Genomic DNA, 57,671 nt, shown 5'->3' on the forward strand with positions numbered 1-57,671 from the left:
CGTGCAGGCGCGCCACCAGATCGGTCGTGTGGCCACCGTGTGCGGCACCGTGGTCAGCACGCGGCGCACGCAGAAGGCGAACGCGGTGTACCTCAACTTCGACCGCCTTCACCCCGCGCAGGACTTCTACTGCACCATCTGGGACAGCAACGGCCCCAACTTCCACTACGATCCGGAGGAGGCCCTGCTGCGCAAGCGCGTCTGCGTCACCGGCAAGGTGACCTTGTACGACGACATCCCGCGGATCAGCGTGAACAACGAGAACGCGATCCTGCTCTGGGAGGAGGCGGTGCGGTGACCCCGGTCCGGAGGGATCTTCTATTTTGGTCTGGCGCACGATGATCCCGGTCCACCGACCGGAGACCCGATGAGGGTGATGGTACTGTGCTGAACGGCAGGTTTCCGGTTGTTGCCCGGCCTCGGCGACGGTACCGGACATGCATCAACGCGGAGAACTCCTTGGGATGCTGTCGATCGCCCTGGCGATCGGCTGTGGTGGGGACCCGACGCCTGAACCGGTCACTGCGCCTTCGGAAGCGACCCCGGCGCCTCTCTTCATCACCCTTCCCGCGGAGAACAGCGGTGTCCGGTTCACCAACCGGGTGGAGGAGAACGATACGCGCAACTACTTCGTGTACGAATACATGTACAACGGAGGAGGTGTGGCGATCGGGGATGTCAATGGGGATGGCCTCCCGGACATCTACCTCACGGGGAATCTGGTCGCGGACCGGCTCTACCTGAACCGCGGGGGGCTCCGGTTCGAGGACGTCACCGACGCGGCCCTGCCCAAGGAGAGCACGCATGGGTGGCACACCGGCGTGGCCATGGCCGACGTGAACGGGGATGGCCACCTCGACATCCACGTGTGCCGTGCCGGCTGGACCTCCGATCCGCAGGCGCGCACCAACCTGCTCTACCTGAACGATGGCCAGGGCCGGTTCAAGGAAGTGGGCCATGAATGGGGCATCGCGGACACCACCCGATCCACCCAGGGCCTCTTCTTCGATCACGACCGCGACGGCGACCTGGACCTGTTCGTGATCAACTCACCGCTCCAAGGCAACTCGAAGGCGAACAACGCGGAAGTGGAGCGTTCCATCCAGGAGCATCGTTCGCCCACCAGCCGGCTCTACCGCAATGATGGGAACCGGTTCACGGACATCACCGCCACGTCGGGGCTTTGGAACATGGCGTATAGCCTGGGGGTGGCCTGCAGCGACCTCGACCAGGACGGGATCCAGGACCTCTACGTGTCCAACGACTACGTGGCGCCGGACTTCCTGTACATGGGGCGATCGGACGGCACCTACGTCAACGAGGTCCTGGCGCGCACACGGCACATCAGCAATTTCGGCATGGGCTGCGACATCGCCGACTATGACAATGATGGTCTGCCGGACATCGTGGTGCTGGACATGGTGAGCGAGGAACACGCCCGGAGCAAACGCAACATGGGCGCCATGTCACCCGCCCAGTTCTGGGGGGTGGTGGCCGCCGGCTACCACCATCAGTACATGTTCAACACCCTGCAGCGCAACAACGGCAACGGCAGTTTCAGCGAGGTGGGGCAGTTGGCCGGGATCAGCAAGACAGACTGGAGCTGGGCGCCGCTGCTGGCCGACCTGGACAATGACGGTTGGAAGGACCTGCTGGTGACCAACGGCTACAAGCGCGATATGCGTGACAACGATTACAGTGCCAAGGCCAAGGCGATCAGAGCCTCCGGACAGGCCATGCGCCCCATGGAAGTGCTGGCGCTCGTGCCCAGCACCCAGGTCCGCAACTACCTGTACCGGAACAATGGCGACCTGGGCTTCCGGAACGTGTCGGTCGAATGGGGCTTCAAGGAGGCCTTGAACTCGAACGGAGCGGCATACGGCGACCTGGACAACGACGGCGACCTCGACCTGGTGACCAACAACATGGATGCACCGGCAGGCATCCACATCAACCAGGCCGTCGAACAAGGCCGCGGGCACTATCTGCGCCTGCAGTTGGAGGGCGCCCCGGGCCGGACCGTTCTGGGCGCGCGCGCCCTGGTGGAGGCGAACGGAGTGACGCAGCTGGCCGAACTGGCACCCGTACGCGGCTTTCAGAGCAGCGTGGAACCCATCCTCCATTTCGGCCTCGGCGGATCCGGGAAAGCGGACCAGGTGGAGGTGTTCTGGCCCGACGGCCGATACACCCGCCTCACCGACGTCACTGCCGATCAGGTCCTCACGATCCGGCACGATGACGCGTCCGACCGCGCACCGGGGCACCCCGCCCCCGCGGCCCTCCTTCAGCCTGCTGGTACCGGCCATGGATTGAGCTTCACGCATCGCGAGAACCCGTACGACGACTTCGCGGTGCAGGTCCTGTTGCCCCACAAGCGTTCCGAGGACGGCCCCCTCATGGCCAAGGCGGACCTCAATGGTGATGGCCGCGAGGACCTCTACATCGGCGGCGCGCGCGATCAGGCCGGTGCCTTGTTCATGTCCGATGGGGCCGATCGCTACAGGCAGGTCGAGGGGCCCTGGATCGACCACAAGGACCGCGAGGACCAGGGAGCCCTGTTCATGGACGCGGATGGCGACGGGGACCAGGACCTGCTCGTGCTCAGTGGCGGCTACGAGTCCGACCGGTCGGAGATCCACTTCCAACCGCGGATGTACACGAACCGGGGCATGGGGCGGTTCGGTCATGCGCCCGGCGCACTGCCCGTGTTGATGACCAGCGCGCAGCGGGCCGCCGCAGGCGACGTGGACGGCGATGGCGACCTCGACCTGTTCATCGGCGGGCGCGTGATCCCCGGAGCCTATCCGAGGGATCCGAGAAGCTACCTGCTCCTGAACGACGGCACGGGCCGGTTCGGCGATGCGACCGCTGAGCGCGCATCCCACCTGGCGGAGGCGGGCATGCTCACCGATGCCCTCTGGATGGACATCGACGGCGACGGTGACGCGGACCTGATCACCGCAGGCGAATGGCAGCCCATCGCGATGCACAGGAACGATGGTGGCCGGCTCGTCGCCCACACGGTGGAAGGCCTTCGGCACACGGCGGGCTGGTGGAACCGCATCGTGGCGGCCGATCCGGACCGCGATGGCGACCTGGATCTCGTGTGCGGCAACATCGGCTGGAACACCAAGTTCCACGCCACCGACGGTCATCCGCTGCACCTTTGCGCCAATGACATGGACGACAACGGCAGCCTGGACATCGTGCTGGCCAAGGAGGGGACCCACGGCAAGGTGCCCGTGCGCGGACGGGAATGCAGCAGCCAGCAGTGCCGCATGATCATCGATCGGTTCCCGACCTTCAAGGACTTCGCCAACGCCGACCTGGAGCGCATCTACACGCCGGAGAAGATCGGCTCGGCCCAGCACCTTGTCGCCGAGCAGATGCGTTCGTGCGTGGTGTGGAACGAGGGCGGTGGCCGATACCGAGCGGAGCCGCTGCCGATGCACGCGCAGACAGGGCCGCTCAACGGCATCGCGGTGCGTGACCTCAACGCGGACGGACACGCGGACATCATCGCGGCCGGCAACCACTGGGGCGCCGAGGTGGAGACCGTCCGCTACGACGCCGGCACCGGCATCGTGCTCCTGGGCGATGGCCAGGGCGGGTTCCGCCCGCTATCGGTCCGGGAAAGCGGGCTGTTCGCATGGCGCAACGCCAAGGACCTCGTGGTGCTGGAGCAGGGAGCAGGCGGCGCGCCCTGGGTGGTGGTCTCCAACAACAACGATGCTGTGGAGGTCTTCACACCGGGCCACGCCCGATCGGCATTGGCCGCGCGCCGGTGACCTCCGGTGCGGGCTACCTTCGCACAGCCCCACCCGGACATGTCCCTTCGCGCCATCTGCCTCCCTCTGCTCACGCTCCTTGTCGCCTGCGGGCCTTCCGGCACGGGCACCGGCACGAACGCACCTGCCCCCACCGGGCCCTTGTTCGTGGCCCTGCCGATCGACAGCACCGGCATCCGCTTCACCAACCGCCTGGAGGAGTCGCCCTCGATGAACTACTTCACCTACATCTACGCGTACAACGGCGGTGGCGTGGGCGCGGGCGACATCAATGGCGACGGGCTCCCCGACCTCTACTTCACCGGCAACCAGCAGCGCGACCGCCTCTACCTCAACAAGGGCGGCATGCACTTCGAGGACATCACGGAGACCGCCCTGGGAGCCGATCCTGGGGGCTGGCGCACCGGCGTGGCCATGGCGGATGCGAACGGGGACGGCCACCTGGACATCTATGTGTGCCGCAGCGGACCGACGGACGATACGGCGCTCACGCGCAACCTGCTCTACCTGAACAACGGCGACCTCACCTTCCGCGAGGCCGCCCACGACCTGGGCGTGGCCGACACCAGCCACAGCACGCAGGCGGCCTTCCTGGACGTGGAGGGGGACGGCGACCTGGACCTGTACGTCATCAACCATCCCAAGGACCGCCTCACGCGCGTCAGCGTGTCGCAGGTGCGCGCCGGCATCGAAGCGGGCACGGCCCCGAGCAACCGGCTCTTCGTGCAGGAGGACGGTCGCTTCCGGGAGGCCACCCGCGAGCACGGCCTGATGGACTTCAGCTTCAGCCTGGGCGTTTCGGTGGCCCACCTGGATGATGACGACCGGCCCGACCTCTACGTGGCGAACGACTTCGACGTGGCGGACGCGCTGTACACGAACGACGGTGGACGCTTCCGCGATGTCGTGAAGGAGCGCACGCACCACGTGAGCAATTTCGGCATGGGCTGCGATGTGGCCGACATCAACAACGACGCACTTCCGGACATCATGGTGCTGGACATGATGGCGGACGACCACGTGAGGAACAAGACCAACATGGGCAGCATGTCGCCCCAGGCCTTCTGGTCCATCGTGGCCGCCGGCCAGCAAGTCCAATACATGGTGAACACGCTGCAGTTGAACAACGGCAACGGCACATTCAGCGAGATCGCGCAATTGGCCGGCATCGCCCGCACGGACTGGAGCTGGGCCCCCTTGCTCGCCGACCTGGACAACGACGGCTGGAAGGACCTGATGGTCACCAACGGCTTTAAGCACGACATCCGCAACAACGACTACCAGCAGCAGGTGTACCGGGGCCTGAAGAGCGGCGAGGACTTCTACCGCACGCTGGACCTGGTGCCGAGCACGCGCATCCGCAACTACCTGTTCTGCAACCAGGGGGCCGACAGCACGGGCCGGGCGCGGCTCACGTTCGCGGACAGTACGCAGACCTGGGGCTTCACCGACCCTCTCAACAGCAACGGCGCGACCTACGCGGACCTGGACAACGACGGCGACCTCGACCTGGTGATCAACAACATCGACGCGCCCGCAACGGTGTACGCCAACCGTACCCGTGAGCTGCACCCCGAACGGCACTACCTGCGCTTCGCGCTCAAGCAGGGCGGGCGGGACGCGCACGGGGCCCGCGTCACACTGCGTCACCAAGGGTCTGTGCAATACCAGGAACTGAGCCCGGTGCGCGGATACCAGAGCACGGTGGAGCCCGTGCTCCATTTCGGGCTGGGACCCAACACCAGCGTGGACAGTGTGGAGGTGCGCTGGCCGGATGGCCGCTACACGCTGCTGCGCAACGTACAGACCGACCGGCTGGTGGCCGTGGACGACCGCGATGCAGGACCGGTACCTGGGCCGCGGCCGGGACCGGCTGCGCTGTTCACCGAGGACCCGTCGCTGATCCCGGAAGGCACGGCGCACCTCGACCCCACCTACGATGACTTCCAGCTTGAGGTGCTGCTGCCCCACAAAATGAGCGAGCTCGGGCCCATGCTCGCCGTGGCCGACGTGAACGGCGACGGCCAGGACGACCTGTGGATGGGCGGTGGCCGTGGACAGGCGCCCGTGCTGCTGGTGCAGACCACCTCGGGCACCATGCAGGTGGCCCGCAACGCGCATCCGCTCACCGGAGAAGGCCAGGAACTGCTGGGTGCACGCTTCATCGACGGGGATGGGGACGGCGATCAGGACCTGCTCGTGATCGCCGGCTCCAACGAAGATGACCTGCGCAGCACGGCCTACCGCCACCATTACCTGCGCAACGACGGCACCGGCCGGTTCACCCGCATGGAGGATGCCCTGCCGCCGATGATGACCAGCGGCCAGCGGGCCGATGCGGCGGACATCGATGGCGACGGGGACCTCGACCTCTTCCTCGGCGGACGCCAGACCCCGGCGCACTACCCCTTCGCCCCCCGCTCCTACCTGCTGATCAACGACGGCACCGGACACTTCACGGATGCCACGGAACAACGGGCAAAGGACCTGATGGGACCTGGCCTGGTGAGCGATGCGCGCTTCGCGGACCTCGATGGCGACCACGATCCGGACCTTGTGCTCGTCGGGGAATGGATGCCGGTGATGGTGATGATGAACGCGGGTGGGCGCTTCACGAATGCCACGGCGGCCGCAGGGCTCGAAGGCACCACCGGCTGGTGGAACAGCCTCTGTGCCGCCGACCTGGACGGTGACGGTGATGTGGACCTCGCCGCCGGCAACCTGGGATGGAACAGCAAGTTCAAAGCGGATGCTGCCCACCCTGTGCACGTGTACTGGGCCGACATGGACGGCAACGGCCGCTCGGACATCGTGCTGGCCAAGGAGAAGTCGGGGCACCAGATCCCGGTGCGCGGCCGCGAATGCAGCAGCCAGCAGTGCCCCGTGATCATGCAGCGCTTCCCCACCTACGAAGCGTTCGCCAATGCCGATCTACAGGCCATCTACACGCCGGAGAAGCTGGGCAAAGCGCTGCATCGCACCGCCACCTGGATGCGCTCCAGCGTGATGCTGAACGACGGCGCAGGCCGCTTCAGCATCCGGGCACTGCCCGTGGAGGCACAGCTGGGTCCCGTGAACGGCATCGTGGCCCTGGACGTGAACGCCGACGGCCGGCTCGATCTGGTGACCGCGGGCAACCACTGGGGCGCCGAAGTGGAGACCGTGCGCTACGATGCGGGGCGCGGCTGTGTGCTGCTGGGCGATGGCAAGGGGGGGTTCACCCCGCTCACGCCCACGACCTCGGGGTTCTTCGCCGGCGGCAACGCGCGTGACCTGGCGGTGATCCGTGTGGGACCGGACCGCACACCTGCGGTGATCGTGGCCGGCCATGGCGAGCGGCCTGCGGCCTTCACCTTGGGGCGTCGGGTCAACGTGCTTTCCGCAAGGTGAACGCGAAGGTGCTGCCCCGCCCCTCCTCGCTCTTCACGGTGATGGTCTGCCCGTGCGCGTCCACGATGTGCTTCACGATCGCAAGTCCCAGACCGCTGCCACCTTCGTTCCGCGAACGGCTCTTGCCCACCCGGTAGAACCGTTCGAACAGCCGCGGCAGATGCTCCTCGCTGATGCCGATGCCGTTATCGCTCACCTCCACGAGCACACGCTCATCCAGGTCGTCCACGCTCACCGTGCAGTGTCCGCCCGGCCGGCCGTAGTTCACCCCGTTCACGAACAGATTGACGAACACCTGGATCAGGCGGTCCTTGTCGCCGAGCACGGCAAGATCCTCCGGCACCTTGTCCAGCAGGGTGATGCCCTTCTCCCGCGCGGGCAGCTCCACATCCTCCATGGCCTCCTCCACGACCTCGCGGAGCGGGATGCGGTGCAACCGCAGGTCCATCACACCGCTTTCGAGCTTCGTGATCAGGTCGAGGTCCTCCACGATCTTGATCAACCGGTCGACCCCGTGGCTGGCGCGGGTGAGGAAATCACGATTGACCTTCTCGTCCTCGAGACCGCCTTCCAGCAGGGTGAGGATGTAGCCCTGGATATTGAAGATCGGCGTCTTGAGCTCGTGGGCCAGGTTACCGATGAACTCCCGTCGGAATTTCTCGCGCTCCTTGAGCTCGGTGATCTCGCTGCGGCGTGCGCTCGCCCACTCGGCCACCTCGCCTTCCACACGGCCCAGCGCATCGTCGCTCATGCCCACGGCCGGGACGTCCGCCGCGCCGCGCAGGCCCTGCACGGTCTTGTAGATGCCCCGGATGCGGTCCTGGATGAAGCGCCGCAGTGCGAAGCTCAGCAACAAGTAGGACACCGCCACCGCCAACACACCCACGACGATCGCCTGCGCGGCCCGCGGGAGGCCGTGATCACCGGTGACGACAAGGGTCGTGACCGCCGCCACGCCGCCGATCACCAAGGTGACCAGGAGAATGAGCTGGCGTGGATGGATCGGGCGCATGCGAGGCCGCCAAGATACCCGGGTCGATGCCTGGAACATGGCCGGGGCCACGCCGAGCGCGGGATTTAATGCTCCGTTAACATGGCCCTGAACCACCCCGGTACCTTTGGACGCCGCCTCACGGAGGAGGTCGCCCATGCCGTTCGGAATCCTCGCCTTCCTGAAGCTCGCCGGTTCGCTCGGGCTCTTCATCTACGGCATGAAGGTGATGAGCGAGGGGCTTCAGAAGATGGCCGGCACGGGTATGCGCACGGCGTTGAACGCCATTACGCGCGCGCGCTGGAAAGGCGTGCTCACGGGCCTGGGCATCACCGCGGTGCTTCAGTATTCGAGCGCGACCACCGTGATGGTGGTGAGCTTCGTCAACGCCGGGCTGATGAACCTGCGGCAGGCCATCCCGGTGATCATGGGGGCGAACATCGGCACCACGCTGAAGGCCCTGCTCATCAGCGTGCTGGGCTTCGCGTCGCTGCCCCTCGCCGAACTCTGCATCCCCATCATCGGTTTGGCCTTCCCGCTCATGTTCCTGCGCAGCGACCGCTGGCGACGGGTGGCGCAGTTCCTGATCGGGTTCGCCCTGCTGTTCCTGGGCCTCGACTTCCTGCGCGACAACGTTCCGGTGCTGAGCCCCGGAGCGCTCTACTTCCTGCGCGACCTGGGGGACAACGGGATCTTCAGCGTCCTCCTCTTCGTGCTCTTCGGCCTCTTCCTGGCGGTGGTGATCCAAAGCTCCAGCGCCGCCCTGGCCCTGACGATGGTGCTGTGCGAGAACGGCACCATCGGGTATCCGATGGCGGCGGCCATCGTGCTCGGAGAGAACATCGGCACCACCGTCACGGCCAACGTGGCCGCGCTTGTGGGCAACGTGTACGCGAAGCGCGCCGCCCGTGCGCACCTCATGTTCAATGTCATCGGGGTGCTGTGGGCCCTGCTCCTCTTCAGCCCCATCCTCCGGGGGGTCGCCTGGCTCGTGCGGGAAGGCACCGGCGGTTCGCCCTTCACCGATGTGCACGCGGTGAAGTACGGCCTGGCCTGGTTCCATGTGCTGTTCAATACGCTGAACACCTTGCTCCTGGTGGGTCTCGTGCCCTTTCTGGAGCTGCTGGTCACGCGGATGGTACCCAGCCGCGGCGAGGCCGACGAGGAGCACCGGCTGGAATACATCGACACCGATGTGCCCCTGCCCGCCGAGCTCACCGAACTGGAGGCCCGGCGCGAGATCGTGAAGCTGGGGCGCTTGTGCGGCCGGATGCTCGAGATGACCCGCGACCTCCTCACCGTCACCGCCGCCGGGGAGCGCGAGCGGCTGTTGCGCCGCATCGCCCGCTACGAGGAGATCACCGACCGCATGGAACTGGAGGTGGGCCGCTACCTGACGAAGACCGGTGCCGAGGTGCGCGATGAGGCCTCGAGCTCCCGCATCCGGGCCCTGCTGGCCATCGCCGGCGACCTGGAGCGCGTGGGCGACATCTTCTTCCAGATGAGCAAGGCCCTGGAACGCCGCTCCGATGACCGCCTCTGGTTCACGCCCGAGCAGCGCAACAACCTGCTGCAGATGATGGCGGTGCTGGAGAAGGCCTTCGCCGTGATGCACCGCAACCTGGAGGGCGACGGCACGAACGTGGCCCTCGACGAGGCCGTGATGGTGGAGGAGCAGATCAACCAGTTGCGCGACCAGCTGCGCAAGGCCCACCTCCGCAGCATCGAAAGCGGCGACTACAATGTGCGCAGCGGCCTGGTGTACACGGACCTGTTCAACAGCTGCGAGAAGGTGGGCGACCACCTGATCAACGTCTCCGAAGCGCTGAGCGGCGAGTTCTGACCTGCCTTCAAGGCAGCACGATCGGACCCGTGGTGATCGCGTTGCTCTCGTGCAACGCACGGTCCACCAACTTCACCACGTACCGCACCGTATCGAACGGTGTGTTGGGAATGGTGGGCCAGGGCGTCAGGGCCACGGCCAGCTCCCCTTCCAGCGTCTTGTCCTGCCCGGACGGGGTGATCACCGGTACGCGGTAGTAAAGGGGCAGCAGCAGGGCAGGTCGCACCCACACCCCGTTCTGCTTCTCCTCGTAGTCGAGGAACAGGTTGTAGAACCACGGGGCCACATCATAGGGCGGCAGGGTGTCGCCCTGGCCCAGCCCGATGTCGCCATCCCCATCGGTGAAGGTGATCACCAGCGAGGCGGAATCCCCGTGCGTGGTGAACGACTTGAGCTCGATCCGGGGCTCCACGGGGAACTCCTCCGTACGCTGACAGCCCGCCCCGAGCAGGAGCAGGGCCAGCCCCACGGCTACCTTTGAGGAGATCGTTCCCGACCTGTGCATCACTCCAAAAGTACGGCTCTGAGCGCCGATCGCCATGCCGGCTGACCGGTGGTCGTCCTGGATGGAACGACCCTTCGCGGTCGACGGTCCCGAAGCGTTCAACGCGCTGGCGCTCGATCTATTTCGGCTGCACGCGGCGCACGGTCCGATCTACCGCACCTTCCTGAAGGGCCTGCGGATCGATCCGGACCGGGTGCGTACGGTGGAGGCCATCCCCTTTCTGCCGATCCAGGCGTTCCGCGACCATCCGGTCGTGCTGGAGGGACTGACCCCGGACCTGACCTTCACGAGCAGCGGCACCACCGCGGCCATCACCGCCCGGCATCATTTGCCCTGGCCGGCGCTCTACGAGCGGTCCTTCCTGAGCGGCTTCCGGAAGGTCCTCGGCGATCCGGTCACCTGGCGGATCATCGCCCTGCTGCCGGCCTATTTGGAGCGGCCGGACAGTTCGCTGGTGCACATGGCCCAGCGGCTGGTGGAGGCCAGCGGCGATCCGCTCGGCGGCCTTTACCTCAACCAGTACGCCCAGGTGGCGGAGCTGCTCCGGCGGTCCGAGGAGGAAGGGCGCAAGACCCTTCTGCTGGGCGTGCCTTTCGCCCTGCTCGACCTGGCGGAACGGCATCCCATGCCGTTGCGGCACGTGCACATCGTGGAGACGGGGGGCATGAAAGGGCGCCGCCCGGAGCTGGTGCGCGAGGACCTGCACGAACGGCTGCGACAGGCCTTCGGGGTGGACCAGGTCGGAGGCGAATACGGCATGACCGAGCTGCTGAGCCAGGCCTGGAGCCCGGGCGCAGGCCGCTACCACTGCCCGCCATGGATGTCAGTGCGCATCCGGGAGGTCAACGATCCGTTCGCGCCGCAGCAGGTGGGCCGCACCGGAGGCATCAACATCATCGACCTCTGCAACATCGCCAGCTGCCCCTTCATCAGCACCCAGGACCTGGGCCGACTCCACCCGGACGGAAGCTTCGAGGTGCTCGGGCGCTTCGACCATAGCGAGGTCAGAGGCTGTAATCTGCTGGCCGAGGCTTGACGATCACAGTTCCTCGGCCACCACTTCGCGCACGCCGGGCACCATCTGCTTGAGGAGGTTCTCCACCCCGCCCTTCAGGGTCACCATGCTGCTGGGGCACCCACTGCACGAGCCGCGCAGGGTGACCGTCACCACGCCGTCGCGGAACGAGCGGAAGGCGATGTGGCCACCATCGCCCTCCACGGCGGGCCGCACGTACTCCTCCAGCACCGCGATGATGCGCGCATCGGCCTCGCCGGAAGGCTCCACATGGCCCATGGCCCGGTCGTTGGCCTCGGCCAGCTCGCGTGCGGGCACGTCCCCGTAAAGCACACGGCCGTCGTTGCGCATGTGCTCCTGGATGAACTCCCGCAGTTCCAGATGCACCATGTCCCAGCTGACGATGTCGTTCTTGGTCACGGTGATGAAGTTCGCCCCGATGAGGACGCCCGTGGTCATGGGCAGGTTGAACACCTTTTCGGCCAGCGGGGACACACCTTGGGCCTGTTCGGGGGAAAGGAACTCGAGCACGCGGCCCTCGGGCAGCAGGGGCACGCTGCTCACGAAGCGCATGGTGGCCGGGTTGGGCGTCATCTCGGCGTACACCGAGGCGGGCGGTGGCGTGCTGGTGGCTGACATGGTGCAAAGCTAGGACGCCGACCAGACGGCTTGGGTTCACAACATGGGCGCACGGGCGTGTGGACGATGGTGGGGCCCACCGCCTATTTTTGCCGCGATGAACGCGCTCCGCCGCCACCGCTGGATGCATGCCGCCTTGTCGGCCCTGCTCATCCTGGCCGCTGCGGCGCCCGCCCTGTCGCGGATGACATGCCTGGAGGCCGGGCACAGCCAGCTCGTCCTGGGAGACCTGAACGATTGCTGCCCCGAGCCGGAGAACGCCGCCGGTGCCACCGTAAAGGCCCAGTGCTGCGTGGCCACCACCGCCCATGCTTCGCAGGACGCGTTCGTACCTGCGCACCCGGTCGCCACCGTGTCGCTGGATGACTGGGCGCTGCCCTCCCCGGTGGTGGTGACGGCCCTGACGGCCTGGGGGCCCCTGTGGGTGTGTGGCCACGGCCCCCCTCCATTGGCTGCCACCGAGCGGCTTGCGCGCCTGCAGGTGTTGCGCATCTGATCATCGGACGACCCGCGGTTCCGGCCTGCTCGGCCTCGGTCCCCTTGTCCTTCCGATCGATCTCCCATGCATCCGTTCAAGAAGAGAGTTCCCTTCATCCTATCGCTGCTGTGGCCGCTCACCGTGGCCGCTCAGGATGCCACGGTCCGCGGCGTCGTTCGCTCCGCGGCGGACGGTGGCGTCGTGCCGTATGCCACCGTGGGCTGGTCGGGCACCGTGGTGGCCACCTCCAGCGACAGCTCCGGCCTCTTTACCCTGCCCCTGCCGGCGACCCTGCCCGCCTCGCTCATCACCCGCCTGGTGGGTTTCGCCACGGATACGGTCCTCGTGCCGGCGATCCCGACCGGGGAGTTGGGCATCACCCTTCGTCCCGTGGGCCAGTTGAAGGGTGTGGACGTGGTGGAGCGCACCCAGGGGACCACGCTGAGCACCCGGTCGATCCTCAGCCAGGAGCAGCTGGGGGTGAAGGAGCTGAAGCGTGCGGCCTGCTGTGACCTCAGCGAGAGCTTTGAGACCAACGCCACCGTGGACGTGAGCTTCAGCGATGCCATCAGCGGCACGAAGGTGATCCGGATGCTGGGGCTCGACGGGAAGTACGCGCAGCTCAGCGTGGAGAACCTGCCGTTCGTGCGCGGCCTCAGCGCCAGTTCCGGCCTCACGCTGATCCCCGGCACCTGGATCCATGCCATCAACGTGAGCAAGGGAGCGGGCACCGCGGTGAACGGGCCCAACGCCATCACCGGGCAGATCGACCTCTGCCTCCTGAACCCGCTGGACGAGCCTCCGCTCTTCGTGAACCTCTACGGCAACAGCCAGGGCCGCGCGGAGGCCAACGTGCATGCCCGGCAGCGGATCGGTGCGCACGCCGCCAACCTGCTGTTGGTGCATGGCAACTGGTTCAATACGGAGATGGACCAGAACCGCGACGGCTTCATGGACATGCCGCGGACGCGGCGCATCAACGTGATGGACCGCTTCGTGCACGCCCGCGAGGGGCGCATCACCCAAGTGGCCGTGCGCCATGTGGAGGATATCCGCGAAGGGGGCAGCACCTTCAAGCACGTTGAGGGGGACCACCCCCAGCACGCCCCCTACGTGGTGGATATCCGCAACGCGATGACCGACCTGCTGGGTAAACATGGCTTCGTGTTCCGCAACGATGCCACACGGAGCCTGGGCTTCGTCACCGCCTTGCGCCGACACGACATGACCGCACGGTTCGGGGACCGCAGGCACGAGGGATCGCAGCTCAGCGGCTACGTGAGCGGCATCTACCAGCAGCTCGCCCGCGGCGGCAAGGACCAGCTGAAAGCGGGGCTGAGCCTGCAGGTGGACGACTTCGAGGAGACCTTCCAGGACAGCAGCTTCGCACGCAACGAGGTGATGCCCGGGCTGTTCACGGAATACACCCTGCAGGCCGGTGACGTGTCCGTAGTGTCGGGTGTGCGGGCCGACCGCAACAGCTGGTACGGCACGGTGGTCAGCCCGCGGCTGCACGCCAAATGGGACATCGGTCCGTTGACGGTGGCGCGCGCCAGCCTGGGCCACGGGTTCCGCAGCACCAACCCCCTGGTGGAGAACGCGGCCGTGCTGGCCAGCTCGCGGCGGGTGGTGGTGGAGAACGGACCCGGACTGGAGCGGGCGTGGACCTTCGGCGCGGGAGCCCTTCACAAGGTCAAGTGGATCGGGCGCAAGTGGGCCCTGGGCCTGGACGCGTACCACACCCGGTTCACCGCGCAGCTGGTGGCCGACCTGGACCGGTCGCCGCAATTGCTCGTGCTCTACATGCTGGACGGACCGAGCTACGCCACGAGCGTGCTGGCCGACGTTCAGGTGGAGCTCTCGCGCACCCTGGACCTCAAACTGAGCTACCGCTGGTATGATGTGGCCACCACATACGATGGGGTGCTCCGTGAGCGGCCGTTCACCCCGCCGCACCGCGGCCTGGTGGACCTGGCGTGGGAGAGCCCGAACGAACGGTGGCGGGCCGACGCCTCGGTGAACCTCTTCAGCAGCTCGCGCATCCCTTGGACGACGGCGAATCCCGAGCCTTACCGCTTTCCGCGCCGATCGCCCGCCTACGCCACGCTGCATGCCCAGGTCACCTTCATCTGGCGCGCGTGGGAGTTCTACCTCGGCGGCGAGAACCTGACCAGTGCCGGCCAGACACGGCAGATCATCGCGCCCGAAGATCCCCATGGCCCGTATTTTGACGCCTCGCTGATCTGGGGCCCCACCGTGGGCGCCATGATCTACGGCGGGCTCCGCTACACCCTCCGACCCACGAAGAACCCCGCATGAAACACCTCATCACCCTGTTCCTCGCCATCTGCACCACGGTCACCCACGGTCAGCAGGAAGACATGGCGCAGCTCAACATCGTGAGCAGCACGGTCTGCGACATGTGCGAACGCACCATCGAGGAGAACCTCATCTACGAGAAAGGCGTGCAGAAGGTCGATGTCGACCTGGCCACCTCCACGGTGCACATCACGTACAAAGCGGAGAAGAACACCCCGGAAGGCCTGCGCGCTGCGCTGGTGAAGCTGGGCTATAGTGCGGACGGCGTGCCGGGCGACCCCAAGGCCTTCGCGAAGCTGCCCGCCTGCTGCCAGAAGGAAGGCTGCGGAAAGCTCCCGACGGAGCCGAAACCCTGACCATGGCACTGATCAAGCAGGTGCGCGGCCACGGGCCGCGGTTCGGTGAGGGCTGCTTCCTGGCCGAGAACGCCGTGGTGGTGGGCGATGTGGTGATGGGCGACCGCTGCAGCATCTGGTTCCATGCGGTGGTGCGGGGCGATGTGAACGCGATCCGCATCGGCCACCGGGTGAACGTGCAGGACGGCGCGGTGCTCCACTGCACGTACGAGCGGGCCGCGCTCACGATCGGCGACGACGTGAGCATCGGCCACCGGGCCATCGTGCACGGCTGCACGGTACATGACAAGGTGCTCATCGGCATGGGCGCCATCGTGATGGACCACGCAGTGATCGGCAGCGGCAGCGTGATCGCGGCGGGCGCGGTGGTCACACAAGGCACGGTGGTGGAGCCCGGCAGCCTGATGGCCGGCGTGCCGGCACGGCGCATCGGTCCGGTGAGCCCGGAGCTTTCGAGCGGCGAGATCGAGCGGATCGCCCGCAACTATCAACTGTACGCGAGCTGGTTCACGGAGGAGTGAGGCGGCCCTCCGTCCATTGCAGTCCGTGGACCGGCCAGGGGCCCATGCCCAGACGATGGAGCATGGTGCGCAGCCGGTCCACCTCGCCGGTGGTGTACACCTCGATGCCCCCGTCGCCTTCACCGGCGGCGAGATCCGCCTCGGCGAGCACCTGCGCCGACCGGCGCGCGATGGCCGGCGCGGGATCGATCACGCGGACATCCGGCCCCACGATGCGCTCGATCAGCGGGCGCACGAGCGGGTAGTGCGTGCAACCGAGCACCAGGGCATCGATGCCACGGTCCACCATGGGCTCCAACCATCCGCGCAGCATGGCCTCGGTGCGCGGGCTGTCCAGCTCGCCGGCCTCGATCTGCCGCACCAGCCCCGGGCAGGCCTGCTGCAGCACAGTGACGCCTTGCGCGAACCGCTCCACGATGCTGGCGAACACGGCGCCCTGCATGGTGGCCACGGTGGCGATGACCCCGACCACGCCGGTCCGTGTATGCTCCACGGCGGGCTTCACGGCGGGCTCCATGCCCACGATGGGCACATGCGGCAAGCGCTCGCGCAGGGGCTTCAGCGCAGCGGCGCTGGCGGTGTTGCAGGCGATGACCAGCGCCTTGGCGCCACGCTCCAGCAGCCAGTGCGCGATCGCCTCGCTGAAGTCGAGGATCTGCGCGTCGTCCCGGTCACCGTACGGCACGTGGGCCTGGTCGCCGAAATAGAGCAGGCGCTCCGCGGGGAGCGCCTGCCGGATGGCCTGAGCCACGGTGAGGCCACCGATGCCACTATCGAAAACGCCGATGGGACGGGGATCCCGCACGGCGCGAACTTAGGCTACTGGATGCCGAGCTTGGCCTTCACCTTGGCCAGGATGTCCTCGCCCTTCTCGTAGTAGAGCACGAAGCCTGCGCTGGTGTCGAAGATGTAGGTGAAACCGTTCTCGGCCGCCACGTCCTGGATGGCCTTGTTGGTCTTCTCCACCATGGGGCGCAGCAATTCCTCCTCCTGCTTGGCCAGGTCCTCCTGGGCCTTCTCCTGGGCCTCCGTGATGCGCTTCTCCAGCTCGCCGATCTCGCGGATGGCCATTTCCTTCTCGGTGTTGGTCATGGTGGCCTCCTTGGCCTGCGCGTCGGTCACCTTCTGCTGGTACTCGGCGCCCATGGCCTTCAGGCGGTCGTCGAGGCTTTTGGCGAAGGCCTGCATCTTGGTCTCGGCGTCCTTGCGCTCGGGCAGGGTGAGCATCAGGGCCTGGCGGTCGATGTGACCGAGCTTCGCCTGCGCGAAGGCCGGGGCGGCGGTGGCCACCAGGGCCAGGGAAATCAGAAAGGTCTTCATGGGTCCGTAGCTCATCGTGGGGGTTTGATCGTGTTCTCGCCGCCACCTCGGTCGGGGCTGCTGCCACCGTCGCGTTGGGGCTGGGCGCCGCCATCCTCGGGCTGGCGCTCGGGTTGATCATCGTCGTCATTGCCGCGCGTGTTCCCGGGCTCGCCTTCCTTGTCGGGGCGGATGCCGAGCTTGCGCAGCACGCTGTCGCTCTTGTCGTACTTCTCGCTGGCGAAGAGCACATTGTTACCCTTGCTGCCGATGTCGAAGATGGCCACGTAGGTGGTGCCGGCCACCTCCTTGATGGCTTGATAGATGCGGTCCTGAATGGGCTGGATGAGCTCTTCCCGCTTCTTGAACAGGTCGCCATCGGGCCCGAAGCGCTTCTTCTGCAGGTCCCTCGCCTCGCGTTCCTTCTTCTCGATGTCCTCGCGGCGGCTCGCCTTCATGTCATCGGTCAACAGGATGGCCTCGGCGTTGTAGGCATCGCGCAGCTTGCGGATGGTCTCCCAGCGATCGTCGATCTCCTTCTGCCACTGGGAGCTCAGGCGGTCCAGTTCGCTTTGGGCGCTCTGATAGTCGGGCATCTTGCCCAGGATGTACTTCGTGTCCACGAAGGCGATGCGCTGGGCGTGGCTGGTGATCGCCGGCAGCAGCATGCTCAGGACGAGCAGGCGGAGCGGTAGGAGGCGCTTCATGGAAGGCGTCGAATTTAGGCGATCGGGCTCAGAGCTCCCCAAGATCGATGCCGATCGTGAAGTGGAACTGGCCCGGGGCCATCGCCGGCTCGTCGGGCACATCGTCGAAGCGCCAGCCGTAGTCGAGGCCCATGGGGCCGAACATGGGCAGGAAGAGGCGCAGGCCCACGCCGGCCGAGCGATAGAGCTGGAAGGGGTCGTACCGGTCGAACACGCCCCAGGTGTTACCGGCCTCGGCGAAGGTGAGCATGTAGATGGTGGCCGAGGGGTTCAGGGAGATGGGGAAGCGCAGTTCGGCGGTGTACTTGTTGATGAGGAAGTTGCCCGTGTTCGGGGCCAGGGAGAGGTCGTCGTAGCCGCGCAGGCCCACGATCTCGCGCCCGTCGAGCTGGAAGCCGGTGAGGGCGCTGCCACCCAGGTAGAACCGCTCGAAGGGGCTGTTGCCGAGGTTCTTGGAGTAGCGGCCCAGGAAACCGAACCCCGCGCGGGTCATCAGCACCAGGTCGTGACCGCTCTTGCTGCGCGTGATGCGGGTGAACCACTGGGTGGTGAATTTCCACTTGTGGAACTCGGCCCAGTTGTAACGTTGGTCCGGCGGCTCGGAGGCGAAGTCGCGGCCCGGCTGGAACCACGAGTACGGCGGGGTGGCCTTCAGGCTCAGGGAGATGTCCGAGCCGCTGCGGGCGAAGAAGGGCTGGTCCACTGAGTTGCGCGAGAGCTGGATCTGGTAGGCCAGCACGTTGCTCTGGCCGTTGTTGAACGCGAAGAGCTGGTTCCAATTGCGCAGGTCGTACAGCTGGTAGCTGATGGTCTGTCGCAGCAGGAAGTAATCGTCGGGCCAGGTGAGGCGCTTGCCCAGGCCCACCGAACCGCCGGTGATCAGCAGCGATTGGCGCAGGGGGTTGTCCACCCGACCGTCCTCGGTGTCCACGTACTTCCGCTCCCCGTTGCTCTGGGCCGAGTGGAAGGCGGAGATGCTGAGGGCGTTGGGCTTGCGGCCGCCGAGCCAGGGTTCCACGAAGCTCAGGCTGTAGCTCTGGAAGAACCGGCCGTTGGTCTGGGCCCGCAGGTTCAGGGTCTGTCCATCGCCGGCGGGCAGGGGCTGCCAGGCTGCGGGCTTGGTGATGTTGCGCAGGCTGAAGTTGGTGAAGGACAGGCCGAGCGAGAGCACCAGGCGGCCCGCCCCCCAGCCGCCGCTCAGTTCCAGGCGGTCGCTGGGTTTCTCCTCCACGGTGTACTCCAGGTCCACGGTCCCGGTGCGCGCGTCCTGCAGCGGGTTCACACCGAGCTTCTCGGGATCGAAGTAGCCCAGGTTGGCCAGTTCGCGCTGGGTGCGCAGCACATCGCTGCGGTTGAACAGCTGCCCCGGCTTGGTGCGGATCTCCCGCCGGATCACGTGCTCGTTGGTCTTCGTATTGCCCTTCACCAGCACGTTGCGGATGCGGTACTGCTTGCCCTCGCGCAGGCGGATGTCCAGGTCGATGCTGTCGCCGTCGGCCACCTCGATCACCTCGGGGTAGAAGGACAGGTAGCCATCGTCCATGTAGAGGGAACTGACGTCGCGGCCGGTCTGGTTCATGTACATCCGGCTGTCGAGCACCTTCTTGTTGTACACGTCGCCCCGCTTGATGTTGAGGATGTCCAGCAGCTCCCGGTCGCTGTGTTTGGTGTTGCCGCTGAAGCGCACGTCGCGGAAGTAGAAGCGACGGCCCTCCTCGAGCTCGATCCTCACCATCAGCCGCCGGTCGTTCACGAACCAGGTGCTGTCGCGCAGGATCGCGGCGTTGCGATAGCCCTTCTCGTTGTAGGTGTCCAGCAGGTTCTCCTTGTCCACCCGGTATTCCTTCGCCTGGAACTTGCTTGATGCGAAGGGGTTGTACCACAGGCGACGGCGGGTCTTCTTCATCGCCCTGCGCAGCTTGGCGTCCGTGAGGGCCTCGTTGCCGATGAAGTCGACGTCCTTGATCCGCACCCGCTTGCCCTTTTTCACGTTGATGATGAGCAGCACGCTGTTCTCCATCAGGGAGTCGGTGCGTTGCTCGATGTCGGCATCGGCCTTCAGGAATCCCTTCTCCACGTAGTACGCGCGGATCGTGCCGCGGGTGTTGGTGAGGAGACCCTCGTTCACCTGCTGGCCGCGGGTGAGCTCCATGCGTTCGCGCAGCTTGTCCGCATCGCTCTTGGTGACGCCCTCGAACTTGAACCGCGACAGGCGCGGCATCTCGGTGACCACGATGTTGAGGAAGACGGTGCGTCCGCGGATCTCGGCGGCCTCGACGCGCACATCGCTGAAGAGCTTCTGCTCCCAGATGTTCCGGACGGCGTCGGCGATGCGCGGACCGGGCAGGGTCACGTTCTGGCCCACCTTCAGCCCGCTGAAGAGCATCACGGCGTTGACATCCACGGTGCTGGTGCCCGTGACGGTGATGCCGCCGATCTCCAGCTCGCGGGGCACGGCCGGGTCCATGATGCGCCGCTCGTCCACCTGTGCCACGGCGGAGAGCCCCAGAAGGACAGGGATCAGGAGCGGAAGGAGCCGATGCTTCACCGGGGGTTCACCTGTTCACTGATGAGGCCGAAGCGGCGTTCCCGGGACTGGTAGTCCAGGACGGCCTCGAAGAGGTCCTCCTTGCGGAAATCGGGCCAGAGCACGCTGCTGAAGTAGAGCTCGGCGTAGGCGATCTGCCAGAGCAGGTAGTTGCTGATGCGCAGCTCACCGCTGGTGCGGATCAGCAGTTCGGGGTCGGGCATGCCGGCGGTGGTGAGGCGGGCCGCCACGGACGTCTCGTCGATGTCCTCGGCCCGCAGGCGGCCTTCCGCGACCTCACGGGCCAGCCGGCGGGCCATGCGCACCAGCTCCCAGCGGGCGCTGTAGCTCAGGGCGAGGGTGAGGGTGATGCGGTCGTTGTGGGCGGTGCGGGCCATGGCCTGCTGCAGGATGGCGTGGCAGTCCCCGGGCAGGCTCTCCAGGTCGCCGATGGCATTGAGGCGCACGCCGTTCTCGTTGAGGCTGTCCACCTCGCTCATCAGCGTGCGCACCAGCAGGTCCATCAGGGCGTCCACCTCGGCCTGGGGACGGTTCCAGTTCTCGGTGCTGAACGCGTAAAGGGTGAGGTAGCGTATGCCGATCTCGGTGGCGCCCACCAGGGTGTCGCGCACGGCCTTCACCCCGCTGGTGTGGCCCACCACACGGTGCTCGCCCTGGCGCGTGGCCCAGCGGCCGTTGCCATCCATGATGATGGCCACATGGGCGGGCACCCGGGCGGGATCGATGCGGGACTTCAGGTCCATGGGCTGCTCCCCTGGCGGGAAGGGCCGCAAAGATCGCACAATGCCCGGATCAGCGCCGTTTCTGGAAATACAGCATGTCGCACTCCGTGAACTTGGTCAGGACGTACGACAGGGTGAGGCCCGTGTACTGGTACCAGTCGCGGGTCTGCGCGTCGCCCCGGGCCTGGCCGGTGCGGTCCACCACGTCCCGGTCGGCGCTGCGGTCGGCGAGCTCGGCGGCCAGGGGGTTGATGAGGTCCGGATCGGCGTAGGCGCCGCTGACGTCGTCGATGTGGTCGGTGAAGGTGCGGCGCATGCCCCACTCGAGCTGCAGGTCCACGTGACCACCGAAGTTGAACTTCAGGCCGAACCCGAAAGGGATCCCGACCTGGTCCACGCTGTAGGGCTTGGCCGCTCCCGGTACTTCGGGCGAACTCTGCCCCTCGGTGCCCAAGGGTTGCAGGTCGTACCAGGTGCCATTGAGCTCCGCTCGCGGACTCGCCCTGAAATAACAGACCCCGGCGAACACGAAGGGGGTCCACGTACGGCCGTCCTTGCCCAGGCCCCGGTAGTTGAAGAAGTTCACCTCGCCCAGCACGGCCAGTTCGAAGAGGCTGGCGCGGAAACTGAGGTTCCGGGCCAGTTGCAGGCTGTCGGGCGAATCGCTGTCGTAGGCCTCCAGCACACCGTACAGCGCCTGGGCCCGGATGGCGTAGCGGGTGTCGAAGTTGTAGCGGAACATGAGCCCCCCGGCCGGCTTGGTGCGGGACGGATAGTGCTTGTAGGGGTTCAGGTCGCCGATGTAGTACATCGCTCCGCCGGTAATGCCGATCTCGCTGACCGACTGGGCCGCGAGGCCGCCCGCCGGGACCAGAAGGAGCAGGGCTATCGCCAGGCGCATGGGCAGGGTAACGCAGGTGCGGAGCGCCGTGGTATACGGGTCCCGCGGGGGCGAAGTTAGGCCGCAGGCCCCGCGGCCGACCGGGCATCAAGCCCCCAGTTCAGCTTGTGGCGCAGGGTGCTGAAGAAGTCGTGGTCGGGCAGGTGGGCGATGCGGGCCACCAGACCGGCCTTGCGCACCCCGATGGCCCGGCGGCCGCTGAGGGTGATGCTGCGGTTGTCCAGGTTCACCAGGTAATTGAGCTCCCGCGCCTCCGCCTCCACCTGCAGCACAGAGGCGTCCGGGAGCACCATGGGCCTGATGTTCAGGTTGTGCGGGCTGATGGGGGTGATGACGAGGTTATGGCAGGAGGGGTCCAGGATGGGCCCTCCGCAGCTCAGGGAATAGGCCGTGGAACCCGTGGGCGTGGCGATGATGAGGCCGTCCGCCCAATAGGTGTTCAGGAACCGGTCATCCGCATGCACGTGCAAGGCGATCATGGAGGATGTGTCCCGTTTGTGGACACTGACATCGTTGAGCGCCAGGTCCTGCCCGCCCAGTTCGGCCTCACATCCGGTGACCTGGAGCAGCATCCGCTCTTCCAGCACAAAGCGCCGTTGGGCCAGCAGCCCCAGCGCCCCGTGCACCTCGTCGGGGCCCAGCGCCGCCAGGAATCCCAGGCGGCCGAGGTTGACGCCCAGGACGGGGATGCCGCTACGCGCCACGAGGCCCACAGCGCGCAGGAAGGTCCCGTCGCCGCCCAGGCTCAACAGCAGGTCGGTGCCCGCTGGCGGCCCCCCCGGATCGAAGGTGTTGTACGGAACGGAGTTCCCGGTGGCCGCAAGCAGGGTGGCCAGATGACCGTCCACCACGGGAGTGAGGCCCTGGGCAGGCATCGCCTGGAGCAGACCGGCGATCAAGGGCAGGGTGCTGGGCTCCGGGTGGCGGGCCTGGACCGCGATCCGCATGGGGTCAGAAGGGTTGCGTGAAATGTAGGAAGAAACCGAGCTCTCCCCGGCCATTGACGGCGCCTTCGGCGCGCAGCACCTGGTCGTAGGAGGTCACCAGGTCGAGCCCGAGGCCGGCACCGCTCATCCACGTGTTGGCCAGGGGGTTCGCGTCGGCGTACCGATCGTCCCACACGCGTCCGCCGTCGAGAAAGGCATTGACGTACAGGGCCAGGTGGAGGGTGCGGAACGCCTCCAAGGGCATGAAGCCCAACCGCTGGATCCGGGGCCTCAGCAGGGTGAACAAGGCATTGAACCTGCCGAGCACGAAGTGCTGCCCATCGATCACGTAGTATTCGTACCCCCGCACGTAGTGGGCATACCCCAACCCCTCCTGCAGGTAGTAGGGGATCGGTGGACCCAAGGTGCTTCGTCCGCGCAGGCCGACGGCCAGGGTCCACCGATCGGCCGGGGTCCACCACTCCTTCACTGTAGCATTGAGCACCGTGTTGTCAGGCGCATCAGGCTCCCCCAGCCCGTGGCGGTCCACCCGCAGCTCGGCATAGGGCCCGGAGCGCGGGAACACGCGCGAGTCACGGCGGTCGCGGATCACGGTGTATCCGAGGGAGACGAACGCCAGGCGCCGGGCCCCGTCGTTGAAGTGGTCGGGCCAGCGCCATATCACCGAGTCCAGCACACGTGCATCGCGGTAGCCCACCCGGAAAGCGTGCCTTACATCGTGGGCGCGGCGCAGACCGAGCTCGGCCTCCATGTTCCACTCGGTGCGCGCATGGCCTTCGGCGGGTCGGAAGAAGATGCGCTCGTTGTCCGCGGTGCCCACGGTGATCTCGCGCTGCTGGTGGTAGCCGCCGCCCACGGACAGGCTCCAGCGCCCGGAACGATCGAGGAAGGGCACCCTGTACTTCGCGGCGAAACGCTGGGTGTATCCGAACTGCGCCAGCACATAGGCGGTCTCGTTCATGCCCCGCACATTGTAGCGGTACAGATAACCGCCCCAGTTCAGGCGGCCCAGGTCGCGGGTGAGCCACCAGGTGTTGAAGTTGGGGTCGCCGCCCACCTCCAGGATGGGGGCCGGCCAGAGGTACCAGCGTTCGTTCAGATGCACCTGCACCACCACCTCGGCCGGGCCGATGGGCACAGGCAACAGCTGTACGGTGTTGAAGAGCCCGGTGTTGAGGAGGTTCTCCGTGCTGCGGCGAACGGCTCCGGCCAGCGCCTCCTCGGAAAGGGTGTCACCTTCCTGGAAGGTGAGCTCGCGCAGCACCACGCGTTCGCGCGTCACCTTGTTGCCCAGCACCAGGACGGCGCTGACCTGCACGGTGGCCGGATCGGGCTGGGCACGGACCGGGGTCCGGGCCGCGACCGCAGCGGCCAACGCAAGAACAAGAGGCAGTGAGCACCGGGCCCTCACAGGTCCAGGAAGCGCATCAGCTCGTCGTAGCGGCCGCGCAGGTCCTCGTGGAACTTCGAACCCTGGTAGGTGCTTTTCACGAAGTAGTCGAACCGCTCGAAGGACTGCAGGATGTCGCTGATGTCCTCCCGGTTCACCTTCAGGGTCACCTCCAGGCGTGGACCCTCGGGCAGGGTGCGGTTGTACACGCTGAGGAGCTTGGCGCCGTTGCTCTCCACGATGCCGGCGATGCGCTGGAGGCTGTAATCGTTCTGGTTCATCTCCAGCACCAGCACGCTGCCCGGTTCGCCGATGTTGATGGCCTCGGCCAGTCGGCGCAGCGCCTCATGCTCGTTGATGGCGCCGAGGTACGTGCCCGTGGGGTCCAGCACGGGCAGCACGGTGAGGCCGCGCTCGGCCATCAGCTTCATCACGTCATAGATGTGCTGGCCTTCGCGCACGTAGGGCAGCTCGGCCTGGCCCATCAGCTCGCGCACCGGGGCCTTGGCATCGTTGCGGTCCACCAGGTCGGTATCGCGCACCAGGCCCACCAGCCGGCCGTTCTCCGTGACGGGCAGGTGGCGCACCTTGAACTCCTCCATCCAATCGAGCGCACGGCCCACGGTGTCGTCCGGCCGAAGGGGCGGAAGATCGGGGGCGATGAGGTCGCTGGCGTGCATGGGCCCTGGGCACCGGCGTATTTTCGGCGCCGCCTGCCGCGCCCAAGGTAGTGCATCGCATGACCCGCCTCAGTGTCAACATCAACAAGGTGGCCACGCTGCGCAACGCGCGCGGCGGCGACAACCCGGACGTGGTGGCCACCGCCCTGTTGCTGGAGCGGCATGGCGCGCAGGGCATCACCGTGCACCCGCGACCGGACGAGCGCCACATCCGCCGCGGCGACGTACGCGCCTTGCGGGCCGTGCTCACCACCGAGTTCAACATCGAGGGCTATCCGTCGGAGGACTTCCTGGCCCTGGTGACCGAGGTGCGTCCCGCGCAGGTGACCCTCGTGCCCGACCCCCCCGGGGTGCTGACGAGCAATGCCGGTTGGGATGCCCGCACGCAGAAGACCTTCCTCGGTGAGGTGGTGCGACGCCTGCATGCCGAAGGTCTGCGCACCTCCCTCTTCCTCGGCGCCGATAGCGAACAGGTGGGGCATGCGGCGGACACCGGCACCGACCGGATCGAGCTGTACACCGAACCCTTTGCAGCGGGATACCACAACGATCGCGATGCAGCGGTGGCCCCGTTCGTGAGCGCCGCACAGGCGGCGGCCATGCATGGCCTGGGTCTGAACGCCGGTCACGACCTGGACCGGCACAACCTGCGGTACTTCCACATGCACGTGCCCGGGCTGCTGGAGGTGAGCATCGGCCATGCCCTGGTGTGCGACGCCCTGCACTTCGGCTGGGAGAACACCGTGCAGCTCTATCTCCGCGAACTCCGTTCATGAGCACCGTCCCGCTCCATCATCGCCGCATGGGCCAGGGTCGTCCCCTGGTGGTGCTCCATGGTCTCTTCGGCAGCAGCGACAACTGGAACAGCATCGGCAAGGCCTGGGCCGACGACTTCGATGTGGTGCTGGTGGACCAGCGCGACCACGGACGCTCACCCCACACCGACCGCATCACCTATGCATTGATGGCCGATGACGTGGCCGCACTGATCGACGACCTGGGACTGCGCGATCCGGTGGTGGTGGGCCACAGCATGGGCGGAAAGGCGGGCATGGTGCTGGCGCAGCGGCACCCCGGCCTGCTGCACCGGCTGGTGGTGATCGACATGGGGCCGCGGGAGTATCCGCCCCATCGTCACGCCCACATCCTGCAAGCGCTCACCACGTGCGACCTTGAGCAACTCCGCACCCGCAAGGAGGTGGAGGACCATCTGTCCACACTGATCCGCGAGCCGGGCGTGGTGCAGTTCCTGCTCAAGAGCCTGTACTGGGCCACCCCCGACCAGCTGGCGTGGCGCTTCAATGTGCCGCTGTTGGCGCAGGACATCCACGACATCCTGGCCGCGGCCGGCCCGGAGGTGGTGCGCACCCCCACCCTCTTCATCCGTGGCGGGCAGAGCGACTACATCACCCGCGAGGACCTGCCCCAGCTGCGCGAACAGTTCCCGCAAGCGCGTGTGGAGACCATCGATTTCGCCGGCCACTGGGTGCATGTGCAGGCGCCCGACGAGGTGATCGGGCTGGTGCGCGCCTTCGCCTCATGATGCGGTCGCTGTTCCTGCTTCTTTGGCTCGCGCCCGGCCTGTACGCCGCCGGACAGATGGACACCGTCTGGGTGCCGTACAGCTCGGGCTTCGACTTCCGCGAGGGCATCTACCGCACCTTCCGGGAGTTCCGGTTGAACGCGCCCTCGGCCGGCCTGGAGCAGCTCACCGATCGGCAGGGGCTGCACATCGACCCGCGGGGCGATGACACGTGGCACCTGCCCGACAGTCTGGGGCGGCCGGCCCCTGTGCCCGACCGCTCGGTCTGGGGCTTCTGCTCCAACAATGTGGTGTACCTCAACACGGCCACGGGCTTCCACCGCATCGGCCTCATGGGTGCCTTGAGCCACCTGCTCTACACACAGGTCATCCGCGACCGGGACCCCTCGTTCTATGGCACGGGAGGCACCCGCACCTACACGATGGAGTCGCAGGGCTTGCTGGCGATGGCCACGGGCGCTTTCCTGCCGTTCAGTGCGGCGGGCATGGACCAGGCGCTGATGGACGACCCTGAGCTGCTGGCCGAGTTCCGCGCGCTGGGCAAGCGGGCCCGCAACGAGCCCGGCACGCTCTTCGCCTTCCTGCGGCGCTACAACCAACGCCACGACCTGCTCTTCCCCCGGTATTGACGACCCCCGCACAGGGCTACCTTGCGCCGCCATGCGTCCCCGCCATCGCTCCGTTCCGCCCATCGCCCTGCTGCTGCTCGCCTGCGGGCCCGTCGCCTGCGCCCAGTCCGACCAGCGCTTCACGGCGGCCTGCATCGGTTTCTACAACATCGAGAACCTCTACGACACGATCGACTCGCCGGACACCGACGATGCGGAGTTCCTGCCGGGAGGACCGAAGCTGTGGGGCACCACGCGTTACCGCACCAAGGTGGAGAAAATGGGTCGCGTGATCGGCGAACTGGGCAGGGACGTGCACCCGGACGGTGTGCACGTGATCGGCCTCGCCGAGGTGGAGAACCGCCGCGTGCTGGAGGACCTGGTGAAGACGGAGGCCATCGCCAAGCGCGGGTACCGGATCGTGCACGAGGACGGACCCGACCGGCGCGGGGTGGATGTGGCCCTGCTCTACGATCCACGGTACTTCACGCTGCTGGGCCACCGGAGTGTGCCGCTCGTGGACCCGGTGGACACGGCGTTCCGGACCCGCGCGCAGCTGCTGGTGAGCGGCATCATGGACGGCGACACCGTGCACGTGATCGTGGCGCACTGGCCCAGCCGGCGAGGCGGCGAGAAGCGATCGCAGCCCAAGCGCATGCTGGCCGCCAAGCTGGGCCGCGCCCTCATCGATTCGTTGCAGCAGCGTGATCCCGGCGCACGGGTGATCTACATGGGCGACCTCAACGACGACCCGGTGGACAAGAGCGTGCGTGGTGGGCTGATGACCGTGGCCCGGCCGGAACAGGCCACCGGCCGCGCGCTCTTCAACCCCATGGAGCCGCTCTACGACAAGGGCATCGGCTCCCTCGCCTGGCGCGACTCCTGGAACCTCTTCGACCAGATCGTCGTGACGTCCTCCCTGGCCGCTCGCTCGGACGACCGCTATCGATACTACGGGGTGCGCGTATACAACGAGCCCTACCTGCGCCAACAGGATGGCGCGTTCAGCGGATACCCCTTCCGCACCTTCGTGGGCGACACCTGGGCCAACGGGTGGAGCGACCACTTCCCGGTGTACATCATCCTCGTGCGGCCGGTGCGCTGAGCGAAGGACACGGTGGCACGGAAAAGCGAGGGCCCCGGTGCGCGTGCACCGGGGCCCTTCGACTTCGGAGGATGCCGATCAGCGCACGACCGTGAAGCGCACGCTGCTGCGGGCCTCATCGCGGGCGAGCATCAGGGTGTAGAGCCCTGCCTGGAGGTCGGCGACCGGGAGCGTGCTGCGCAGGGCGCTGAAGGAGCCCTCGTTCACCAAGCGGCCGGTGGCGTCCAGCACCTGGAAACGGACACCGGGCACCCGCACCTCCACGGTGAGGATGTCGGTGGCGGGCACGGGCCACACCTGCGTGGCGGCCAGCAGCTGCTCCTTGAGCCCGGTGGAGACCGCCACATCGGCGGCGAAGCGCGGTTCGATCTTCCATTCGCTGAAGCTGTACGACACCAGGCCGGTGACGTCGTAGTTCACGCCCAGCGTCGGGGTGTAGGCGTAAATGAGGTCGTTCACCAGCACTGCGCCCGAACCGTCATCGATCGTCCATTGACCGAAGTTGTTCGCGATGTCGTCGTTGGTGCAATCGGCGTTGGTCACCTGCACCAGCATACCCTCCCACTGCTCCTGGCCCACGGTACCGGTAGTGGCGGCAAGCACCTCCACCGGATTGCCCGGCGACACGATGTTCACGTTGGCGGCATCGCTCAGCTGGGTCTGGTTGAAGTACTCCTCCACCAGCGCGGTGAGGGTGAGGCTATCGCCCAGGGCCACCGGTGAGCTGTCGAACACGAAGAGGCCGGTCCAGGGGCCCGATCCGCTCTGCAACCAGTAGCCGTTGGCACCCACGGCGCAGACCACGCCGCCGGTGTTCACCGTCTGGCCCACGAGCGGCGAGGCTCCGTTCGGGTCGGTGGTGAACTGGATCTGGTAGATGCTCGCATCGGTCGGAGGATTCACCGCTCCGGTCCAGATGCGCACGCTGTCCACCTCCAGATGGCCACCGGCGGCCAGGGTGTTGCGCACACTGAGGATGAACTCCCCGTCGATGGTGTCGTTGTCGGCCACCACTTGCTGGCTGTAGGGTGTCCAGGTGGTGCCGTTGACGGTGATATAGGGGTTGTACGGAGCGTAGCCGAAGCCCGTGGAGCGGCCATCGAACAGGCCGGTGCGGATCTCCCCGTTGCCACGGGCGTAGAAACTGATGTTGTACGCCGTGCCGGTGGTCACGCTCTGGCTCGTGGTGGTGAAACGCTTGTGGGTGTTGGTGGCGCTCACGATGCGGACCGCGTAGGTGCCGAACTGAATGTTCTGATCGGCCTGCTGGATGCTGTCGGCGGCAAGGTTGGTCTTGCTGCCCACCCAGCCGTCCGGCACGTTGCCGGTCCAGCTCTCGAAGCTGGTGGCCACGATCGTCTGCGCCTGGGCGGAAAGCCCCAGCAACAGTGCGGTGAGAAGAGTAACGTGTTTCATCGGTGATGGGTTAGGGGGTGCGGGAGGGAAACGGGTCAGTTGTCGGTGATCACGATGTCGTCCAGGTTCCAGCGGCGGCCATCCGTGCTGGTGCCGGTGTACTTGAAGGCGAGCCGGAAGTTGCCGCTGATGTACGGGATCAGGTCGAGGCCGCCGGAGGGGGTCCAGGTCGCGTTGGCGGCGAGGGCCGGGCTCAGCGCGGTCCAGGTCGCCGTGGACGGAGCGCCGCCGCTGTAGTTCGCGCTCACCAGCACTACCAAGGGCGCGCCTGAGAAGGCCACGGACGTTTCGAAATTGAGCACCGGGGCCGTGGTGGCGCTGAGGTTGACGGATGGGCTGATGAGCCAGGTCTCACAGGTAGTGTAGACCCCGCCGCTGTTGTTGGTGATCGAACCGTAGCCGGCCGTCGCCGTCCATCCCACCGTCCCGGTCACCTGCTGCTGGGTCCATCCGCCCGAGGTGGCGCTGCCATCCTCGAAATCCTTCAGGAGCAGCTGGATGCCGAAGGCGCCGCAACGCGGGCCCGTGAGCTGCACCAGCGACAGGTCGTGCACGAAGAGCTGCATGTCGCTGCCGAACTGGCCCACCACCGCGGTGAAGGAGCCGTTGCCCTGTGGAAGCACCTGCGCGGCGAAATTGGCGTAGCCGCTGGTGCGCACAATGATGGTGTTGCCGTCGCAGTCCTCCAGGGTGCGGTTCACGCTGCTCTGGTTGATGGCATCGCTCCAGGTGGTGACCCCGTTGGCCTCGTCGGCGATGAACTGCACGCTGTCCAGGCGGATGAGCTGGCCCTGCAGGGCGGGCGTCACCTGCGTGACGGACACCACCTTGGGCGCCACCGGCACCAGGGTCTCCTGCTTGATGACGTTGTTGTCGACGTCCACCGAATCGAGCTGGAGCAGGCCAGCGTAGCTGCTCAACGTGGTGCCCTTGAGGTAGATGCGGATGCGGTCTCCGGCGTATAACCCACCGCTGTTCTTCAGGCGCAGCACGATGCCCGCGGTATCGTCCTGCATGTAGATGTTCTTGTACAGATTGCCGTTCGTCTCATCGCCGGTGACCACGCCATAGACGGACGAGTCGCCCGTGAAGCGGTGCGGGAGGTAGGCGAAGGTGGTGGCGTGCAGGTCGCGCAGCCGCTTGATGCTGAGCACCGATCCGGTGGGCAGGGTGCGCTCCGGCGGGGTGTCGAGCTCCTTGTCGCAGCCGCTCAACAGCAGCATTAGGGCCAGGCCGGCGGCGGCGGACAGGGTGTGGGTCAGGTGCTTCATGATCAGAAACCGATGCTCAGCATGGCGAAATAGGTGCGACCGAAGAGGTAGCTCAGGCGCGGGGGGAACTTGCCGACGTCCATCCGTTCGTAGCGCAGCTGCTCGAAGCCGCCCACCACGAAGTCCTGGTTGTTCAGCAGGTTGCTCACCGACACGTTCAGGGCGATGCGGTACTTGCGCTGCACCATCCACGACTTGCCTCCGAAGAGATCCAGGGTGAACGCGTTGTCCAGCTTGGTCTGTTCCAGGAGCTCGTTCCATTGGGGATCCTGCACCGCCAGTCCTTCCAGGGCTTCGGCGGTGCGGCGGTCCGGATTGGGGTCCAGGTAGATGTCGGCGAAGTAGTTCGCCGTGAGGCTGATGAACCAGAACTTGGGGCTGTTGTAACGCAGACCGAGCGAGGCGGCGGTCTGCGGCATCCCGCCCACCCTGTAATTGGTCCAATAGACGGTGCGGTCCGTGGCGAACACCTCCTCGCTGTTGTCGCGGGTGATGGTGGCCTGTGGCCGGCTGGAGTACACGAATCGGCCCGTTCCCAGGACGGCGTTCACGCTGAGGGTGGAGGTGACATTGGCCTCCAGGCCCAGTTCCGCCCCGGTGTGCCGCTGGTCCACCCCGCGCATGGTGTAGTTCACCAGGGTGAGGTACTCATCGTGGAAGAAGGAGCGGGCCCACACCTGATCGGCGATATTGGCCCAGTACACGGTGGCCCGACCCTTGAGGCGGGGGAAGCGCACCACGTAGCTCAGGTCGGCGCTGCTCACCTTTTCGGTGGTAAGACCGGGGACGACCGCGTCGCGGGTGCGCGGCGACAAGTAGGCCCACCGAGCCAGGGGCGGTCGGGTGAGGTAGGCGCCGTTCAGGGTGACGAACTGCCGGCCGCTGAGCTTGTACACGGCGCCCGCCTTCAGGCCGTAGTGCAGAAAGCCCTGCACCTCCGACTTCCCGAACGAGTTGTCCGGGAAGCGACCGTTCACCATGAACCCTTCGCGGAAGAAGGACTGATGGCCCAGCATGCCGGACACGTACGCCTCCACCTGCTGCCAGCGGCGCTCGAACTGCACGAAGCCCGTCGCCTGCCGCACATGCATGTCGTAGTCGTGCCCGAACCGCTCACCGACGGTGATCACCGCGTTGGGCCGGTTGAGGTCGTTCTGGGCCACCGCGGGGTCGGCCGAGACCTGATCGGCGAACTGGTCCACGTCCACCCAGAAGTCGCCGCCCAGCAGGTCATCGACCACGCGGTAGTTGTGCGTCACATGGTCGTGATAGCCCACGCTGGCGGTGAGCTGGGTGTGGTCGTCCAGCGCCTTGGACCACACGCTATTGAGGCCGAAGCGGCGCGGGTCGTTGCGCTGGTCCTCCACGATGTACTTGCTACGGTTGCCGGTGATGTTGAGGCCTGCGATGCCATCGGCGTTCTGCACCGTGTACAGGTTCTTGCGGTTGGCGAAATAGAGCTGGTCCCAGTCGATCTGACCGGCGCTTCCGTTCTGCCAGGCCTCGGTCAGTCGTGCAGCCTCTGCGGGATCGCTCTCCGCGTAGTAGCTGGGCAGGTAGCGGTAGTAATCCGGACGCGGGTCCTTCGCATCGAACCAGTTGATGTTGGTCTGGGCGTCGCGTCCGGCGGTGTAATACAGGCTGGTGGTCCAGGTGGTCCGTTCGTCCGGTGTGAAGTAGTGCGTGAGGATGGCCATCGGCTTATGGTCATAGCTCACACGGGCGTTGCGTTTCTCGCCGTTCTGATAGCCCCAGAAAGGGTTGTAGTAGTTGTTGCCGGTGAGGTCGTAGGCCTCCTGCACGGCCAGGCCCTGACGGCCCTGGCGGATCGGGGCGCCGAAGCCGGTGAAGCCGATGCGGTGCCGGTCGTTGAGCTTCTTCTCCACGCTGAGGAAGTAGGCGGCGGCGTTGAAGAAGGTGCCTTCGGCGTAGCCTTCGTTCGCATAGCGCCAGCTGGCCGAGGCGCTCACCGCCCAGCCCGTCTTCATCATGCCGGTGCTGTGCGTCACCATCACGCGATGGTCGTAGGCCCGGTTGCTGAGGGCGTAGGAGATGCGGGTGCCCCGCCGCTGATCGCTGGCCCGGGCATTGATGGCGGAATACCCACCGATGCCCGCGAACACGAGGCGCGAGGCGGACAACCCCGTGCGGATCTCCATGTAGCGCGTCACGTCGTTCAGACCGCCCCACTGGCTCCAGGTGGCCCAACCGGCCTCCGGGTCGTTCACCATGATGCCGTTGATGAGCACAGAAGTGTTCTCGCCGTCGAGGCCACGGATCCGGAACCGGGCCGGACCCCAGCTTAGACCTGCTGTGTTGGCGAACACATCGCGGGACGACTGCAGGATCCCCGAGATGTCCTGGGAGCCCAGCTCGGATTCCAGGTCGCTGGAGGTCACCGTGTACACCGGCACCCGTTCCTGAAGGATACGGGAGCTATCACCCGCGGCTCCGATCTCCACGGAATCGACCACTTGGGCGGACAAGGAGCAGGGAAGAGCAAGGAAGAGGAAGGACCAGGCGAGCGAACCGGACACCGGCTTGATGCGTCCTAACGTCCCCAAGGGTCGGATGGCCGGTTTCACGCGATCGGATAAGGGCGGCAAAAGTACAGTATCCCTCCGGGAACCCGGGGTTACGGGGAAGTTAACGATGCACACGACCGGCCCGGTGGGCATGAACACGGCACTGTGCATGACAAGTGACTGGATTTCAGCGACTCCAAACCGTACCTTCGCGGGTTGATCCGCAGGTGCTCCCGCCCCACTCCATGATCTCGCTCATCACCCGATGGCCCCAAGCGCTTCGCGCCGTGTGGGTGGTCCTTACCGCAGCGTTGAGCGGGATGGCCGGTGCGAACCACTATTCAGGCGGCAGCATCACCTACCAGTGCCTGGGCGGGAACCAGTATCTGGTGAACCTGGACCTCTTCGTGGACTGCTCCGGGGTGGACCCGATCCCGCAGAACCTGACCTTCCAGAGCGATTGCGGCACCACCTTCACGCTGAACGCGCTTCCCGTCCCGCCGGGAACGGAGGTCTCCCAGCTCTGCCCCACCTCCCTGCCCAACAGCACGTGCAATGGCGGGGCGCTGCCCGGCATTGAGCACTATCAGTTCCAGACGGTGGTGAACCTGGCGGCGTGTGACGACTGGACGATCAGCTGGTCGATCTGCTGCCGGAACACGACGGTGAACCTCACCGGTACCCCTGGGATGTACCTGGAGGCGATGCTCGACAACGCCACCGCTCCGTGCAACAATTCCCCGGTGTTCATCGACCTGTCCATCCCCTATGTGTGCCGGGGTCAGACGGTGAATTACAACTACGGGGTCACCGAACCCGACGGGCACACCATTGTATATTCACTGATCAACGCGCGCTTTGCGGCGCCGGCGCCCACCTCGGTGCCCTACGCCATCGGCTACAATGGCGGAGCGCCGATCCCAGGGATCACGTTGGACCCCACCACAGGCCAGCTCACGTTCAACGCGGCGCTGCAGGGCAACTACGTGGTGGCCGTGCTGGTGCAGGAGTTCGACGCCAACGGCAACCTGATCGGCTCGGTGATGCGCGATCAGATGTTCGTGGTGATGAACTGCACGGGCAACGCGCCCACGACAGGCGGTTTGGTGAACAATACGGGTGGCCTCCTGCTCGGCAGCAACTCGATCGAGGTCTGCGACGGCGAGGCGTTCTGCGTGGACGTGGTGTTCAGTGATGCCGATCCCGGTACCGTGCTGACGCTATCCTCGAACGCCACGGCGCTATTGCCCGGCGCCACCTTCACCATCACTGGCACCAACCCGGCCACCGGCACGCTGTGCTGGACCGGTGACATCAACAACACCCCGGTGAACGTCTATGTGGAGGCGCGGGATGGCAACTGTCCGATCGAGAACGTGGCGTCCACATCGATCAACATCATCTCCACCCAGGGCGGAGGACCGCTGCCGGATGCCGGTACCAATGGCGTGCTGAACCTGTGCACGTCCAGTGGCAACGCGAACCTCTTCGCCAGCCTCGGCGGTACACCGGATGCGGGAGGAACCTGGCAGGGACCGGGAGGGGTCCCGCACAGCGGCACATTCGTACCCGGCACCGATCCGCCAGGGATCTACACCTACACGGTGGGCAATTCCTGCGTGAACGCCACTGCTACGGTGAACGTGGTGGTGAACGCGGCCAGCAACGCGGGTACCAACGGCAACCTCACGGTGTGCGGCAACGGCGCCGCCGTCAGCCTGCTGGCCCAGCTCGGTGGCACCCCGCAAGCCGGTGGTGCCTGGGCCGGACCCAGCCCCGTGGTCGGTGGCACCACGCATCCGGCCACCATGGCGCCGGGCGTCTATACCTACACGGTGACCGGCATGGCGCCCTGCACCAACGCACAGGCCACCGTCACCGTGGTGGAGAACGCGGCCACCAACGCCGGCACCAACGGCAACCTCACGGTGTGCGGCAACGGCGCCGCCGTCAGCCTGCTGGCCCAGCTCGGTGGCACCCCGCAGGCCGGTGGTGCCTGGGCCGGCCCCAGCCCCGTGGTCGGTGGCAACTACGATCCGGCCACCATGGCGCCGGGCGTCTATACCTACACGGTGACCGGCGTGGCGCCCTGCACCAACGCACAGGCCACCGTCACCGTGGTGGAGAACGCGGCCACCAACGCCGGCACCAACGGCAACCTCACCGTGTGCAGTGATGGCGCCGCCGTCAGCCTGCTGGCCCAGCTCGGTGGCACCCCGCAGGCCGGTGGTGCCTGGGCAGGACCCAGCCCCGTGGTCGGTGGCAACTACGATCCAGCCACCATGGCGCCGGGCGTCTATACCTACACGGTGACCGGCGTGGCGCCCTGCACCAACGCGCAGGCCACCGTCACCGTGGTGGAGAACGCGGCCACCAACGCGGGTACCAACGGCAACCTCACGGTGTGCGGCAACGGCGCCGCCGTCAGCCTGCTGGCCCAGCTCGGTGGCACCCCGCAGGCCGGTGGTGCCTGGGCCGGACCCAGCCCCGTGGTCGGTGGCAACTACGATCCGGCCACCATGGCGCCGGGCGTCTATACCTACACGGTGACCGGCGTGGCGCCCTGCACCAACGCGCAGGCCACCGTCACCGTGGTGGAGAACGCGGATGTGGATGCAGGCACCGATGGTGCGATCACTGTGTGTGACGCGGGTGCTGCCGTCGGCCTCTTCGCACAGCTCGGCGGCACGCCCGATGCCGGCGGCAGCTGGACCGATCCCCTCGGCAACGCCCACAGCGGATCGTTCGATCCGGGCACCGATGCGGCCGGTGTGTACACCTACACGCTGGCGGCCCTCGCGCCCTGCCTCGGTGATCAGAGCACCGTCACCGTCACGGTCACCAGCACGCCCGATGCCGGTGCGGATGGCGCGATCACCGTCTGCGACCAAGGCGCTGCGGTCGGGCTCTTCGCGCAGCTCGGCGGTGCACCCGATGCCGGTGGTGCATGGACCGATCCCCTGGGCAATGCCCACAGCGGTTCCTTCGATCCGGGCACCGATGCAGCCGGTGTGTACACCTACACGCTGGCAGCCCTCGCGCCCTGCCTCGGCGATCAGAGCACCGTCACGGTCACCGTCACCAGCACGCCGGATGCGGGCACCGATGGTGCGATCACCGTGTGTGATGCGGGCGCTGCGGTGGGTCTCTTCGCGCAGCTCGGCGGCACGCCCGATGCCGGTGGTGCCTGGACCGATCCCCTGGGCAACGCCCACAGCGGATCCTTCGATCCCGCTGCTGATCCGGCCGGTGTCTACACCTACACGCTGGCGGCCCTCGCGCCCTGCCTCGGTGATCAGAGCACCGTCACGGTCACGGTGACCTCCACGCCCGATGCGGGCACCGATGGTGCGATCACCGTCTGCGACCAAGGCGCTGCGGTCGGGCTCTTCGCGCAGCTCGGCGGCACGCCCGATGCCGGCGGCAGCTGGACCGATCCGCTCGGCAACGCCCACAGCGGATCCTTCGATCCAGGTACTGATCCGGCCGGTGTGTACACCTACACGCTGGCGGCCCTCGCGCCCTGCCTCGGTGATCAGAGCACCGTCACGGTCACGGTGACCTCCACGCCCGATGCGGGCACCGATGGTGCGATCACCGTCTGCGACCAAGGCGCTGCGGTCGGTCTCTTCGCGCAGCTCGGCGGCACGCCCGATGCCGGTGGTGCCTGGACCGATCCCCTGGGCAACGCCCACAGCGGATCCTTCGATCCCGCTGCTGATCCGGCCGGTGTCTACACCTACACGCTGGCGGCCCTCGCGCCCTGCCTCGGTGATCAGAGCACCGTCACGGTCACGGTGACCTCCACGCCCGATGCAGGCACCGATGGTGCGATCACCGTGTGTGATGCGGGCGCTGCGGTCGGGCTCTTCGCGCAGCTCGGCGGCACGCCCGATGCCGGTGGTGCCTGGACCGATCCCCTCGGCAATGCCCACAGCGGTTCCTTCGATCCGGGGACCGACGCGGCCGGTGTGTACACCTACACCCTCGCCGCACTGGCACCCTGCCTCGGTGATCAGAGCACCGTCACGGTCACCGTCACCAGCACGCCCGATGCGGGCACCGATGGTGCGATCACCGTCTGCGACCAAGGCGCTGCGGTCGGGCTCTTCGCGCAGCTCGGCGGCACGCCCGATGCCGGCGGCAGCTGGACCGATCCCCTGGGCAACGCCCACAGCGGATCCTTCGATCCGAGCACCGATGCGGCCGGTGTCTACACCTACACCCTCGCCGCACTGGCACCCTGCCTCGGTGATCAGAGCACCGTCACGGTCATGGTGACCTCCACGCCGGATGCGGGCACCGATGGTGCGATCACCGTGTAACGCGCACAGCGGCTCCTTCGATCCGAGCACCGATGCGGCCGGTGTCTACACCTACACCCTCGCCGCTCTCGCGCCCTGCCTCGGTGATCAGAGCACCGTCACGGTCACCGTCACCAGCACGCCCGATGCGGGCACCGATGGTGCGATCACCGTGTGTGACGCGGGCGCGGCAGTGGGCCTCTTCGCGCAGCTCGGCGGTGCACCCGATGCCGGCGGCAGCTGGACCGATCCCCTGGGCAACGCGCACAGCGGATCCTTCGATCCGAGCACCGATGCGGCCGGTGTGTACACCTACACCCTCGCCGCACTGGCACCCTGCCTCGGTGATCAGAGCACCGTCACGGTCACGGTGACCTCCACGCCCGATGCGGGTACCGATGGTGCGATCACCGTGTGTGACGCGGGCGCGGCAGTGGGCCTCTTCGCGCAGCTCGGCGGCACGCCCGATGCCGGCGGCAGCTGGACCGATCCCCTGGGCAATGCCCACAGCGGATCCTTCGATCCGGGGACCGACGCGGCCGGTGTGTACACCTACACCCTCGCCGCTCTCGCGCCCTGCCTCGGCGATCAGAGCACCGTCACCGTCACGCTGACCTCCACGCCCGATGCCGGTGTGGACGGCTCGATCACCGTGTGTGACGCGGGCGCGGCAGTGGGCCTCTTCGCGCAGCTCGGCGGTGCACCCGATGCCGGCGGCAGCTGGACCGATCCCCTGGGCAACGCCCACAGCGGATCCTTCGATCCAGCTGCTGATCCGGCCGGTGTCTACACCTACACGCTGGCGGCCCTCGCGCCCTGCCTCGGCGATCAGAGCACCGTCACGGTCACCGTCACCAGCACGCCCGATGCGGGCACCGATGGTGCGATCACCGTCTGCGACCAAGGCGCGGCAGTGGGCCTCTTCGCGCAGCTCGGCGGCACGCCCGATGCCGGCGGCAGCTGGACCGATCCCCTGGGCAACGCCCACAGCGGATCGTTCGATCCGAGCACCGATGCGGCCGGTGTCTACACCTACACGCTGGCGGCCCTCGCGCCCTGCCTCGGCGATCAGAGCACCGTCACGGTCACCGTCACCAGCACGCCCGATGCCGGTGTGGACGGCGCGATCACCTGTGTGACGCGGGCGCGGCAGTGGGCCTCTTCGCGCAGCTCGGCGGCACGCCCGATGCCGGCGGCAGCTGGACCGATCCCTGGGCAATGCCCACAGCGGTTCCTTCGATCCGAGCACCGATGCGGCCGGTGTCTACACCTACACCCCTCGCCGCACTGGCGCCTTGCCTCGGTGATCAGAGCACCGTCACGGTCACGGTGACCTCCACGCCGGATGCGGGCACCGATGGTGCGATCACCGTGTGTGACGCGGGCGCTGCCGTCGGCCTCTTCGCGCAGCTCGGCGGCACGCCCGATGCCGGTGGTGCCTGGACCGATCCCCTCGGCAATGCCCACAGCGGTTCCTTCGATCCGAGCACCGATGCGGCCGGTGTGTACACCTACACCCTCGCCGCACTGGCACCCTGCCTCGGTGATCAGAGCACCGTCACGGTCATGGTGACCTCCACGCCGGATGCGGGCACCGATGGTGCGATCACCGTGTGTGACGCGGGCGCGGCAGTGGGCCTCTTCGCGCAGCTCGGCGGTGCACCCGATGCCGGCGGCAGCTGGACCAATCCGCTGGGCAACGCGCACAGCGGATCCTTCGATCCGAGCACCGATGCGGCCGGTGTCTACACCTACACCCTCGCCGCTCTCGCGCCCTGCCTCGGTGATCAGAGCACCGTCACGGTCACCGTCACCAGCACGCCCGATGCGGGCACCGATGGTGCGATCACCGTGTGTGACGCGGGCGCGGCAGTGGGCCTCTTCGCGCAGCTCGGCGGTGCACCCGATGCCGGCGGCAGCTGGACCGATCCCCTGGGCAACGCGCACAGCGGATCCTTCGATCCGAGCACCGATGCGGCCGGTGTGTACACCTACACCCTCGCCGCACTGGCACCCTGCCTCGGTGATCAGAGCACCGTCACGGTCACGGTGACCTCCACGCCCGATGCGGGTACCGATGGTGCGATCACCGTGTGTGACGCGGGCGCGGCAGTGGGCCTCTTCGCGCAGCTCGGCGGCACGCCCGATGCCGGCGGCAGCTGGACCGATCCCCTGGGCAATGCCCACAGCGGATCCTTCGATCCGGGGACCGACGCGGCCGGTGTGTACACCTACACCCTCGCCGCTCTCGCGCCCTGCCTCGGCGATCAGAGCACCGTCACCGTCACGCTGACCTCCACGCCCGATGCCGGTGTGGACGGCTCGATCACCGTGTGTGACGCGGGCGCGGCAGTGGGCCTCTTCGCGCAGCTCGGCGGTGCACCCGATGCCGGCGGCAGCTGGACCGATCCCCTGGGCAATGCCCACAGCGGCAGCTTCGACCCGGCTGCTGATCCGGCCGGTGTCTACACCTACACGCTGGCGGCCCTCGCGCCCTGCCTCGGCGATCAGAGCACCGTCACGGTCACCGTCACCAGCACGCCCGATGCGGGCACCGATGGTGCGATCACCGTCTGCGACCAAGGCGCTGCGGTCGGGCTCTTCGCGCAGCTCGGCGGCACGCCCGATGCCGGCGGCAGCTGGACCGATCCGCTCGGCAACGCCCACAGCGGATCCTTCGATCCGAGCACCGATGCGGCCGGTGTCTACACCTACACCCTCGCCGCACTGGCACCCTGCCTCGGTGATCAGAGCACCGTCACGGTCATGGTGACCTCCACGCCGGATGCGGGCACCGATGGTGCGATCACCGTGTGTGACGCGGGCGCGGCAGTGGGCCTCTTCGCGCAGCTCGGCGGCACGCCCGATGCCGGCGGCAGCTGGACCGATCCGCTGGGCAACGCGCACAGCGGCAGCTTCGATCCGGGGACCGACGCGGCCGGTGTGTACACCTACACCCTCGCCGGACTGGCACCTTGCCTCGGCGACCAGAGCACCGTCACCGTCACGCTGACCTCGACCCCGGATGCCGGTGTGGATGGCGCGATCACCGTCTGCGACCAAGGCGCGGCAGTGGGCCTCTTCGCGCAGCTCGGCGGCACGCCCGATGCCGGCGGCAGCTGGACCGATCCCCTGGGCAACGCCCACAGCGGATCGTTCGATCCGAGCACCGATGCGGCCGGTGTCTACACCTACACGCTGGCGGCCCTCGCGCCCTGCCTCGGTGATCAGAGCACCGTCACGGTCACCGTCACCAGCACGCCCGATGCCGGTGTGGACGGCGCGATCACCGTGTGTGACGCGGGCGCGGCAGTGGGCCTCTTCGCGCAGCTCGGCGGCACGCCCGATGCCGGCGGCAGCTGGACCGATCCCCTGGGCAATGCCCACAGCGGTTCCTTCGATCCGAGCACCGATGCGGCCGGTGTCTACACCTACACCCTCGCCGCACTGGCGCCTTGCCTCGGTGATCAGAGCACCGTCACGGTCACGGTGACCTCCACGCCGGATGCGGGCACCGATGGTGCGATCACCGTGTGTGACGCGGGCGCTGCCGTCGGCCTCTTCGCACAGCTCGGCGGCACGCCCGATGCCGGTGGCAGCTGGACCGATCCCTCGGCAATGCCCACAGCGGTTCCTTCGATCCGAGCACCGATGCGGCCGGTGTGTACACCTACACCCTCGCCGCACTGGCACCCTGCCTCGGTGATCAGAGCACCGTCACGGTCACCGTCACCAGCACGCCCGATGCCGGTGTGGACGGCGCGATCACCGTGTGTGACGCGGGCGCGGCAGTGGGCCTCTTCGCGCAGCTCGGCGGCACGCCCGATGCCGGCGGCAGCTGGACCGATCCCCTGGGCAACGCCCACAGCGGATCCTTCGATCCGGGCACCGATGCAGCCGGTGTGTACACCTACACCCTCGCCGCACTGGCACCCTGCCTCGGTGATCAGAGCACCGTCACGGTCACGGTGACCTCCACGCCGGATGCGGGCACCGATGGTGCGATCACCGTGTGTGACGCGGGCGCTGCCGTCGGCCTCTTCGCGCAGCTCGGCGGCACGCCCGATGCCGGCGGCAGCTGGACCGATCCCCTGGGCAACGCCCACAGCGGATCCTTCGATCCGAGCACCGATGCGGCCGGTGTGTACACCTACACGCTGGCGGCCCTCGCGCCCTGCCTCGGCGATCAGAGCACCGTCACGGTCACCGTCACCAGCACGCCCGATGCCGGTGTGGACGGCGCGATCACCGTGTGTGACGCGGGCGCGGCAGTGGGCCTCTTCGCGCAGCTCGGCGGCACGCCCGATGCCGGCGGCAGCTGGACCGACCCGAACGGAGCGGCCTTCGGTGGACTGTTCGATCCGGGCAGCGACCCGGCCGGCGCCTACACGTATTCGGTCACCGGCACGGTATGCCCCGCAGCGACCTCCACGGTACAGGTCACCGTGCTGGCCGGTCCAGATGCGGGTGTGGACAACAACCTGACCCTTTGTTCCTCCGGGGCGATCACAGACCTCTTCCTCTCCTTGGGCGGGACACCGGATGCAGGAGGCACCTGGACCGATCCGAACGGCGTGGCGACCACCTCCAGCTTCGACCCCACCAACGATCCGGCGGGCACGTACACCTACACGGTGAGCGGCAACGGGCAATGTCCGAATGACCTGGCCTCCGTCACCGTCGCGGTGCAGGCCGCAGCGTTCGCCGGCACGGCAGGTTCGCTGAGCCTATGCTCGAACGGTGTGGTGACCGACCTCTTCGCTCAATTGGGCGGCGCCGCGCAGCCGGGCGGTAGCTGGACGGACCCGAACGGAGCGAGCACCACGGCGCTCTTCGATCCCGCGACCGGCACACCAGGCACCTACACCTATCTGGTCAGCGGTCTGCCTCCTTGCCCGGATGCGAGCGCCACCGTGCTGGTGGGCGTCACCGAGGCACCGGACGCCGGGCAGGATGCGGCCGTGACCTTGTGTTCTTCGGATGGCCCGCAGTCACTGACCGGCCTGCTGGGCGGATCGCCTGATGGCGGTGGCACTTGGACCGGTCCGGGCGGAACGACCACCGGCGCGGCGATCGACCCGGCTGCGGCCGCCAGCGGTACATACCAATACGTCGTGGCGGCCATAACCCCCTGCACGAACGACACGGCCGCACTGACCCTCTCGGTGCAACCGGCGCCGGACGCCGGTACCAACAGTGCCTTGAGCGCCTGCGCGAATGCCGCCCCCATCGACCTCGCCGCCTTGCTGGGCCCGGATGCGGACACGGGCGGCACGTGGAACGCGCCCAATGGACAGGCGATCGGCGCCCTGATCGACCCGGGCACGGCCGCGAGCGGCACCTACACCTACACCGTGAGCGGCACGGCGCCCTGCCCGGATGCCACCGCCGAGGTCCAGATCACCATCATCCCTGTGCCCGACCCACAGGTCTTCGTGGCGATGAGCGACGGATGCGCTCCTGCGCTGGTCGATCTGAGCACCGATCACCAGGGCCCGGGTTCGTTCCTGTGGGACCTCGGCAACGGCACCACTTCGGACAGCACGGTGGTCGTAGGCGCGCTCTATGACCAGCCCGGCACCTACGACATCACCCTCACCATCGATGCCGGCAACGGGTGCAGCGCCACGGTGGTGGTGCAGGACGCGGTGGCGGTCTTCGAGCGACCCGTGGCGGCCTTCACCATGCTGCCGCCCGTGGTGAGCACGCTGGACCCGAAGGTCTACTTCAACAACACCAGCATCGGGGCCACGGCGTACAGCTGGGACTTCGGCGGGCTGGGCGGCTCCACCGCCGCCGACCCGGTGTTCGACTTCCCCGATGCCCTGGAAGGCCAGTACGAGGTCTGCCTGATCGCCTATGCAGCGCCCACCTGTGCGGACACTCTTTGCCAGCCGATCACCGTGTCGCCCGAACTGGTGGTGAACGTGCCGAACGCCTTCACCCCGGATGGCGACGGCATCAACGACGGCTTCAGGCCGGTGACGGTCGGTGTGGACCCGGACCAGTATGTGTTCCGCATCACCGACCGCTGGGGCCAGGTGCTCTTCAGTACCAACGACCCCGAAGCCGCATGGGACGGCCGGTACGCCAATGGCGAGGAGGTGCAGCAGGGGGTCTACATCTGGCAACTGGAGGCCAAGGGCAGCACCACCACCGCCCGCGTCGCCCGCACGGGCCACGTGACCCTCGTCCGATAGCTCCCCGGCTATCTTTGGCCCTCAACCTGCACGGTGCCCGAACGGCTGGTCATCATCCCCACGTACGACGAGCGTGAGAACATCCGGGAGATCCTGGACGCCGTGCTCGCCTTATCGCCGTCGTTCCATGTCCTGGTGGTGGATGACAACAGCCCGGACGGAACGGCCGCCCTGGTGAAGGAGCATCGCGGCACGGACCCCGCACGCATCCACCTGCTGGAACGATCGGGCAAACTCGGCCTCGGCACGGCCTACATCGCGGGCTTCAAGTGGGCGTTGCAGCACGGCTATGCGTACGTGTTCGAGATGGACGCCGACTTCAGCCACGACCCGAAGGACCTGCCCCGGCTCCATGCCGCATGCGCTGAAGGCGGGGCCGACATGAGCGTCGGTTCGCGCTACGTGAAGGGCGGCCGCGTGCATGATTGGAGCTGGGACCGAGTGCTGATGAGCAGCATGGCCTCCCTGTACGTGCGCGTCGTGCTTTGGCTGGGGGTGCGCGACACCACGGCGGGCTTCGTGTGTTACACCCGGCGCGTGCTGGAGGCACTGCCACTGGACGATATCCGCTTCGTGGGCTATGCCTTCCAGATCGAGATGAAATACCGCGTGAAGCGACTGGGCTTCCGCATCGCCGAGGTACCCATCACCTTCCGCGACCGGCGCAAGGGCAAGAGCAAGATGAGCATGGGCATCTTCAACGAGGCCTTCTTCGGCGTGCTGCAGATGCGCCGCCGCATCCCATGAGCATCTGCGACCGCAGCGGGTCGTCGTCGAGCACGAGGCCCGCCCTCCTCTGCAGCGGATCCCCGCTCCTGCGCCTGCGCCTGCTCCTGCCCCCGCTCCTGCTCCTGCTCCTCTCCCTCACCGCCTGCACTTCCGGCGGACCTCCGGCCGACATCCTCCCGCGCGACCGCTTCGTGCAGGTGCTGGCCGAGGCCCAGCTCATCGAAGCGCGGGTCAACCGCGAAGGCACCGTGGAGCACCGCAGCAACGAACGGGTGGACGGCTACTACGCCGAGCTGTTCACGCACCAGGGCATCACGCAAGAGCAGTTCGGCCGCAGCTTCGACCACTATGCGCAGGACCCGGCCGTGCTGAAGGACATCTACGGCGACGTCATCGCCGAGCTCAGCAAGCGCAAGGATGAGGCGATGAACGCGCGGCCGGACAGCCTTAGTCCCGCGGCGCATCCATGAGCGACGCTGTGTAGCCCACGGCCTCCTCGGCGCTGCGCAGCGACAGGCCCAGGTGGCGCCGCAGCTTGCCATCATCGAAGCGCCGCTGGCGCAGGGAGGTCCGCGCCGTGTCACGCGTCACCAGGGGCCTTCCGCCGAACAGCAGGGTGCGCAGGCGTTCCGCCCGCCAGGCCAGCTCCAGCATCCACGGGCGGATGGGGCGGGAGGGCGCCGGCCGGCCGAAGGCCGCACAGAACAGTCCGAACAGCCGCTGGTAGGTGATGGCCTCGCCGGCGATCAGGTAGCGCTCGCCCTCGCCCGGCCCGTGCAACAGGCGCACGCAGGCCTCGGCCACGTCGCGCACATCCACCACGCTGGTGCTTCCCGGCGGATACCACCGGGTGCCCTTCCGCAGGCGGTCGGCCATGGTGCGGCTGCTGCGGCCTGCCAGGCCGGGACCGATGATGAGGCTCGGGTTCACCAGCACGGCGTCGAGCCCTTCGGCCACCCCGCGGTGCACCTCCAGTTCCGCGGCGTACTTGCTCACCGCGTACACCGAGCGTTGTTCGTCCTCGGCCCACGGCGTGTCCTCCGTCACGGGTGCGCCATCGGGCGAGGTGCCCAGCGCAGCGATGCTGCTCACGTGGCACAGCCGCTCCACCCCGGCCTCCAGCGCGGCGTTCACCACGTGGGCGGTGCCCGTCACGTTCACGTCCAGCAGGGCCTCGGCGTCGCGGGGGTCGAAGCTCACCAGCGCCGCGCAATGCACCACCTGCCGCACGCCGGCCATCGCCTCGGCCAGCGCCACGGGGTCCAGCATGTCGCCTTCGCACCAGGTCACCCGCGCCAGCAGGGCCGCGCCATCGGGCTCGCGCCCCAGCAGTCGCTCCACGAAGCGGCGGTCGCTGCCGGCGCGCACCAGCGCCCGCACCGTGTGGCCCTCGCGGCACAGGGCCACCAGCACGTGGCTGCCCACGATGCCCGTCGCCCCCGTCACCAGCCGCATGGGCGCAAGTTAGCCGCCACCGGGGCCCGGCTATCTTTGGCGCCTTCCGCCATGGCCATCGACTTCCTGCACGAACTGCGCTGGCGCGGCCTGCTGCACGAGGCCACGCCCGGCGTCGGGGAGCTGCTCGCCGCCGGCCCCGTCACCGGCTATATCGGCTTCGACCCCACCGCCGACAGCCTGCATGTGGGCAACCTGGTGCCCATCATGATGCTCGTGCACTTCCAACGCTGCGGCCACATCCCCGTCGCCCTCGTCGGCGGCGCCACGGGCATGGTGGGCGACCCCAGCGGCAAGAAGGCCGAGCGCCAGCTGCTCGACGAGGACACCCTGCGCCACAACACCGCCTGCATCCGCGCGCAGCTCGCCCGCTTCATCGACTTCGATCGCGGCGGCGCGCAGCTGGTCAACAACTACGACTGGTTCAAGGACATCGGCTTCCTGGCCTTCATCCGCGACGTGGGCAAGCACATCACCGTCAACTACATGATGGCGAAGGACTCCGTGAAGAACCGCCTGGAGACGGGCATCAGCTTCACGGAGTTCAGCTACCAGCTGGTGCAGGGCTACGACTTCGTGCACCTGCACCGCGCGCTGGGCGTGCGCCTGCAGATGGGCGGCAGCGACCAGTGGGGCAACATCACCACCGGCACGGAGCTCATCCGGCGGATGGGCGGCGGCGAGGCCCACGCCATCACCAACGTGCTCATCACCAAGGCGGACGGCAGCAAGTTCGGCAAGAGCGAGGGCGGCAACGTGTGGCTCGACGCGCGGCGCACCAGCCCCTACCGCTTCTACCAGTTCTGGCTCAACACCAGCGACGCCGATGCGGAGCGCTACGTGCGCATCTTCACCACCTGGACCCAGGCCGAGGTGGAAGCCCGCGTGGCGGAGCATGCCAAGGCCCCGCACCTGCGCCAGCTGCAGAAGGCCCTGGCGGAGGACCTCACGCGGCGCTTGCACGGGCAGCAGGAACTGGACAGTGCGGTGCAGGCCACGGCCCTCATCTTCGGCCAGGCCGGCCCCGAAGCGCTGGCGACCCTCACCGACCAGCAATGGACGGACGTGTTCGAGGGGGTTCCGCAGGCCGAGGTGCCGCGCGCCTTGCTCAATGATGGTCTGCCCATCGCCGACCTGCTCAGCGATCGCACCGGCTTCTTGTCCAGCAAGGGCGAGGCCCGGCGGGCGCTGCGCGAAGGCTCCATCGCGGTCAACAAGGTGAAGGCCGCGGAGGACCGCACCGTCAATGCGCAGGACCTGCTCGGCGGGCGTTACCTCCTGCTCCAGCGCGGCAAGAAGAACTACTTCCTGGTGAAGGCGGTCGGCTGACCGGGTGAACGCCCCACCTGCGCGTGTTCCCGTCCGCTTGGGGGGAGATCGCCACGCCGGCCTAGCCCACACGACGCAACTCCCCTCCTGCGCGTGGATCGCTCCACGCGCCGGGCAAGGAGGGTCCGCCGTCGCTGTGCTATGGCGGACAAAGTTGGGGGAGGTGGCCGCTCGGCACGCCGGATCCCTGCGGATCGGAACCTCCCCGTGCCCCTCCTTGTGCGGAGCAGCGAGCGTTCGCTGCTCAGGAGGGGGCTTGATCGGGTTGAACTCCCCTCCTGCGCGTGGATCGCTCCACGCGCCGGGCAAGGAGGGGCTGGGGGAGGTGGCGGCTCAGTCATGCCGGGATCCCGTCCGCTTCGGGGAGATCGCCACGCATCCCTTCGGGCTGCTCGCGATGACGGTACGGAGGGGTCCATCAAAGAACCTGTCATTTTCCGACCCGTCATCGCGACGCTCCGCGAGGAGCGGAAGCGATCTCCCTTGGCCCGCCGTGGTCCTTGTGAAGCCGCCCCGCAGCCGGAAGCCGGAGGTCTGTGGCCGGAAGCTGGAGGCTAGTGGCTGGTGGCCGGAGGCCTGTGGCCGGAAGCTGGAGGCTAGTGGCTGGTGGCTTGTGGCCGGAAGCTGGAGGCCACGTCCAATGCTCCCGTCAGGTCGCTACACTTCTTCCTCCTTCCTCCCTCACTCCACCACCACCTTCGCCCCGCTCACCCACCGCCCCTCCACCACCAGGTGCACGTGGTACAGGCCCGGGGAAGTGCCGCCCAGGTCCAGGGTATGTCCCTGCTCCGCCAGCGCCACCGGCCAGCTGCCCATCACCTGTCCCGCCGCGCTCACCAGCGTCAGCTGCGCCGAACCGGTCACCGCCTCCGGCAGGTCCCACGCCACCTGCACCTGCCCCTGCCCCTGCGCCTGCACAGGGTTTGGCCACACGCGCAGCGCCCCGCGCAGGTTCGTCACCTGGCTCGTCAGGCCCGTGATCAGGTGGCAGCCCGGCTCCAGGCAGCCCATGCTGTCCACCTTCACCACCCACGTGTCCTGTCCGTAGATCGGCGGGTCGTTCGGATTGTTGCTGGCCGGATAGGCGGTTCCTACTGCGATGAAACCTCCATCGGCGGTGGGCACCACATCGCGCAAGGTCCCGAAACCTTGGGTCCATACACTATCCGCGTACTGGTAGTACCGCAACCAGAGGCTGTCGCCCTGCGCCGTGGTCCGCAACAGCACGCCGTTGAACAGGCTGGGCAACGAGCTCTGCCCCACCGCGATCAGGTCGCCACCGGGGTTCACCTCCTTCACGGCAAATAGCGCGTTGTCGAATTGGGCCCCGTCGTAGGTCTTGTTCCAGAGCGTCGTCCCATCCGGGTCGACCTTCACCAGGGCCAATACCTGATCCTCGGCCACATTCAAGGTGAAGCTGGTCGCAAAAACAACGGTGCCATCCGCCAGGCTGGTCACATGGGCATTGGGGAAGTCATTGTATACGGTCCCATACGTCTCCTGCCACACTTCCTGTCCCGAGCTATCCACCCGCAGCAGCCATTGGTCGTAGTTGCCACCGCCGGCGTTCAGCTGGCCACCCAGGTAATAGCCGTTCGCTGGCGCCAGGTCCACCGTTGTCAGATACTCCGTCCGGTTCGCCAGCCCGTAGGTCTGCACCCACTCCTGGCTCCCCAGGCTGTCCACCTTCAGCAGAAAGCCGTCCAAGCTCGTCCCGCTGCTGCTGGTCTCGCCCACGATCACGTAGCCTCCGTCGAGGGTGGCCTTCGCTTGGCGACCGATGCGCTCATCTCCCACGCTTCCATAGGCCAACAAACTGTCAAACACCCCGGTTGGTCTGAAGAAATACAACACAGCGCGGTCGATGTTCGCCGTGTCCTTGTCCCCTCCGCCCACAACAACACCACCTCCATGGCGCGGACATCCTGTATTCACCCACCCAGGGTAGGTGGAGTACCCGTCCAGAAAGGCCACCGCGGTATCCAAGGGCTCCCCGTCTGCGTTGATCCGCAGGGCCGTGACGACAGAACTGTAGATCAGGCTTCCTACTTGCAGCTTTCCGCTCAACACCACAAGCCAGGTACTATCGGCTAGTGGCTCGATCCCCACTGCGCCCTGTGCACGGTTTTGCCCCAAGACATCGTAGCGCCGCATGAATGCCTGCCCTTGCTCGTTGTCGTCTCCAGCAACGCAGGCACCAGAACGATCATCACGATCCAGAATCGCTTCATCGCACCAGTTCAAACTTGGCCACACCGATCCGGATGCCATCGGCCTCCAGCACGGCAGTGTACACGCCGGTAGCCAAGGTACGGGTCGATGGGGAAGGTGATCGCATCCGCATCAGGGAGATCCTTGCCGGATGAACGCCCCTCCTGCGCGTGGATCGCTCCACGCGCCGGGCAAGGAGGGGCTGGGGGAGGTGGCCGCTCAGTCACACCTGGATCCCATTCAGATCGAAACCTCCCCGTACCCCTCCTTGTGCGGAGCAGCGAGTGTTCGCTGCTCAGGAGGGGGCTTGATCGGGTTGAACGCCCCTCCTGCGCGTGGATCGCTCCACGCGCCGGGCAAGGAGGGGCCGGGGGAGGTAGCGGCTCAGTCACACCTGGATCCCAGTCAGATCGAAACCTCCCCGTGCCCCTCCTTGTGCGGAGCAGCGAGCGTTCGCTGCCCAGGAGGGGGCTTGATCGGGTTGAACTCCCCTCCTGCGCGTGGATCGCTCCACGCGCCGGGCAAGGAGGGTCCGCCGTCGCTGTGCTATGGCGGACAAAGTTGGGGGAGGTGACAACTCGGGTACGCCCGGATCTTCTGCGGATCGAAACCTCCCCGCGCCCCTCCTTATGCACCCGCAGCGAGCGTTCGCTGCTCAGGAGGGGGCTTGATCACGGCTGGCTCCCGTCCGCTTCGGGGAGATCGCCACGCATCCCTTCGGGCTGCTCGCGACGACGGTGCGGATGTATTTGGTCCATGGTCCGATCATTTTCCCCACCGTCTTCGCGAAGGCGGTCTTCCGCCTGAAGCGATCTCCCTTCGCGCGCCGAGGTCTTCGTGAAGCCGCCCCGCAGCCGGAAGCCGGAGGCCTGTGGCCGGAAGCTGGAGGCTAGCGGCTGGTGGCGTGTGGCCGGAAGCTGGAGGCTAGTGGCTGCTGCCGTCAGGTTGTCTCCTCGTTCAGCTTTCCTCTTTCAGCTTCCTCCCGCCGCTCCCTATCTTGCTCCACCCGTGCGCCACGCCTGCCTTGCTTCCTTGCTGCTGCTGGCGCCACCGGCCCTGGCACAGGACGGCACCTTCCAGATCCTCAAGGGCGGCAAGCCCGTCGGCCGCATCGAGGTCAGCCGCACCGAGGCCGGTGGCCGGGCGGAGTACAGGATGATCTCGCGCTCCTCCATCGTGGTGTTGTGGACCCACGACGTGCGCAGCGACCTCTCCACCGTGTACGAGGGCGACCGCGTCACCCGCTGCCACAGCACCTACCACGTGGATGATGAGCTGCGCGACAGCAGTTCCATGTACACCGTCGGTGGGCGGCCCCTGTGCTACGTGCACCCCAACAAGGTCTTCGTGGGCCGCGCGGACAACCCGTGGACCATCGCCCGCATGTACTACGAGGAGCCTGTGGGCCAGGACAGCATCTTCGTGGAAAGCGAGCTGCGGGACTGCCCCCTGCGCGCGGTGGGCGACGGGCGCTACCTCCTCACCATGCCGGACAAGGGCACCAACCACTACACCTACCGCGACGGTGTGCTCCACGAGGTGCTGGTGGACCGCACGCTCTTCAACCTGCTCTTCCGCCGCACCTGAACGACGAAGGGCGCCCCGCAGGGCGCCCTTCACCGGTCATCGATCGGTGGTTCACTTCACGAATCGGCGGCTGCCCACCTCCTGGCCGTTCTGGCGGATGCTCACCAGGTAGTGCCCGGCCTCCAGGGCCTGCACGTCCAGTTGGGTCAGGGTCTCGCCGTTCACACCATGGCGCGTGGCCACACGGCCGGTGGCGTCCAGCACCACCAGCTCATCGGCCTGCACCGAGCCCAGGTCCACGTTGAGCACGTCGGCCACCGGGATGGGGAACAGGCGCACGCCATCGGCATCGGCCGTCTCGGGCACGGACACTGCATTCAGCGTGATGATCTGGTTGATGGCGTTCACCATCTGGTTGTAGTTGAAGTTCCACATGTCCTCCACGATCTCCTTGTCGCTGGGGCGGATCAGGCTCACCGTGGGGAAACCCTGCGGCCACCACACGCTGCCCTGCAGCGTCAGGGGCGCCTCGTTCACCACGGGATAGGGCGTGCCGGTGAGCCAGTCCCCCTGAGTGGAACCGGTGTTGCCCTGCAGGTCGGCCAGGGTGGTGCTGGCATCGGCCTCATAGAAGAGGATGCGCAACTGGTCGCTGCCCGGAGGGCCGTAGTTGTTGTAGAGGTCGCGCAGCGCATGGCTCTGGTGCAGCGACCAGCAGGGACCGCACCAGGTGGCCGAGGCGTCCACGATCACCACCTTGCCGGCGTTGAGCCAGGTATAGAGGTTGTGCTGTACGCTGTTCAGGTCGGTGACGGTGAAGTCCGGCGCGGTGCCGAACTGGGCCGAGGCCTGGAGGCCGGCGACGGCGGTGAGGGCGAGTAGTCCTTTACGCATGGGAATGGGTTTGGCCCGAAGCTAGGCCCGGGTCCCACCGGGGCCACCGCAAAGGGACGGGCATTCTTGGGCGGCTGCCGGGCCCGGTTCGTCCCTGGAGCGCATCTCCGCATTGATCTTGGTAGCGAGCGAGAGGGATCTCGCGCAGCCCGGAGGGCAGTGATGGAACGCGCTCAGAGCCCCACGCGCTGGGCCAGGTAGCGGTGCACCTTGGCCACGCGTTCCACCTGTCCCTTGGCGGCGAAGCGCTCGTAGAAGCCCTCATCGCGGAACTCGCGCGCCACGTCGCCCCACGGGGCCAGTCGCTGGGCCCAGCGGCGTTCGCGGTTCTCGTCGACGTGGTCGTCCGCCAGGGCCAGGTCGGCGCATACACGCAGCATGGCCTTCAGCGTCACGGGCTTGGTCACGTGGTACTTGGGGTGGCCCCAGGCATCGCCCCAGGCGCTGCGGGCCGCGCGCAGGAACTCCTGCACGGTGCGGTAGCGTTTCTCCACGGTGCGGGCGCTGGCGTCCACCGTCTCCCCGCGCTTGGTGCTGCGCACGATCCAGCGGTGCACCTCGTTGAAGAGCTCGGCCTGCATGATCCACTTCTCCTGTTTGCTGCGGTTGCCCAGGCGGTTGATGCGGTAGCGCAGCGGGCTGTCCGGATCGGCGTAGAGGCGCTCGATCACCTTCGCGGCCAGACGCTTGTCGGGCTTCTCCCAGCTCACCTTCTCGTACAGGTCGATCAGGTGGCTCTTGTTGATGCGCGTGGGCGTGCTGTTGATGATCACGAACATCTCCGCGGCGAAGTCCTCGCTCTGCCCATCGAACACCACGCAGGGCACGTGGATGCTGCGGGCCTCCTCGGGGTGGCTGCGGAAGAAGAACTCCAGCGCGGCCAGGCGGTGCTGCCCGTCGATGATCAGGTACTTCTCGCGCGGCTCCTTCAGGTCGCCCACATGCTGGTACACCCCGAGCGGGCTGAAGTCGAGCGTTTCGCTGGTGAACAGCAGCACGGTGCCGGGGATGGGCGGCTGGGTGACGGCGGTCTCGTAGAAGTTGCGGATGGCCTTCACCTTGGCCTTGCTCATGGCGCGTTGGAAGGCGGCGTCGCTGCGTTCGATGCGCCCGATGAAGCCGGCCACCTCATCGTCCTTGGTTCCGGGATCGGCCGCGATGGCCGCCTCCCCCTCGGCGTAATACCGGCTGATGAAGCGCACACGCCGCAAGAGGTCCTCGGCCGGGTAGCTCACGAAGTAGAACCGGGCGTCCTTCTGGGGGATGCGGGTGGCGATCATACCCCGAAGGTAGATCGGCCCCGGCCGTGCCACCAAGTGGGTCGCCGACGGTCGACCAGCCCCAGCCACGGCACACCATGGGATGGATGCGGCGGCTGGCAGCTGGGGGCTGGCGGCCTGTGGCTAGAGGCGGGAGGCGGGAGGCTGGTGGCTGGAGGCCGGTGGCCCGTGAGGTGGACGCCAGCGTAAATGAGGACGGGCCCCCGCATCGCAGGAGCCCGCCGCTCGTCCAACTAACCCCCCTACCCTACTTCGATAACACCTTGAACTCGGTGCGGCGGTTGCGCTGGTGCTCGTCCTCGCTGCACTTCTCGCACACGCACTTCTCGCTCGGCATTGATTCCCCGTAGCCCTTGCTCGTCACCCGGTCCTTGGCGATGCCTTTGCTGATCAGGTGGTCCACGGCGCTCTTGGCACGCTTCTGCGACAGGTTGAGGTTGTAGGCGTCCTTGCCGCGGCAGTCCGTGTGGCTGCTCAGCTCGATCTTCACCGTGGGGTTGTCGTTCAGCGTCTGCACCAGCTTGTCCAGCTCGAGCGCCGCGTCGGGGCGGATGTTCCACTTGTTGTAGTCGTAGTAGATGTTGTCCAGGCGCACCACCTGGTTCACCTCCAGCGGGAACAGGCGGAAGTCCGTGTGGATGATGGCGCTGGGCTTGCCCTTGGTGCTGATGCGGGCGCTCTGCTTGAAGAAGCCCTCCTTTTCCACGCGGATGCGGTAGTCGCTCTCGGGCTTCAGGGCGAAGGCGTACTTGCCCGTGGCGTCGGTGGTGCGCTCCTCCAGCAGTTGGTCGTTGCCGTCGTAGAGCATCACCTTGGCGCCGCTCAGCGGGGCCTCGGTCTCGCCATGCATCACCACGCCCTCGGCGGCGTAGTCGTACTTGGTCATCTCCACCACGATGTCCTCCAGCGGGTCGCTGTCGGTCATCACGCTCACCTCCTGCTGGAAGTAGCCGTTCTTGGTGGCCACGATCACGTACTTGCTGCGGTACTCGGCGTCGATCTTGAACTTGCCGCCGGGCTCGGTCTCCAGCTGGTAGCGCTTCACGTGCTCGTTCTTCTCGTCCTTCAGCAGGATGGTGGCGCCCTCGATGGGCTGGCGGGTGGCCTTGTCGATCACGATGCCGGCCAGGTACATCATGGGCGGACGCACGGTGCAGCCGTAGATGTCGTCGCTGCCCACGCCGCCGGGCCGGTCGCTCACGAAGAAGCCCGTGCTGTCGTCGGCCAGCAGCAGCAGCCCGAAGTCGTTGAAGCGCGAGTTCATCGGCGCCTTCAGGTTGAACACCGTGCCGGGCCCGGTGGGCAGCAGCCTGGTGCGGAAGAGGTCCAGCCCGCCCAGTCCCGGGTGGCCGTTGCTGGCGAAGAAGAAGGTGCTGTCGCGCCCGATGAAGGGGTACATCTCGTTGCCGGCGGTGTTCACCTTGGGGCCCATGTTCTGCGGCGCACCCCAGTTGTTGCCCAGGTTGTCGCAGAACCAGATGTCCGTGCCGCCCTGGCCGCCGGGCATGTCGCTCACGAAGTACATGCGGCGCCCGTCGTGGCTCACGCAGGGATGGCCCACGTTGTACTGCGCGTTGTTGTGGTCGAAGGGGATCAGGTTGCCCCACTCCTGGTTGCCGAACTCGCCGGTGGAGATATCGGTGAAGAAGATGCCCAGCTTGAGCTCGCCGTCATCGGCCAGGTCCTTGGTGCCGTAGAAGAAGTTGTTGCGCGTGAAGTAGAGGCGGTCGGCGAGGGAGTCGAAGCTGGCCGTGCCATCGTGGAAGCGGCTGTTCACGTCCTTGCGCATCACCATGGGCTCCTCGGCGGTCTGTCCCTTCAGCAGGGCGCTGTAGAGGTTGAGGAAGGGCTGGTCGTCCCACTTGTAGGTGGCCTTGCCGCCTGTGCCTTCGCCACGGGCGCTGCTGAAGAGCAGGAGCTCCTCCAGCACGGTGAGGCCCAGGTCGGCCTGCGGGCTGTTGATGGGCACCGTGCGGATGCTGGCGCTGCTGCTGTCGCGGTTCAGGCGGTCGAAAAGGTCGGGGTGCTTCACGTAGGCCTCCGCGCGGGCATCGCCCGGGTTCTGCTCCAGGTAGCGCGCATAGAGCTGGTTGGCCTCGGTGTACTTGCCGTTGCCGCGCAGCACCTCGGCGTGGTCGAAGAGGTCCTGGGCGCTGGGTGTGCCGCTGGTGAGCTTGGCGTAGGTGGCCTCCGCCAGGTCCATGCGGCCCATGCGCTTGTAGGCCATGGCCAGGCGGCGCAGGTCGGTGGCGTCCGCCTTGCCCTTGTCGGACAGGTCCTGGTACACCTTGGCCATCGCCGGATAGTCGAAGTCATCGGCGTAGCGGGTGGCCATGCGCTCCTTGAGCTTCTGGGCGCCGGCGGCCAGGGGCAGCGCGGCCAGCAGCAGCAGGCCGAGGGTGCGTGCGGTGGGGCGGTTCATCGGTCGTTGGTACTGCGTCATGGCTCAGAAGTAGCGCGGTGAGCGGATGCCCTTCATGCGTTTGCCGAAGTCGAAGCCGAGCATCACCTCGTGGCTTCCGCCGCTGTAGTTGCGCAGCGGGCTCACCGGATAGTCGTAGGCGTAACCGGCGTAGATGCCGTCGGTGAAGTAGTACTGGGCCAGGGCGCCCACGGCGTCCTCGTGGCGGTACATGGCGCCCAGCCAGAACTTCTCGAAGAACAGGAAGTTGGCGCTCACGTCGAAGCTGATGGGCGCGCCCTGCACGGCCTTCACCAGGAAGGTGGGTTTGAACTTGTGGTACATGCCCATGTTGAACACGTAGCCGCCGGTGAGGAAGTAGTGCGGGCGCTGGCCCTGCTGCCACGCCGTGCCCGTGGTGTCCACCGGTGCGTCCTTGAAGAACTCGGTGCGCAGGAGCTTGGGCGTGCTCACCCCCAGGAAGAAGCGCTCGCCGTAATACATCATGCCGAAACCGAACTGCGGGTCCAGCTTGGTGTTCACGTTCTGCTGGAAGACCTGGTCGCCGCTCTGCAGGGGATTGAGCTCACCGAAGCGGCCCTGCACCAGCGTCATGCCGCCCTTGAGGCCGAAGGCCAGCTTGCGCTCGTTGGCGAAGTGGATGCGGTAGGCCAGGTCGATCATGAAGCCGTACTGGCTCACCGGCCCGTGCTCGTCGCGCATGATGGTGCCGCCGATGCCCACGGTCTCCCGCGCCAGCGGGGCATGCACCGTCAGGGTCTGCGTGCTGGGCGCGCCCTCGAAGCCCACCCACTGGTGGCGCGTCAGGGCCTTGATGCTCACCCGCTCGGCGGCGCCGGCGTAGGCCGGGTTGATCGCCAGCAGGTTGAACATGTACTGTGTGAACTGCGGGTCCTGCTGGGCGGCCACGGGGGCCGCGAGCACAAGGGCCAGGAGCAGGGCTTTCCAACGGGAGGCCATGGTCGCCATGGGTTGAACGCCGGAGGGCGCGGTGTTTCGGGGTTGGGTCCTCGGTGTGCGCATGATCAGCGGCGGATGTAGATGTAACCGGTGAAGGGCTCCTCACCGTTGCCGAGGTCCAGGATGAAGTAGTAGGTGCTTTCGGGCAGCTCCTCGCCCCAATTGAGGCTGTTCTCGCTGCGGCCGTTCCAGTCATTGGTGTAGGGCGAGCGGTCGAGCACCTTCGAGCCCCAGCGGTTGAAGACCTGCAGACTGTTGTCCGGATAGCTCTCCAGGTTGTGCACCACGTACGTGTCGTTCACCCCATCGCCATTGGGGCTGAAGGCGTCGGGCACGATCACCGTCAGGCAGTCCTTCAGGCGCACCAGCACCGAGTCGCTCGTGGTGCCGCACACCCCGTTGTTCACCGTCCACACGAACCAGGTGTTGCCCAGGGCCAGCCCGCTGGCGAAGGCGGCGGGGTCGGCCGGATCGCTCAGGGTGGCCGTACCGCTCACCAGCGTCCATGCTCCGGTGGCCAGGGCGTCGAACACCGGTTCGGCGTCCAGCGCGGTGCCTGTGAACTGGTGCTGGCAGAACTCCTGGTCCTCGCCCGCATCGGCCGCGGCCAGCGCACTGTTGTACACCAGGAAGCTCATCTGGTCGCTCGTGCTGCCGCACGCGCCGTTGTCGATGGTCCACTCGAAGACCGTTTCACCCAGGCCCAGGTCGGTGACCGCGGTGAAGGGGCTGGTGGGATCGGCCAGCGTGCCGGTGCCGCTGATGAGGGTCCAGAGGCCGACGGCCGGGGCAACAGGTGAACTGGCGAACATGGTGGTGTTGGGTGCGGGTGAACAGAAGCTCTGGTCGTCGC

42 protein-coding genes (2 of these 42 only partly in view) are annotated in these 57,671 nt (G+C 67.1%); 20 read left to right on the top strand and 22 right to left on the bottom strand.

Going from position 1 to position 57,671, the window contains the following annotated elements; all coding sequences use genetic code 11:
* The 3 genes from IPJ87_12270 to IPJ87_12280 form a co-directional block, all read left to right on the top strand.
* Nucleotides 1-298, top strand: the 3' portion of a protein-coding gene (locus tag IPJ87_12270) for a DNA/RNA non-specific endonuclease (protein MBK7942627.1). 941 nt of this gene lie to the left of the window's left edge; only the last 298 of its 1,239 coding nucleotides appear in the window; the start codon falls outside the window, past its left edge; the stop codon is at nt 296-298.
* A gap of 166 nt (nt 299-464) precedes the next feature.
* Complete coding sequence (locus tag IPJ87_12275; GenBank protein MBK7942628.1) at nt 465-3,788, top strand: VCBS repeat-containing protein; 3,324 nt, start codon at nt 465-467, stop codon at nt 3,786-3,788.
* 39 nt (nt 3,789-3,827) lie between these two features.
* Entirely contained in the window at nt 3,828-7,178 is a 3,351-nt protein-coding gene (locus IPJ87_12280; GenBank protein ID MBK7942629.1) for a VCBS repeat-containing protein, read from the top strand.
* Here IPJ87_12280 and IPJ87_12285 read toward each other — a convergent pair.
* Nucleotides 7,156-8,190, bottom strand: coding sequence for a sensor histidine kinase (locus IPJ87_12285; protein ID MBK7942630.1), 1,035 nt, complete (start codon nt 8,188-8,190; stop codon nt 7,156-7,158). The two genes, IPJ87_12280 and IPJ87_12285, sit on opposite strands and share 23 nt — an antisense overlap.
* A gap of 136 nt (nt 8,191-8,326) precedes the next feature.
* Here IPJ87_12285 and IPJ87_12290 point away from each other — a divergent pair, with 136 nt between their 5' ends.
* Nucleotides 8,327-10,012, top strand: a complete 1,686-nt coding sequence (locus tag IPJ87_12290; protein ID MBK7942631.1) for a Na/Pi cotransporter family protein — start codon at nt 8,327-8,329, stop codon at nt 10,010-10,012.
* A gap of 7 nt (nt 10,013-10,019) precedes the next feature.
* On the opposite strand, the gene IPJ87_12295 is transcribed toward IPJ87_12290, so the two are convergent.
* On the bottom strand, nt 10,020-10,481 hold the full coding sequence (locus IPJ87_12295) for a hypothetical protein (protein MBK7942632.1): 462 nt from the start codon (nt 10,479-10,481) through the stop codon (nt 10,020-10,022).
* Between the two features lie 97 nt (nt 10,482-10,578).
* Between IPJ87_12295 and IPJ87_12300 the strand changes: the two genes are divergently transcribed.
* Nucleotides 10,579-11,553, top strand: a complete 975-nt coding sequence (locus IPJ87_12300) for an acyl transferase (GenBank protein MBK7942633.1) — start codon at nt 10,579-10,581, stop codon at nt 11,551-11,553.
* 3 nt (nt 11,554-11,556) lie between these two features.
* On the opposite strand, the gene IPJ87_12305 is transcribed toward IPJ87_12300, so the two are convergent.
* On the bottom strand, nt 11,557-12,171 hold the full coding sequence (locus tag IPJ87_12305; protein MBK7942634.1) for a NifU family protein: 615 nt from the start codon (nt 12,169-12,171) through the stop codon (nt 11,557-11,559).
* Between the two features lie 97 nt (nt 12,172-12,268).
* Between IPJ87_12305 and IPJ87_12310 the strand changes: the two genes are divergently transcribed.
* The 4 genes from IPJ87_12310 (at nt 12,269) to IPJ87_12325 (ending at nt 15,845) form a co-directional block, all read left to right on the top strand.
* A complete protein-coding gene (locus IPJ87_12310) occupies nt 12,269-12,667 on the top strand; it encodes a hypothetical protein (protein MBK7942635.1) in 399 nt (132 codons plus the stop codon).
* A 66-nt stretch (nt 12,668-12,733) separates the two neighbouring features.
* Complete coding sequence (locus IPJ87_12315) at nt 12,734-14,968, top strand: TonB-dependent receptor (protein MBK7942636.1); 2,235 nt, start codon at nt 12,734-12,736, stop codon at nt 14,966-14,968.
* The gene (locus IPJ87_12320; protein ID MBK7942637.1) at nt 14,965-15,324 is read left to right on the top strand and encodes a heavy-metal-associated domain-containing protein; all 360 of its coding nucleotides are present in this window, start codon (nt 14,965-14,967) and stop codon (nt 15,322-15,324) included. The genes IPJ87_12315 and IPJ87_12320 overlap by 4 nt, the downstream gene beginning before the upstream one ends.
* 2 nt (nt 15,325-15,326) lie before the next feature.
* The gene (locus IPJ87_12325; protein ID MBK7942638.1) at nt 15,327-15,845 is read left to right on the top strand and encodes a gamma carbonic anhydrase family protein; all 519 of its coding nucleotides are present in this window, start codon (nt 15,327-15,329) and stop codon (nt 15,843-15,845) included.
* Here IPJ87_12325 and murI read toward each other — a convergent pair.
* From murI to IPJ87_12370, 9 genes are all read right to left on the bottom strand, one after another.
* Entirely contained in the window at nt 15,832-16,650 is an 819-nt protein-coding gene (gene murI / locus IPJ87_12330) for a glutamate racemase (protein MBK7942639.1), read from the bottom strand. The two genes, IPJ87_12325 and murI, sit on opposite strands and share 14 nt — an antisense overlap.
* A 14-nt stretch (nt 16,651-16,664) precedes the next feature.
* Nucleotides 16,665-17,165 (bottom strand): OmpH family outer membrane protein, encoded by a 501-nt coding sequence (locus IPJ87_12335; protein MBK7942640.1) that lies wholly within the window; start codon nt 17,163-17,165, stop codon nt 16,665-16,667.
* Nucleotides 17,166-17,176: 11 nt separating this feature from the next.
* Nucleotides 17,177-17,812, bottom strand: a complete 636-nt coding sequence (locus IPJ87_12340; protein MBK7942641.1) for an OmpH family outer membrane protein — start codon at nt 17,810-17,812, stop codon at nt 17,177-17,179.
* 67 nt (nt 17,813-17,879) lie between these two features.
* The gene (bamA, locus tag IPJ87_12345; GenBank protein ID MBK7942642.1) at nt 17,880-20,399 is read right to left on the bottom strand and encodes an outer membrane protein assembly factor BamA; all 2,520 of its coding nucleotides are present in this window, start codon (nt 20,397-20,399) and stop codon (nt 17,880-17,882) included.
* Nucleotides 20,396-21,142: an isoprenyl transferase gene (locus tag IPJ87_12350; protein ID MBK7942643.1), complete on the bottom strand. Its 747-nt coding sequence runs from the start codon at nt 21,140-21,142 to the stop codon at nt 20,396-20,398. Before IPJ87_12350 ends, bamA begins: the two co-directional genes overlap by 4 nt.
* A 49-nt stretch (nt 21,143-21,191) precedes the next feature.
* Complete coding sequence (locus IPJ87_12355; protein ID MBK7942644.1) at nt 21,192-22,022, bottom strand: hypothetical protein; 831 nt, start codon at nt 22,020-22,022, stop codon at nt 21,192-21,194.
* Nucleotides 22,023-22,078: 56 nt separating this feature from the next.
* On the bottom strand, nt 22,079-22,969 hold the full coding sequence (locus tag IPJ87_12360) for an NAD(+)/NADH kinase (protein ID MBK7942645.1): 891 nt from the start codon (nt 22,967-22,969) through the stop codon (nt 22,079-22,081).
* Between the two features lie 4 nt (nt 22,970-22,973).
* Complete coding sequence (locus IPJ87_12365) at nt 22,974-24,344, bottom strand: BamA/TamA family outer membrane protein (GenBank protein ID MBK7942646.1); 1,371 nt, start codon at nt 24,342-24,344, stop codon at nt 22,974-22,976.
* A gap of 32 nt (nt 24,345-24,376) precedes the next feature.
* Nucleotides 24,377-25,039, bottom strand: coding sequence for a CBS domain-containing protein (locus tag IPJ87_12370; GenBank protein MBK7942647.1), 663 nt, complete (start codon nt 25,037-25,039; stop codon nt 24,377-24,379).
* Between the two features lie 59 nt (nt 25,040-25,098).
* On the opposite strand from IPJ87_12370, the gene IPJ87_12375 reads away from it, so the two are divergent.
* Genes IPJ87_12375 through IPJ87_12390 form a run of 4 tightly spaced genes read left to right on the top strand, consistent with a single transcriptional unit; the run spans nt 25,099 to nt 28,295 of the window.
* Nucleotides 25,099-25,815 carry a pyridoxine 5'-phosphate synthase gene (locus IPJ87_12375; GenBank protein MBK7942648.1) on the top strand — a complete coding sequence of 239 codons (717 nt, stop codon included), beginning with the start codon at nt 25,099-25,101 and terminating at the stop codon, nt 25,813-25,815.
* Entirely contained in the window at nt 25,812-26,582 is a 771-nt protein-coding gene (locus IPJ87_12380) for an alpha/beta fold hydrolase (protein ID MBK7942649.1), read from the top strand. Before IPJ87_12375 ends, IPJ87_12380 begins: the two co-directional genes overlap by 4 nt.
* Nucleotides 26,579-27,211: a hypothetical protein gene (locus IPJ87_12385; GenBank protein ID MBK7942650.1), complete on the top strand. Its 633-nt coding sequence runs from the start codon at nt 26,579-26,581 to the stop codon at nt 27,209-27,211. Before IPJ87_12380 ends, IPJ87_12385 begins: the two co-directional genes overlap by 4 nt.
* 31 nt (nt 27,212-27,242) lie before the next feature.
* Complete coding sequence (locus IPJ87_12390) at nt 27,243-28,295, top strand: endonuclease/exonuclease/phosphatase family protein (protein ID MBK7942651.1); 1,053 nt, start codon at nt 27,243-27,245, stop codon at nt 28,293-28,295.
* A gap of 78 nt (nt 28,296-28,373) precedes the next feature.
* Here the strand turns inward: IPJ87_12390 and IPJ87_12395 are convergent, their stop codons facing one another.
* From IPJ87_12395 to IPJ87_12405, 3 genes are read right to left on the bottom strand one after another with little or no spacing between them, the layout of a single operon-like run.
* The gene (locus tag IPJ87_12395; protein ID MBK7942652.1) at nt 28,374-29,711 is read right to left on the bottom strand and encodes a hypothetical protein; all 1,338 of its coding nucleotides are present in this window, start codon (nt 29,709-29,711) and stop codon (nt 28,374-28,376) included.
* Between the two features lie 35 nt (nt 29,712-29,746).
* A complete protein-coding gene (locus IPJ87_12400) occupies nt 29,747-30,982 on the bottom strand; it encodes a choice-of-anchor J domain-containing protein (protein ID MBK7942653.1) in 1,236 nt (411 codons plus the stop codon).
* 2 nt (nt 30,983-30,984) lie between these two features.
* The gene (locus IPJ87_12405; protein ID MBK7942654.1) at nt 30,985-33,519 is read right to left on the bottom strand and encodes a TonB-dependent receptor plug domain-containing protein; all 2,535 of its coding nucleotides are present in this window, start codon (nt 33,517-33,519) and stop codon (nt 30,985-30,987) included.
* Between the two features lie 308 nt (nt 33,520-33,827).
* Here IPJ87_12405 and IPJ87_12410 point away from each other — a divergent pair, with 308 nt between their 5' ends.
* The 5 genes from IPJ87_12410 (at nt 33,828) to IPJ87_12430 (ending at nt 45,210) form a co-directional block, all read left to right on the top strand.
* Complete coding sequence (locus IPJ87_12410; GenBank protein MBK7942655.1) at nt 33,828-37,832, top strand: hypothetical protein; 4,005 nt, start codon at nt 33,828-33,830, stop codon at nt 37,830-37,832.
* Nucleotides 37,801-39,144 carry a hypothetical protein gene (locus IPJ87_12415; GenBank protein MBK7942656.1) on the top strand — a complete coding sequence of 448 codons (1,344 nt, stop codon included), beginning with the start codon at nt 37,801-37,803 and terminating at the stop codon, nt 39,142-39,144. The genes IPJ87_12410 and IPJ87_12415 overlap by 32 nt, the downstream gene beginning before the upstream one ends.
* Before the next feature lie 2,437 nt (nt 39,145-41,581).
* Nucleotides 41,582-44,011: a gliding motility-associated C-terminal domain-containing protein gene (locus IPJ87_12420; GenBank protein ID MBK7942657.1), complete on the top strand. Its 2,430-nt coding sequence runs from the start codon at nt 41,582-41,584 to the stop codon at nt 44,009-44,011.
* Between the two features lie 33 nt (nt 44,012-44,044).
* Nucleotides 44,045-44,758, top strand: a complete 714-nt coding sequence (locus IPJ87_12425) for a polyprenol monophosphomannose synthase (protein ID MBK7942658.1) — start codon at nt 44,045-44,047, stop codon at nt 44,756-44,758.
* Nucleotides 44,755-45,210 (top strand): DUF4296 domain-containing protein, encoded by a 456-nt coding sequence (locus IPJ87_12430; protein MBK7942659.1) that lies wholly within the window; start codon nt 44,755-44,757, stop codon nt 45,208-45,210. The genes IPJ87_12425 and IPJ87_12430 overlap by 4 nt, the downstream gene beginning before the upstream one ends.
* Here IPJ87_12430 and IPJ87_12435 read toward each other — a convergent pair.
* Entirely contained in the window at nt 45,188-46,195 is a 1,008-nt protein-coding gene (locus IPJ87_12435; GenBank protein MBK7942660.1) for an NAD-dependent epimerase/dehydratase family protein, read from the bottom strand. The two genes, IPJ87_12430 and IPJ87_12435, sit on opposite strands and share 23 nt — an antisense overlap.
* Before the next feature lie 51 nt (nt 46,196-46,246).
* On the opposite strand from IPJ87_12435, the gene IPJ87_12440 reads away from it, so the two are divergent.
* Nucleotides 46,247-47,524, top strand: a complete 1,278-nt coding sequence (locus IPJ87_12440) for a tyrosine--tRNA ligase (protein ID MBK7942661.1) — start codon at nt 46,247-46,249, stop codon at nt 47,522-47,524.
* Nucleotides 47,525-48,205: 681 nt separating this feature from the next.
* Here the strand turns inward: IPJ87_12440 and IPJ87_12445 are convergent.
* Entirely contained in the window at nt 48,206-49,591 is a 1,386-nt protein-coding gene (locus IPJ87_12445) for a hypothetical protein (GenBank protein MBK7942662.1), read from the bottom strand.
* A 1,152-nt stretch (nt 49,592-50,743) separates the two neighbouring features.
* Here IPJ87_12445 and IPJ87_12450 point away from each other — a divergent pair.
* Nucleotides 50,744-51,322, top strand: a complete 579-nt coding sequence (locus tag IPJ87_12450) for a hypothetical protein (protein MBK7942663.1) — start codon at nt 50,744-50,746, stop codon at nt 51,320-51,322.
* 51 nt (nt 51,323-51,373) lie between these two features.
* Here IPJ87_12450 and IPJ87_12455 read toward each other — a convergent pair whose 3' ends face one another.
* From IPJ87_12455 to IPJ87_12475, 5 genes are all read right to left on the bottom strand, one after another.
* The gene (locus tag IPJ87_12455; protein ID MBK7942664.1) at nt 51,374-52,156 is read right to left on the bottom strand and encodes a T9SS type A sorting domain-containing protein; all 783 of its coding nucleotides are present in this window, start codon (nt 52,154-52,156) and stop codon (nt 51,374-51,376) included.
* Nucleotides 52,157-52,329: 173 nt separating this feature from the next.
* A complete protein-coding gene (locus tag IPJ87_12460) occupies nt 52,330-53,436 on the bottom strand; it encodes a DGQHR domain-containing protein (protein MBK7942665.1) in 1,107 nt (368 codons plus the stop codon).
* A gap of 247 nt (nt 53,437-53,683) precedes the next feature.
* Entirely contained in the window at nt 53,684-55,858 is a 2,175-nt protein-coding gene (locus IPJ87_12465) for a carboxypeptidase regulatory-like domain-containing protein (GenBank protein MBK7942666.1), read from the bottom strand.
* 24 nt (nt 55,859-55,882) lie between these two features.
* Entirely contained in the window at nt 55,883-56,818 is a 936-nt protein-coding gene (locus tag IPJ87_12470) for a type IX secretion system membrane protein PorP/SprF (GenBank protein ID MBK7942667.1), read from the bottom strand.
* A gap of 65 nt (nt 56,819-56,883) precedes the next feature.
* Nucleotides 56,884-57,671: the 3' end of a gliding motility-associated C-terminal domain-containing protein gene (locus IPJ87_12475; GenBank protein MBK7942668.1), read on the bottom strand. 8,968 nt of this gene lie beyond the right edge of the window; 788 of the gene's 9,756 nt are visible here — the last part of the coding sequence; the start codon falls outside the window, past its right edge; its stop codon occupies nt 56,884-56,886.

This window comes from Flavobacteriales bacterium (genome assembly GCA_016713875.1).
Lineage (GTDB): Bacteria > Bacteroidota > Bacteroidia > Flavobacteriales_F > PHOS-HE28 > PHOS-HE28.

Coding starts and splice junctions, on each gene's coding strand:
- IPJ87_12395 (MBK7942652.1), bottom strand. CDS start 29,711: ATGAAACACGTTACTCTTCTCACCGCACTGTTGCTGGGGCTTTCCGCC.
- IPJ87_12290 (MBK7942631.1), top strand. CDS start 8,327: ATGCCGTTCGGAATCCTCGCCTTCCTGAAGCTCGCCGGTTCGCTCGGG.
- IPJ87_12455 (MBK7942664.1), bottom strand. CDS start 52,156: ATGCGTAAAGGACTACTCGCCCTCACCGCCGTCGCCGGCCTCCAGGCC.
- IPJ87_12275 (MBK7942628.1), top strand. CDS start 465: ATGCTGTCGATCGCCCTGGCGATCGGCTGTGGTGGGGACCCGACGCCT.
- IPJ87_12415 (MBK7942656.1), top strand. CDS start 37,801: ATGCGGGCACCGATGGTGCGATCACCGTGTAACGCGCACAGCGGCTCC.
- IPJ87_12300 (MBK7942633.1), top strand. CDS start 10,579: ATGGAACGACCCTTCGCGGTCGACGGTCCCGAAGCGTTCAACGCGCTG.
- IPJ87_12320 (MBK7942637.1), top strand. CDS start 14,965: ATGAAACACCTCATCACCCTGTTCCTCGCCATCTGCACCACGGTCACC.
- IPJ87_12470 (MBK7942667.1), bottom strand. CDS start 56,818: ATGGCCTCCCGTTGGAAAGCCCTGCTCCTGGCCCTTGTGCTCGCGGCC.
- IPJ87_12435 (MBK7942660.1), bottom strand. CDS start 46,195: ATGCGGCTGGTGACGGGGGCGACGGGCATCGTGGGCAGCCACGTGCTG.
- IPJ87_12465 (MBK7942666.1), bottom strand. CDS start 55,858: ATGAACCGCCCCACCGCACGCACCCTCGGCCTGCTGCTGCTGGCCGCG.
- IPJ87_12310 (MBK7942635.1), top strand. CDS start 12,269: ATGAACGCGCTCCGCCGCCACCGCTGGATGCATGCCGCCTTGTCGGCC.
- IPJ87_12340 (MBK7942641.1), bottom strand. CDS start 17,812: ATGCTGCTGCCGGCGATCACCAGCCACGCCCAGCGCATCGCCTTCGTG.
- IPJ87_12400 (MBK7942653.1), bottom strand. CDS start 30,982: ATGAAGCACCTGACCCACACCCTGTCCGCCGCCGCCGGCCTGGCCCTA.
- IPJ87_12325 (MBK7942638.1), top strand. CDS start 15,327: ATGGCACTGATCAAGCAGGTGCGCGGCCACGGGCCGCGGTTCGGTGAG.
- IPJ87_12355 (MBK7942644.1), bottom strand. CDS start 22,022: ATGCGCCTGGCGATAGCCCTGCTCCTTCTGGTCCCGGCGGGCGGCCTC.
- IPJ87_12370 (MBK7942647.1), bottom strand. CDS start 25,039: ATGCACGCCAGCGACCTCATCGCCCCCGATCTTCCGCCCCTTCGGCCG.
- IPJ87_12305 (MBK7942634.1), bottom strand. CDS start 12,171: ATGTCAGCCACCAGCACGCCACCGCCCGCCTCGGTGTACGCCGAGATG.
- IPJ87_12410 (MBK7942655.1), top strand. CDS start 33,828: ATGGCCGGTGCGAACCACTATTCAGGCGGCAGCATCACCTACCAGTGC.
- IPJ87_12280 (MBK7942629.1), top strand. CDS start 3,828: ATGTCCCTTCGCGCCATCTGCCTCCCTCTGCTCACGCTCCTTGTCGCC.
- IPJ87_12360 (MBK7942645.1), bottom strand. CDS start 22,969: ATGCGGATCGCGGTCCAGGCCCGCCACCCGGAGCCCAGCACCCTGCCC.
- IPJ87_12460 (MBK7942665.1), bottom strand. CDS start 53,436: ATGATCGCCACCCGCATCCCCCAGAAGGACGCCCGGTTCTACTTCGTG.
- IPJ87_12335 (MBK7942640.1), bottom strand. CDS start 17,165: ATGAAGACCTTTCTGATTTCCCTGGCCCTGGTGGCCACCGCCGCCCCG.
- IPJ87_12350 (MBK7942643.1), bottom strand. CDS start 21,142: ATGGACCTGAAGTCCCGCATCGATCCCGCCCGGGTGCCCGCCCATGTG.
- IPJ87_12375 (MBK7942648.1), top strand. CDS start 25,099: ATGACCCGCCTCAGTGTCAACATCAACAAGGTGGCCACGCTGCGCAAC.
- IPJ87_12315 (MBK7942636.1), top strand. CDS start 12,734: ATGCATCCGTTCAAGAAGAGAGTTCCCTTCATCCTATCGCTGCTGTGG.
- IPJ87_12440 (MBK7942661.1), top strand. CDS start 46,247: ATGGCCATCGACTTCCTGCACGAACTGCGCTGGCGCGGCCTGCTGCAC.
- IPJ87_12390 (MBK7942651.1), top strand. CDS start 27,243: ATGCGTCCCCGCCATCGCTCCGTTCCGCCCATCGCCCTGCTGCTGCTC.
- IPJ87_12385 (MBK7942650.1), top strand. CDS start 26,579: ATGATGCGGTCGCTGTTCCTGCTTCTTTGGCTCGCGCCCGGCCTGTAC.
- IPJ87_12285 (MBK7942630.1), bottom strand. CDS start 8,190: ATGCGCCCGATCCATCCACGCCAGCTCATTCTCCTGGTCACCTTGGTG.
- IPJ87_12430 (MBK7942659.1), top strand. CDS start 44,755: ATGAGCATCTGCGACCGCAGCGGGTCGTCGTCGAGCACGAGGCCCGCC.
- IPJ87_12380 (MBK7942649.1), top strand. CDS start 25,812: ATGAGCACCGTCCCGCTCCATCATCGCCGCATGGGCCAGGGTCGTCCC.